Consider the following 57,671-nt stretch of genomic DNA (forward strand, 5'->3'; position numbering starts at 1 on the left):
CCACCGGCCAAGCCCTGTACCGCTGCCGTTGCCGCCTGAATACCCTGTTGCAACGCGCTACCGGTGCCATATTGCTTCATGGAGTCTTTATATTCTTTGGTTTCACGCAGTTGATCCACTGGCAAATTGCCATACTTCTCTTTCGCGGCTTTTAGGCCGTTAATATCCCCCTGCGTCCGCACGATATCAGCGGCCTGACTACCAATTTCACCAATCAACTGCGCTTCTCGCAGGCGATTTTGCTCTTTCTCTTTATCGAAAATAGGGGAGAGGGCGTTATTAGCATGTTCAACATCACGGCTCAGGTCAGGTCATCAACATTTTTACTTATTATAAGTAAGAGTAGTCATATTTTTATAAAAATCATTTATATCAATAAAATACCGCCATGAATCATTACTAGTAAACATAGATATTTCATGTTTACTACCTAATTTACCAATGTAAATCTCAGGAAAATCAGTTCCTCGCACCCCAAATCTAAGACAATGGCTTGCTCGATAGTCGAACATTGCATCAACTATAATATCATTTCCTATTTCTTCACTTTCGTAGAAGTGCCAAATTTGATAAGCCAAGGATCCACTATCTGTGATATCTATCGGTAATTCTGATGTTTTGATTTCAGATTCATTATCAAGTAACCATTCAATAAATCTGGATAGATTAATATTTCCACAGAAAATAGATATTGAAATAGCCTTATTTTTTATTGATATATCAACTAATTGATATTCATCCTGTAATGAATTTTTAAGCAAACTGATTTTTAATTTATTCATCATTTTCCCTTTATCAATTTGTTATATTCAGCCTTATTAATATCACCACGAGCAAGAAACTCACGTAATATTTTTGGTGGTGCTTCAGTTCCTGGTATTGGATACCCATGCCAACCGCCAGCATTATCTGGTTGAAATTCATAGACTTTACTATCACTTATACCATATTTCTGTTTGCCACCTAGGATTGAGTTGTTTAGTACCTCTTGCGCTTTTGCATCACTTAAATCCATTGGTGTTCCCCAGCCTCCGGCTGCATGTTTTGGGCTAGGTACATACTTACTGCTGTCAGATGTATATGCCAAATCATCTTTATTCTGTTCAGGGATCGGCGTTACCGTGCTATTCCCACCCACATCAGGCTTACCATCAGTACTCCCAGTATTACTGGCACCATTCTCACCATTTTTATCCGGTGAGACCAACGCCGTTCCCTTGTTTTGATCGGGCGCAGGATTTACCAGCTTACCGCCTGTGGGATCATCAACTGGAGTAGGGAACCCCGTAATTAAACCCTTACCATTTTTTAATTCTTCGTAGGCTGCTCGCTCGGAAGGTGACAGTTTATCTATTTGTTCCTGATCACCTGACATTGCAGCCAGCATAACATTGGTTTTCTGTACGCCAGAAAGTTCTTCAATCGCCGATGTGGCAACACCAACACCGATGAGAGCACCAAACCCAAGATCTATGACCGCTTTGCTACAAACGGCTATCTCTGCACAAGCGGCTGCACCGGTACGCAAGATAGCAAGGTTATTATTCTCCAGAGCATTCTTCCCAGCCTGCGCCCCGGTAACGGCGTCAGCGGAGCTGCCACCTGCCAATCCACCCGCCAGCCCTGCCGCCAGTGTACCCAAGGCGCTGATGGTCTGTCGTTGCTCTTCAGTCAGGTCTTCACGATTAATCCCCGGATACATCTTCTGGGCGATATACTCACCCATCGCTGCACCCGAAGCGCCCGCCAGCGCACTGTTGCCGTTTACCTGCGCCACGACTGCACCCAGTACTGCATGGGCCATCAGGTTAGCTTCAGTATTCACCTTACCCGTAACCGGATCGGTAGTCATATTATGAATGACTTCAGCCAGATACGGTGCACTGCCTCCTGCCAGCGCTTTCGCCATATCTCCACCGGCCAAGCCTTGGATAGCCGCAGTTGCTGCCTGCGCCGCCTGCTGGAATTTGCCACCGGTGCCGTAGCCTGACTCATTGAACGCCTGATCATAGGCCGTTTTATAAACCTGCCCGTTGATATTCTCAGCCGTTGCAACCTGACCCGGATTGGCTTTCTCCCACTGTGCTTTGGCGTCACCCTTATCCTTTTCACTCACATTCAGCATTTTTTCATTCGCCGCTTTAGTGGCGATAATCTGTCCCTGTGTCCGAATAACATCACTGACCTGACTACCAATCTCACCAATAAGTTGCGCTTCCCGCAGGCGATTTTGTTCTTTCTCTTTATCAAAGATTGGCGAAAGCGCATTGTTGGCGTGTTCGACATCACGGCTCAGGTCATCAACATTTTGCTGTTGCTTATCCGTGTCACGCACCGTGATAGTGCCATCGGAGACGGCGGCATGGGTGGTGCTGTCGGCGTGGCCTTCATTGTTAGCGCCAACCAACAAGCCGTTGGCCATATTCCCGGCAAACTGACCGCCGATGCTACCGCCGGTACTGATGCCCACACTTTGATGCTCCACCTTGAAGTCCGCTTTATTCCCGATATCACTGAACCCCAGCGTGCCGGTATCCAGCGTGTTTTTATCGGCGGTAGCCGTTGAGCCAATCACTGCGCCATCGAGCTGAGTATGCTCGCCCACGGTGATATCAAAGCCACCAGAGCCTGCAAAGATACCCGTCTGCTCCTGCACCGAGTCAAAGTTGCTGTGCATTTTATCGCGGCTGGCATTGATGCTGGCACTGCCGGTCATCGAACCAAAATTGAAGCTGCCACCCACACTGGCGTCTTGCTGCTTCGAATCGTAACGGTCACTGTCTTGCTGGCTTTGCAGCAGCAGGTCACGCCCCACATCCACCTTGACGGTTTCCCCACTGACCTGCGCACCTTGCAGCACCGCATCGCGGCCACTGGTGATGTTGAGCTGGTTACCGGCGTTGACTGTGGTTTCCGTGTGAGTCACGCCGTTGCCACTTTCACTGCCTTTGCCCTTGTTCAGGCTGGCGGAGACATTAATCCCCCAGCCGCCCTGACCGGCACCTATTCCTATCCCCAATGAGCCGCCGCTGCTTTTGTTACTGCCGTCCAGCGTTTGGCTCTCTTGTGTTGATTGCAATATCACATCGCGATTGGCCGTCAGACGGGTGTCTTTGCCCGCCTGTAACTGGCTGCCCTGCACCACAATATCACCATCCTGACCCTTCACGCCGTTACCGGTGGCGGTGATATTCAGGTTATTACCCGCCGTCAGGCTGCTGCCTTGGTGGGTGGTCTGGTTGACGGTTTGTTCTGATTTTGACGACTGGCTGCCATAAGACAGGCTCACGCCAATAGCATTTTGGTCACTGGCATTCACGGCGGCCAGTTGCCCACCTTGCACCGCCTGAACACCACTCAATGCCGCTTTAACACCTTGCAGCGCAGCCAACCGGCCATTGCTTTCTTCGCTGGCGGCTTTAGCCGTGGTGACGGCGGTATTGGCAGCACTGCCAATGGTGCCAGACAACGCCAGTGTCAGGCCGCTCTGTTTTTGCTCAACGGTATGAGTCTGGCTAAGCTGATTTTCCGCCGCCACAATAGCGACATTTTTACCGGTCAGACTGATGTCTTTACCGGCTAACACGTCAGAGCCTTGCACCGTCAGGTCTTTACCGGCGGTCATGCTGACATTACCCCCCACACTGCCCACCGTGCTGCCCACGTTGGAGAGAGATTTGCCAGTGTCGGTGGTTTTTTGGCTGTTGCTGCCCACCGTGACACCAATCCCGCCGGTGGTCATCAGACCCGATTTTTTCTGCTCGAACAGGTGAGACTCGCTCTCGCTCTGTTGCGCGGTGCCCACGGTAATGTTTTCTTTTGCCCGCAGGGTAATATCCTTGTCTGCCACCACATTACTGCCGGTGACCGCGATATTGTTGCCGCTGACATCGATAGAACCCGCTGACAGCATGGAGCCCACCGCCAGCGTCTGGCTAATACTGTCTTCGGTACGCGTGGTGGTGCTGGAGGCCAGCCCTTTTTTGGTGCCGGTATGAGTGCGCTGCGCATCATGCTGTTCAGTCTGGGTGGTGAGGGTGACATCACCGCCCGCCGCCAGATTCAGTGCGCCATGGGTTTGTACCGCACTGGCACTGATATTGATGTCTTTTGCCGTCTGCAAATTGATATCGCCGGTGGCGTTCAACTGGCTGCCGCGCAGCGTTTCATCGTAGAGATCCACTGAACTGGTATGGCGCTTGCTCGACGATTCGCCGGTGACGTGCAGGCTGTCGGTCGCTGCACTCAGGTTAATGTTCTGCGCCTGCACATCCACCGTGCCGGCGTTAATGTTAGCCCCCACCGCAGTCAGGTTGTCGACGTTGGCCGTCAGCGCACCGCCGACATTCACCTCGCTGCCCAGATGGCGGATATGCTCACTGGTGGCGCTGCCACTGCCATAATTCGTGCTGATCTGGTCGCTGCTTTGTACCGTATTCAGCAGCCAGTCGCCGCCCGTATTGACTTGAAGATCCTGACCGACATTGAGGCCCGCGCCTTGTTGGATAAAGTCACGCTCGGTATTGATAGTCGCGTTGTTGCTGACATTGATGCTCGCCAATGGCCCCAGAATCGTTTGATTCCGCAGCACCGCACCATTATCACTGCTGAGTTGCTCACTGCCGGTGCGCAGGATCACATCGCGACCGCTATCGAGTTGCAGGTTGGTGGCATTTAACCGCGCGCTGGTCAGGTCAATATCGCTGTTCAGTGTACTGAGCAGCATATTGCCACCGGCCTGAAGTAAGCCGCCGCGGTTATTGAGCGTGATGCCTTGCGCCATGCTAATGCTCAGGTTGTTGCCGGCTTTCATCGCGCCCTGATTAGTGAACCCCTGAACCTCGGTTAAGCTGATATTCTCGGCGGCAATTAATGCGCCGTTGGCCTGTAAATCGCCCGGCTTGACCCCCGCCAGATAGACCACCGGCACCAGCACGGTTTGCCCGGCGACTTCGCGGCTTTCCATCAGCACGATATTACGGGTCAATGCCACCATCTGTTCCGCACTGAGGTGGGTGCCGAGGGCAAGATTAAACGTCCTGCTGTACTCGAGTCCCGCCGCAAAGAGCTGTTCGAACTGCTCCTGAGCGCTGCGGTAATCACTGGCGACCGCCTGACCGGTCAGTGCCAGTACCTGATCCCGCACCAGACGCTGTTCATAGGCGTTATCCCCCAGGCGTTTGAATATCACATCCGGGTTACTATTCAACTGCTGGAGCACGTAGTCTGATCCGCGCCAGTTATTCAGATTGGCAAACGCCGGGTTAGTTTCAATCAGATAACCGCCGCTGACGGTGTAGTCGGTATTGAACTTATACAGTCCACCGTTGGGCTGTGTCAGGGAGATACCGTTAAACTCGATGGCCAGATCTTTTCCGCTATTGTCGCTACTCTGGGGAGGCGCAATGGCACCGGGGTTGGCACCGTTATTGATCGTGGTGCCACTGCCGCTGAGGGTTTGTGCGGTAATACTGGAGGCATATTGGTTAGTCGCGCGCTCACTAACCTCAGGGCCCCAAGAGGTGCCCCATAAATCGCCTTTGTAGGTCCGATAACGCCACTCACCCGTGGATGTTGTTTGTTCAATCAGGCGTTGTGCATTCCCCCAACCATCCTGGTTCAGGGTGACACCCGAAAGATCAATCTCTCCCTGCGCACTGATTTTACTCCAGAAGTTCTCCAGCGTATCCACTTGTGGGGTCAGGTTCCCACCGGCCAGCAGTTGCGCCTCTGGGCTAATGTTATCGATGCTGTTATAGGCGATAGTCGATGTATAATCGGTGCCAATATAGTCGCTATTCATCGAGCCGCCATGAGGCGGTTCAGCATAGCGTCCCCCCGGAATATCAGGGTTTTCTTCTGTCCAGACCGCGGACCCATTCACGGTGTCGGCCACAACAAAGTTGCTATTGGCGGTGAGAATATGACGGCGATTGGTCAGTGTCGTGGCGTAAATCAACATATCTTTGCCGGATTCAATCAAACCCGAAATATTGAGCACCTGAGCCGCCGCCAGATAATTGCCGCTATTGTCCAACGCACCGGCAAAGATAACCTTGCCCATGCCTAAAAGGGTGGTGGTTGGGGCGGAATCAGTGTTGGTGACGGTATCACTGTTTTCAATTACCGGTGCCAACAAGGCTAAGGTGCCGTTTTCATCGGTGGCACCGATCAGGGCACCAGGGCCGGAGTTGGTAATACGCTCCCGTGCTTTAAGCGTGGCTTCGGCACTGATCAGGGTGCCGGTGTTGAACAGGGTATTGGAGTCGGTATCGAGTCGCCCGCGGGTTAATATCTCACCACGGTTAATTAATGCGCCCGCTGCGCTGAGGCTGGCTTGCGTTGCAATAATATGGCCGCTATTAAGCAAGCTGCTTGAATCGGTGCTGAGTTTGCCACCCGCTAATAATTGCCCGTCATTGGTTAACGCGCCGCGGGTGGTTAAGGTTAAATCATGTCCGGCCTGCAGTGTCGAGTCGGCCAGATTGCTGAAATCACGCTGTAAATCAAGGGTCAGATCCTGACTGGCAACTATCTTGCCTGCGTTATTGTCAAGCTGGCCCAGATTCAATGCGATGTTATTCGCCGCCAGTGTGCCACTTTGGTTATTGAGGGTTTGCCCGGCACTTGCCCCCGCATTAATGGTCAGCGTTCCAAGGGCGAGAATATTGGCGCGCTGCGTACTGATATCGCCACTGTTGGCGGTGATGTCTATCTCTCGGGCTTGGGTATGGCTGTCGGTCAAATCAACCCGGCTACCGGTTAGCGTCATTGCACCGGCGGCGAGGGTCTGCCCTTGCGCGATCAGCTCCTGACGGGTGGTTACCCTCAAGTCACCGCTATCCATCAGGCGGCCATCACTGTGTACGCCCGCCGCTAACAGGCTGCCCCCGTTGCTATCCAGGCGCTGTGCATTGACCGCCACATTGCCTTTAGAGAGCAGGGTGCCACCCCGGTTATCGACATCACCCGGCAGATTCAGGTTGAAGTCCGTGGTACCGGTTTGCGCTATCACGCCGCCAACATTGGAGAGCGATTGGGCGTTCAGCGTCACTTGATCCGCAATCAGTCTGGCGCTGTCGGTACGTAACAGCGCGGCGGTCGACGCAGACAGGTTGCCACTGGCTAACAGTTCAGCGCCGGTGAGATCGATAGCGCCACCTTGTGCGGTGAGTGTCAGGTCACGGCTCTGTGTTTGGCTGCCACTCAGATCGATACTGTGCGCGTTAAGCACTTGCGCCGTCCCGCTAATATTTTTGCCTTGGGCGGTTAACATCCCGCTGGCATCAACGCGCAAGGTGCCACTGGTGATCGCGCTGTTGTCGGACTTGACACCGGCACCCAGTAACGAGTTGCGGCTACTATTGACTTCTGCCGCGCGCAGCGAGGTATCACCCGCCGCCGCGACAGTGCCGGTGTTATTCAACTTGCCTGCGGTGGTGAGCTGGGTATTGCCCTGCGCATAGAGCACACCTGCGTTCGCTATACCGGCGGCGGTATTCACCGCCAAATGTTGAGCACTGTTGATCTGACCGCTGTTGACCAGCATGCCATCCGCCGTGATAGTGATATCACCGGCTGACGCCCCTATCTCACCGGCATTGCGCACCCCGACACCGGTTTCAGTCCCGATCAGGCGAATTTTACCGGCGTACATGCCACCCAAATTGGCGACATCCACCGCCACGGTAGGGCGGGCGCTGCCATCGTCGGCTTTGGTGGTAATATTTTGGTGCGCGGCGTCAACCTGATTGCGTCCGGCGGTGACTTTTAGATCATTGGCCCAGATACCGGCATTGACTTTAACCGAACGGGCAATCAGGTCGGTATGGTCCTGACGGCTGCTGTCCAGACCTTTGCCCTGAATAACAATCTCACCGCGATCCACATTGTAGCCAGTGAGTTGGCCGTTATTGAGCTGTGCCTGACCGGTGGTTAAGGTCGCACGGTTGGCGTTGATAAAGCCGCAGCCATCACAGGTAATGCCTGATGGGTTGGCGATAACCACCTGCGCTTTGCGGCCAGCGACCTCGATATAACCGTTAAGTTTACTCGGGTCGCGACTGTTGACTTCGTTGAGGATAATACTGGCTTCACCGCGCGCCAGCGACGGGTTACCGTTGACAAAACCGCCGAGTTGGGTCTGGTTGACACCGTGGCCGTTATTGAGGATCACCCCGCGATTATCAACATCGAACTGGCTGTAAACGTTACGCGAAACCCCACCGCTACTGGGTGTCTGGATATTGACCTGTGGCGTACCGTTGGCACTGCTGATAATGGTCGGCTGTTGGTTACCCGGCGCACTGGCATCGGCGACAATATTGGCTTGCGCGGATAACGAGACGCAGCCCAAGGCCAGTAACAGACTAAAACTCAGCGACGATAAGGCACTGATACGGCGGCGTTGAGTATGCCCAAGACCTGACGAGGGCGACGAGGCGGCCCGACCGGAGGCGGCGATATCGGCTACCACCATTAATAAGCCACGCGCCTTGTTAAATACGATACGGTACAGGTTCTTATTCATGGTGACTCTCAACAGCTAAAGGGTTAATAAGGTGCATCAGTATTGCCAGTTCAGGTTAAAGCCCACCGTCACTGAGTCGGCTTTGAAGCCATCAGGTTTTGACAGCGGCTTGCCAGCAAACAGGTCATAACGGGTATTGAGCACAGTGCCGCGCACACCGACGACACTGCCCGCCAGATGGTGGCCCAGCAGATAAGGGTCGCTGCGACCGCTGACCTCGCCGTAATCCACGCCGACATACAGTTCATGGCCTGGTAGCGGGGTATACCAGCCGAGATCATTGCGCACCGTCCAGCCGCGATCGGCATTCAGCGTGCGTTCGCCATCAAATCCGCGCACCGACCAGCGGCCGCCGATGGAGAATTGATCCTGTGGCGTCAGGGGTGTGTTGGTGCTTTGCCGCTGATATTGCAGGTTGTAATGGACGTTTTGCGCCGCAACCACAAAAGGAATATCCAGTTGCGCATTCAAACGCAGAATTTTGCTCAGGGCAGTGGCTTCGCCGAAATACTCTTCTTGTGCCGGTACTGCACCCAACCAGCGGGTGCCGCGCTGGTAACTGATACCTGCGTCCAGTGTGGCCTGCGAGATAAAGTGGCGATGTTCCAGCCCGACACGCCAGGCTGAGGTACGGCGGCGCTGCACTTCAATTTCGGTATCATTAATATAGTTTTTCGACGAGCGGGTCAGCACATCGTAGGTCAGGGTAGTTTTTTGGCTGGCATTGCGGTGCAGCAGGCGGCTGAGTTGCAGCGTGACGTTCTCCGTCTCCCCCCGGTAATGGATATCGCCATTGAGGCCCGCCACCGTCTGGTGGTAGTCATAGCTGCTGGCGGTGATGCCCGCCGTCCAGTAACCGAACGGCAGCGAGTAATGGCCGGTGAGGTTATTGGTGCCTTTGTCGCCGCGATTTTTTATTGAGCCACCCGCCGAGACATAAAACAGGTCACTCAGTGAAAGCGGGTTATCGAGAAACAAGGTTGCACCACCTTGATAACGGCCGGTACTGCGGGTGCCGGAGTCATCCAGTGAAGCCGCCAGCCGCCACATTTTACTCTGCTTCCAGCTCAGGGCGATATCGGTCTCGCCGGGGGCATCACCCGGGACCAATTCCATGCTGGCTTGCACGGTGGGGACGCGCTGTAGGTTCTCCAGTCCTTGCTCGATATCACGCAAATCCAACAGGTTACCAGGGCGGGCAGGGAAGGCACTGAACAACGTGACATGGCGGTCACTGCCGGGCGTCAGCTCAACATGGCGTATTTTGCCGGGCACCACGTGTAACGCCAGCGTGCCGCGGTTTAAGTCCTGCTGCGGGGCCAGTACCCGGGTGGTGACATAGCCATGGTCGATCAGGCGGTTTTGCATCTGGCTCATCAGCAGGTTAATGCCCTGGCCGCCCAAACACTGGCCTTGCGCCTGATTGGCGATACGTTGCAGTGGCAACCAGCGAGGTAATGGCTCTGCGCCACTGATTTTTATACGATCAATGACAAAGCAGGGGTGCTCAACCGGGAAGACAATACGGCCCAAAGAGGCCGCTGGCGCTGATAAGCGCACATCCGGTGTTGCGGGGGCCAAACGCTCTTCCAGTGCCCGTTGCCGGGCCTGTTGATGAATACTTTGCTCAACGGGGGGGAATTCCGCGCCATAACTGACAGGCGAAATAGCCAGTAACGGGAATAACACACTCGCGATAAAGGAGAAATAACAGGCGCGCAGCACAGGGCATATCCTCTTTGCCCGGCTGGGGCTGAATAAAAGGGCTGAATAAAATTTCGCCGCATTATGCCTAGGTAAACGTTATTTTCAATCTATTTTCAGAATATAAGAAAATATGAGAAATAACTCGTGTAATGCATAGGAAGTATCCTACAAAAAAGGCGTTTTTTTGTGGGAAATATCTTGTGGATTGTCTTTTTTTGAATAAAAAATAAAAGAGAGGGAGTAATAAATATCGCCGTAAATAAGATGCCCCTCAGAGGAGGGGCAGAAAAATTAGAACCGCAGGCGGAATCCGATATTAGCTGTTACCGGTGTTTCAATTTTTGAACCATTGAGATAATTCACTTCAGCAAAAATAGAAGTGTTACTGGCAACGGTGGCATCAATACCCACACCATATTTGCCGACATTACCGGAGAAATTGTTATCGAAGCCAATACCGTTAATGGCGACGGTATTCGTTTTGATAAATTCACGGGCAATAGCCAGTTTAACGTAAGGCTTGACTGCCATTTGATTGACGGTATAAGAAGCCGACAATATCGTGCCTAACTCACCTTGCACACTGTCTGCTTTCGCCACGTCCGCAGCCATTCCGTTACTGAGGGTATAACCTGCACTACCTATACGTGAATAACTCACTTTGCCATAGGGTTCCAGTACCAGGTTGTTATAAACAGGTAACTGATAGCCACTTTCTACCGAGGCGGTAAACGCATTCTGGCTGTATTCCGCCCGCGCGCTTTGCGTACTCAGTTCATTATTAAAACGGTTAGCTTTCAATACCGTATCAATATAAAGTCCGCTTTTATCCAGGTAGGTTAGGTAGAGGCCACCACTGTAACTGCGAATATCACCATTGGCCCCCGCACTGTGAGTGGCTTTGACATCGGATGAACTGTAGCCGGTAAATGCCCCAATTAGCACATTACCCCGGTTCAATCCCAATTGTTTATCTGCCCCGATCTCCATACCGTTCAAGGTATTCTTGAAAGCGACGTTTTTATTGTCGGACAAGCGGCTATCATCGGTGAGATAACGCGCCCAAACGCCGACGGTGCCATCAGCATCGGTTTTCAACTCGCCCTGGCGCTGGCGCAAGGTACTCAATTCCGCATTCAGGATATGCCGTGGTGCTGCCGCCATATTCAACACACCTTGTGCCGCAGAGCTGAGCACGGGAACCGCCGTGTTTGGCCTGTTCGGCGTTATGCCGGGGAGGTCGGCTGCCTTGGTAGCTAAATACCAGTCAGTACTGCCATTGCTTTCCTGACTGTATAGCCCGTATTGGTAAACGCCTAAATCCACCACGCCACCCGCATTAAGCAAACGGAACTGAGCATCGCCACGATTAATATGCACCAAGGCCAGGCTGTTGGCAGATTGCGGTTCTTTACCGCTGTCCTGAACGGTAATACCAAATTGGCCGGTCGCCTGCTGCGAGACCGTAATAAAATCACCGGCATTGCTGGCAAGCTGGGTAGTCATCGCAAAATTACCCTGACCAGACAGATTCTCTATCTCCAGCCGGTTAAATTGCCCGCCGGCAGAATAGGGCAGCAGGTTGATATCCCCCCCTTGCATCGTCACATTATTGATGCGGGTAACCAGCACCGGTCCCAAGACTTCAGGAGGAGAAACCGGCACCACACTTGCTCCTATCCAGGAAGGGCCAATGTCGACTAAGCCAGCCACATTGAGGTTCTCAATGGTGACATTGGCCGGCAGGGCGGGATTGTTGGTGGTCACATCGCTGGTATAGGTATCGTTATTGGTAATAAACAGTTCCGCACCCGCCGCGATATTAAGATAACCTTTCGACTGGCTATTGAGTCCTAGATTCATATGACCACCATTATTTATCTGGCTATCTGTCACGATCCCTGCGGTTTTAACCTCAAGCAACCCGCCCTGATTAACAACAGTACCGGTTGCAAAAGCATCGGTAACCTGTAACCAACCGCCATCACCCACGGTGGTATTATTGGCTGTACCGGCACTGCTCCCGTTGGTGATAGCAATTGCGACTCTCGTCATTATTCCATTATTGGTGGAGCCATAAACCCAGCCATTATTAATGACGCCACCGTTACGTACAATTTGTTCGCCACTATCGACGACTTCATTGTTGACGGTTATTCCCTCTACAATCGGTGTAAAAGCCAATACCTGAGCAGGTAATGTAATCAAAGACAGACTAATTGCTCCGGCCAAAAATGTTTTGTCCATAAAACCTCAAAAAGATTAAACGTAATGTAATGATGTTATGTAACCCGTTGCAAAAAGAGAGGCTCTGTCCTTGGAACAGATTAAATATAATGTTTATCCGTGGTGATATGCCTTGGGAGGAAATACGCTGAGTCTCAAGAGTTATTTACTCCAGATAAAAGAATATTACCTTATATTTTTGCGCGATGAAGGTATCACATTTTCTCTTGGAACTATAATAGGATTAAAGCTGTTTTTTGATAGATGCGGCAAAGAATGAAGTGAGTTCCTATTGTGTGAGACTTTTCTTGATTACGATCAAGAAAAGTCTCAAATAACATCAAAACTATTCTTGTAAATAACACCAGATTTATTGCTGGTAAGGATGGCGGGTATTTAGGCTATTTCTGGATTCACCCATGAAGAACCTGATAACACGCCACCATCAATGGTAATCGCTTGCCCGGTCAAATAGGCCGAGGCAGACGAGCTTAAAAAGAGTACCGCGCCAATCAAATCATCTGGGTTACCTAAACGCCCTTGCGGAATAAAGTTCTGGAACCATTTTGAACGATATTCGTCATCCCACAAGGGGCGCGTAAATTCGGTTTTAATAAAACCAGGTTCAATCGCATTAACTTGAATATTGTCACCCACCCATTCGCGGGCCATCGCCTTGGTTAATTGGCTGACGGCTGCTTTTGATGCGGCATAAACAGAGATCGTATTGAATGCATGTTTCGCGCTAAGTGAGCTGATATTAACGATTTTACCGCCACCCTGTTTCGCCATATAGGGTTGGACGGCTTGTGCCAAAAAGTAGACGCTACGTAAATTAATATCAATGATGGCATCAAAGTCTTCAGCAGTGACATCTTTAATAGGTTTTCTGCGATTGACACCAGCACTGGTGAGCAAAACATCAATCTGCCCCAGTTTGTCATACACGGTATCGACCAACTGTCGGCAAGCCGCGACATCACTCAAATCAGCGGTAATCGATAAGGCGTTGCCTCCTTCAGCTTCAATCGCTTCTTGCACCGGTTTGATACGTGCGATGTCAATATCGTGTAATGCCACGGTCGCACCAGCATTTGCCAGCGCCTTACTCAGCACACTGCCAATCGCTCCGCCAGCCCCAGAAACCAGCACCACTTTGCCCTGTAAAGAAAACAACTTATCAATAATATTACTCATAGATACCTTCAGATAGTGACCTGCTGACGCGACAGCCAGCATTGAGATAAAATGTTAAACGCCGTATCTCCACGAAAAGCTACAATTCAACGGCACGGGTGGGATCAATAATCCATTCACTCCAAGAACCTACATAATGTTTGGCATCCCCCAGACCGGCATGCGCTACAGCCAACAGATTCTGTGCCGCAGTGACCCCAGATCCACAGTAAAATACTGTGCGATCAATCGGCACATCCCCCAATAAGCGGGTGTAATGCTGGCGTAACTCTTGTGGTGAGCGAAATTGCCCATTGCTATCGAGCGTGTTCGCACGGTCAGCCAACCTGGCGCCAAGAATGTGGCCACGAACGGGATCATGATAGACCCCCCCGCCATGGAAACCTTCTTCCGAGCGGGAATCAAACACCGCCCACTCAGGGTTCTGGCGAACGTTATCGACCAGCGTTACGTTCGCGATATAATCAGGGCGCTCTTGCGCAACGAAGGTGGCAAAAGCCGGTGGCGGAATCTCGATGGTGGTTGGGTAACCGGACTTAAGCCATAAAGGCCAGCCGCCATCCAATACCGCCACCGCATCATGTCCCAACCAGCGCAACATCCACCATGTTCGTGATGCAGCCATCAATCCCCCGCTTGCGTCATACACAATAACTTGGGTGTTGGGGCCAATTCCCCACTGAGACAGCGTTTTTGCAAACACATCAATTTGTGGCAGTGGTCGCCGGCCGGTATGCCCTGGAATGACGGTGCCAGATAAATCAGTGGCCAAATTTGCATAGTGAGCGCCGGGGATGTGCCCCACCAAGTACTGACTTTGCCCCCAACTTTCATCATCCAGTGTGAAGCGTGCATCCAAAATGACCCAATCGGTATCATGTAGATGTTCAGCTAATTCTTTGGCAGAAATTATTGTTTTGTATGTCATAAAACCCCCTGGTAAAAATAACGGGTCTGCGTTTATACCGGCAGGCCGGGTAGTGGAATATGTTCCGCAATCAACCCCTGCGTTCTTAAGGTATGCCAAAATGCTGTTGGAATAGGGTGCTGAAAACTCAATGAATTTTGCGTAACTTCAGCGAATCTGGAGGGGCCGTACAGCACACTAGTGACGGCACTGAATCCTAACGGAAATTGCAAGGCGGCCGCCGCGAGTGGCACCGCAAAGTCAGCCGCGACGGCTTGCAGTTTTTTGACTCTATCAGCAACAGAAACCGGTAATTTGCCATAGTCATAACGTGCGCCATCATGGATGCCGGTCGCCAATACACCGGAGTTAAATACGCCGCCAATGACAATGCCGGCCCCTTGTTGTTGCGCCCGCAATAGCTCGTCAGCGTAGATCTCTTGCTCCAGTAAGGTGTAGCGAGACGCTACCAGAAACACATCTAAGGGATAGCGATCCAGAAAGCGGTTAATCATACCCGGCTCATTAATTCCAGCCCCGAACGCGGCAATCTCACCGGCTGCTTTCAACTCTTCCAATGCCCTGAAACCGCCAGACTCCAACTCTTTTAACTTGCCAAGTAACGCTTGCTCATGGGGGAAATAGCCAGTATCTAAGTCATGGATATATAAAATATCGACTTTATTGATCCCCAATCGCTGTAGGCTGTCTTCATACGAGCGCAAGATGCCGTCATAGGTGTAATCATGGACATGGTCAAAGGCCAGGCCACCTTGCCAGGGTGCTGTTTGGAAGGTGTCACGCGAGCGGGGCGCTAACAAGCGTCGGCCTACTTTGGTTGACAGCACATAATCGTCACGATGCTTTCTATACAGAAATCGCCCGGTTCTATGCTCTCCTTGGCCGCGCCCATACCAAGGTGCGGTGTCATATAAGCGGATACCACTATTCCATGCGGTTTCTAGTGTTGCTTGCGCATCCTGTTCAGTAATTTCTTCGAACAATTCGCCGAGTGGGCATGTTCCTACCCCAATGGTCGGTATTTGCAACCCTGATCTTCCCAGCGGCCGTGTATTTTCTAATCCCATCATTTCACCTCGTGATACTTAATCTCTCTCGGGCAGAACTTGCTGCGCAGTGGCCGCTGACAAATAGGCCGCCTCAAGCAAACCATAGGTTAATAAACTGTCCCGCCCCGACGTCTCCGGTTCGCGATTCTGGCGCAAACACTCAATAAAATGGCGTTGCGTATGCACCACGCTGTCCTGAATCTGTTTCCATGGCTCACTCGTCCATGAACGCGCGTCATGTTCGATCTTTTCTTGCCGGGACTCACCCTGGGTATGGAGGGTTAGCACCTGATCGGCGCCAATTAACAAGGTGCCTGCGGTACCTTCAATCTCGACCAATGTTTGTGGGAAGGGGTCTGGATAGCGTTGTGAGGCATAGCTGAAATCGAGCACTGTCGTTGCGCCATTCTCATGTGAGAGCAAGAGGGTGGCAGCATCTTCACCGGCAATACCCACCTTGATTTGCTGCGTGCGGCAAAACACCCCCTGAACCTCGCCAAATAGGAATCTCGCCAGATCCAATAAGTGGATCCCGACGTCCATGATCATGAAACGTTTAACTTTTATCAGATAAGGTTGGTTCGAATAGACATCAATGGCGGTTCGCCAGGAGAGCCGGCCAAAGGTTAATTGGCCCAATTCACCACGGTCGATAATTTTTTTGGCGGCCCTGAATACATTCTGAAAGCGAAAGTCTTCATGGACCATCAGCGGCACATTCGCGGCTTGTGCCATGGCAACCATCCGTCGGCATCCCGCAAGGTCGGGCGCAAACGGTTTTTGCACAATCACCGCGATATGGTGTGACACCGCAGTGCGAACCAAGGCTTCATGAGTTTCCATCGTGGTGGGAAGATCGACAAAATCTAATGTTTGTGCCGCCAACAGCGCATTAGCATCGTCGGTATAATGCGCGATGCCGAATTTCTCTGCCGCTGCTTTGGCTTTCTCAATATCCAGATCACATACCGCGACAATGTCGACATCTTCAATATCTTTCCAACCGGCCAGATGATTTTGGGCAAAAAAGCCACAGCCAATAACGGCCCCTTTCAGTTTTGAAGTCATTTATTTAATGGTCTCTGATAACTGATTCTTGCGACCGCATAGGCATCCAGACTGATGCCCTGACCAATATCCCGTGCCTCACTTGCTTGGCGGAATAGCTGTGGTGATAGTGCGGCCTGCTCACTGTGAGCAACATCCAGGATACGAACCTTTACAAGATCCACATCTGCCACCGTGACATTCACCGGTTCACTGGCAAGATTGGCAATCAACAAGATGTTTTCACGGTTTTCCTGCCAGCCAATAACGGCCAGTTTTTCATTGCTTGATGTCACCTCAAGGCGCGGTTTACCACTGGCGGAAGCCAAATCAGCCACCACATGAAATAACGGATACACGCTACCTTCACTCTGTTCATCCCACCACTGGCGGGCATAGCGCTGTTTAGTTGAAATCACGCCAAACGGCCCGGTCGGTGCCGCCAGAACCAAGCTATCAATGCCATATTTTGCGATTACGGCGGCGTAGCCAACATGCCACGCCGCAGCAAATAGGCCGCGCTGGCGAGGATCATTCGCGGCCAGCCCCACGCGGGCAGAATTCGGATTAACGACCGGACCCTCGCCATATGGGTTTAACCGCGCGCCAATCCCAATAGGGCCAATGCGATATGGCACATTGCCAGCGATGTGCCGAGCGGAGCGAATGATGTGTGGTAATGACTGCAAGGTTTCTATTACTGAGGCATCATCCGCCGCATGAACGGTGGGTGTTGTCGCATGTGTAATAAAATCAAATGCACCAAGAGAAGGGCGCTTGCGGTTGAATTCAGTAAAGAATGCAGGGCTTCCGCCCCCTACCGGAATACCAGGGAAGGCGTTTTTAGCTTCAGCATAGATAGTGGTATCAGTGGGGGATGGTGGGCGAACCTCACCGGGCTGGAATGAGCGTTCATCCGTTTTGGCGAAAATAGCCACTGATACCGGCGAGATGCCAACATCTTGCAACAGTTTTGCTGCCTGTGCTATCTCCGGTGCCGGGTCATGGCTGGCGGTTAACAGTAATTCAACCGCTACCGGAAACGTTGTGCGGGAAGCCAGTTGGCTTGCGGCGGCGAGATGTTCAATATTGTGTGACGAGGAGGGGTCATAGCGCAGCAAAAAATGTACCGGGCCAATATTGGCCAGTTGTGATGTATAAGCGATAGCCTGTGCACTCTCATCAGCAGACAGCCCCAAGCCAATGGCTGGCATGGATTGTTGGGTTAGCGCGCCAACATCCACGCGGGCAATGGGTGCCGCATCAATGACCGGTTTATCTGGTGATCGGTTGGTGTTGTCGCTGATATGAATGATGACTGATTGATGCAACACCTGCTCTGGTAGCAAGCGATAGGGGTAAGGCAAACCAATCGGGCGGTTGTATATCTTAAAAGAGGCATCCGACCAATTGCGATGGTCTTCGGCTTCAAAAATATCACCATCAAATCGAGTGACAACGGAGATATTCTCAATCGGCCGATGGGTAATTGCCCGAATATTGAATATAGGTTGCCCAGGGCTGATGGCATCAGGGATGGTTAAATCGGTACTTTCTCCCGTCGCATGTTCGACATGAACGGTGGTACCGGCAAACCCGACCAAGGGATACAGTACAACAAAACCGGTACGATTGGTTTCAAAAGAGGTGTCGGCAGCAATACGGGCGCTTGCTGACAATGTTCCATCGCTACGGCCTGCAAAGTGGATATTGACCCTGAGTTGTTCGCTGCCATTAACGTAATGTGCCTGATAGTTCACTTCAAAGGCATCATCACTCTGATGAATATCCAACCCACTAATCTGCGGTTCTGGCGTTCCCCATCCCGGAGTGCGAACCAAGAAGGTCACCGCCCGTAAAATTTCTACGCCATGCCAGCGAATCCAACGTAAAGATCCATTGTCAAATTCAGCGGATAAAGAGGTTGCTGACAGAGTTTGTTTGGCCGCCTCGATGACAGAGGTGCCGGTAAGGAAGATAGCTCTGCTCATCTTTTTTGCCTCTTGATGAAAATATCAAATGTCACGGCTGCAACAATAATGATGCCGATCAGCAACTGCTGTATGTATGGGGATATATTTAGAATGACCAGTCCGTTTAACAACACACCAATCAGCAGTGTGCCAATTACCGTTCCCCAAATACTGCCGGTTCCGCCATACAAACTGGTGCCACCAATAACTACCGCCGCTATCACATACAATTCATACTGGTTACCCGCCACGGCTTCTGCCGAATTCAGGCGTGCGGTGAGTAAAAAGCCGCCTAGCCCGGCGAATAATCCGGTTAGCGCATAAACACTGGTCACCACGCCTTTCACATTCAGGCCACATAAACGTGCCGCTTCAGGATTCGATCCAATGGCATAAATGGATCGGCCATAGCGGGTAAAGTGCAACGTGAGTGAGGCAATAATCGCGACCAGCGCAAAGACGATGACTGGCACCGGAACCGGGCCAACCATGCCACGCCCCCACCAACCAAAGGCTTCATCAACCCCACTGACCGGGCTGCCATTACTTATCATCAGCGTTAGCCCGCGAAATACGGTCAGCCCGCCCAAGGTCACGACAAAGGCGGGTACAGTCAGGCGGGCAATAATCAATCCTTGTAATGCGCCCGCTAGTCCGCCGGTGATAATTGCGGCCAATGCTGCCCATTGCCAGGCAATTTCCCGCCCATCAGAGAACAGCATAAACTGGCCTTCAATACCGCCTTTGGCGACTACCGCGGCGACCATTCCCGATAAAGCGGCAATCGCCCCGACGGATAAATCAATGCCACGGGTCAGAATAATAAATGTCATTCCCACCGCGATAATGCCGTAGATAGAAACTTGCCTGACAATATTAAAAAGATTGATTGATGAGAGAAAACGCGGAGCCAATAACGTAAATAGCGCCATCAGCAACACAAGAAAAATAAGTGGGGCATAACGCGCCAGAAGAGCTTTTTTCTTATTGCTGTTTTGATTTTTAATCAGGATTGTCGAGCTCATAGTCATATCTCTAATCCAATAAATTAATTCACACTTGCGCAATAGGGCGCGTCATTAATTGCATAACGTTTTCTTCATTCGCTTCCTGTGCCGACAACTCCCCGGTCAATTGACCGGCGCGCAGAGTGAGAATACGGTCACTGACGGCAAGGACTTCAGGTAAATCCGAGGAAATCAGAATGATAGCGACACCCTTTGCCGTCATATCACGTAGCAACCGGTGGACATCCGCTTTTGCGGCAATATCGACGCCGCGCGTCGGCTCATCGACAATCAGCAACGCTGGGTGCTGAGCCATCCAACGTGCCAGTACTACCTTTTGCTGATTGCCCCCTGATAAGGTGGCAATATTGGCCCCTAAACTGACGGCGCGCAGGTTTAGCTGTTTTTTAAAATCAAGAAAGGAAATCCGTTCACGTTGACGATCAATGACGTGGCGGTTCGTGCGTAAAGGGGAGTAGATAATCGCGAAATTCTCTTCCACCGTGAGCGACATAAACAAGGCTTGCTGCTTACGGTCTTCCGGCACCAGACCAATACCGGCAGCAATTGCATCACGGGGGGAGGCCGGGTGGTAGGCTTTGCCCTTAATACGTAATGTCCCGCTTCCTATTGGGTCTGCGCCAAATAACAGCCGGGCAATCTCAGTTCTTCCGGCCCCTACCAGCCCGGCAAAACCGACAATTTCACCCGCCCTGACCGTAAAGCTGACATTACGTACGGTGACACGTTCAGCTCCCGTCGCTGCACTCGACAGGTTTTCGACTTCCAGAATATTGCTACCTGTAATATGGCTCGCATTGCGGTCGAACTGTGCTAAATCGCGCCCTACCATCAAACGGACCAGACTCTCAATAGAGATATCTTTGACGTCTCCTTCTCCGACCAGTAGACCATCTCTTAACACGCTGTAGGTTTGGCATAAGGCTTTAATTTCTTCAAGGCGGTGACTGACGTAAATAACAGCCACTCCGCTTTTAGCAATGGTACGTACCACCTGTTGTAATTTATCCACTTCCGTTGGACTTAATGCAGCGGTTGGCTCATCCATAATAATTAATCGGGGTTTGGAGGTTAGCGCCCGTGCAATTTCAACTAACTGCTGTTCAGCAATGCTTAATTCAGCAATCTTGCGTAAGGGATTGATAGTCACGCCAAGTAATGCCAATACGTGGTGCGCATCTTTCACTATGGTGTTCCAACGGACAAAACCAAATCGATTCACCGGTAAATGTCCGGTGAAAATAGTTTCGGCCACCGTTAAATCAGGGAACAGGCTAAATTCCTGATGAATAGTTGTAATACCCGCCTTCCAGGCATCAAGTGGTTTATTAAATGAGGCCGTATGACCTTGCAAAATAATAGTGCCGCCATCAGGTTGGTGCACGCCACTTAATATATTAATTAGTGTTGATTTACCGGCCCCATTTTCGCCTAATAACGCTCTTATTTCCCCCACCTGCAAAGAAAAAGAGACGTTATCAAGCACCGTCTGACCAAAAAATAATTTGGTCAGATTCCTGACACTAATATATTCATCTATTTCCCGATTGATTTCCGGAGAATCGGGTGGCGATGAGAGTGATAACATAGTGGACGACATTATTTTACGAGCCCGATTCGTTCTGCATCATTAAGATTTTTGCTGGTAATTGCGACAGGGCTAACCAAGACATCTGCTGTTGCCGGGCGAGCACCTGTACGGATGTAATCGGTCAGAATTTTTACTGCCTCTCGGCCTTGTTTCCCTGGGTACTGATCGATTGTCGCGGTGAGTACACCGTCTCGTACCGCTTTCAATGCATCAGTTGAACCATCGTAACCAAAGATAGCAATCTTGCCTTTTAAGCCTCGCGCTTCAACCGCTTGGGCGGCCCCTAATGCGCTGTCATCATTAGCTGCAACAATAACTGTTGGGGTCTCAGCCAGGCCAGTTAACAGATTTTCTGTAACAGATAAGCCCTGGTCACGGTTAAAGCGTGCGGTTTGCTCGGCAACAAATTTGTAAAGTTCAGGCTGCTTATCCAACGTGTCATGCACACCCTTATTACGATCGTTTGCTGTTTTGTCGCCCGGAATGCCCTGTAAGTTAATAATAGTGGCTCCTTGAGGGAATAATTTTGCTACGGCTTCCCCTTGGCTCTGTGCACCAATCAAATTATCTGCGGCTACATTGGCAATAACTTCGGGTACCCCATTTACCGGGCGGTCAATAGTGACCACGGAAATACCTTCTTTAATCGCATTACGTAATACGGGAGCCAGAGCGGTTGCATCGGCTGGGGCAATAATAATGCCATCAACCCCTTGAACAATTGCTGCTTCAATATCGGCAATTTGTTTAGGTGCGCTTAATTGGCCATCAGAGCGAATGATTTTTATATTACCTAATTTTTTAGCTTCATCTTCAAGTTGCTCTTGTAGAAAAACAAAATGAGGAAAACTGTATGTTAATGCTGAAACTAAAATCGTCACCGGAGCGTCTTTGCCTTTCGGCGCAGCATTAGCTGACAATGCAAAGGTGCTCAGTGTGATAGCTAATGTTGTTATTAAATAAGTTATTTTGCGCATAAGATAGTACTTCCCCGTTATATAAAATTATCTAATATATAGTTTTTGTAAAAACAACATGAAAAGAGTGGTTAATTACACTTATTGTGAATCTTATTGGTGAAATAATAGGATTTGACTATATCATGAGGATGATTATTTGAAATGGCAGTTCTACAGAATAATTTCGTCTTTAAATATGCGAAAAATAGAATATTAATTTCAGCAAATAATTAGCTAAAGAATATATTGATAATATGACTGTCGAAGAGCGACTACCTTGCACAGGCAGCTAAGATATTAAAATAAGTCAGACCAGCATGTTAAAATTATACCGGTCGGCAACGGAGAATATTGTTTAAAACCGGTATGGGCGGTGGGCAGCCCTGAGTCAGGGAGGGTAACACTGGCGACTTGAAATCCGGTCTGCTGCGGGGCAGATAATCAGCATGCGACTCAATATGCCGATATCTGGTGCAGAGGACATCGTTTAAGAACACGTGGGTTCAGTCAAATAAACCACTGTTTACTGGCTATTGTCGCAGCGCCGCTGGCACCGTTAAATGCTGACGATGAAGCTTGCACGAAGCGCACTACGTCATGGGAAAGCGGGCGGCGCAAATAAGTTCGTATTTGCCGGATCAATGCTTCTAGTGGGAAACCCGGCATATCCATCACCCCGCCGCCGAGCACTATCGCATGGGGATCAAACAGATTAATGCTGGTGGCAATGGCTTTCGCCGTTCGTTGCATAAACTGCACAATAAACGGCTGCCCGGTGGCATAGAGAAACAGTTCACTTAGCTCAAACTCGCGCGGCGTGCTGTCATACCATCGGCGTAATGCTAAGCCGGAGCAGGTGGTTTCCAAACAGCCGTAATTGCCGCATCCACACTGCTTTTCATCATCTCCCATGGGGATATGCCCCAATTCACCTGCTACGCCGCGTGCTCCAGTCCAGGGGGCGCCATTCATCCAGATAGCAAACCCCATGCCGGTACCAAGATAAGCACCGAGCACCAATTGCCGCTCAAGTTGATGTTCATGTACGTCATAGGAGAGTTGCATATTAACATCACGCTCGAATTGAACCGGGCAGTGTAGCGCCGCACTCAGCTTATCGGCCAGCCCCGCCAGGTCAGTCGAGGTTAACGGTAAATTTGGCGTGGAAATAATGCTCTTTTTGTCGTTCTCTACCAGTGCCGGGAACCCCATGACCAGCCCTTGGTAGCATGCATTATAACGTTCAAGATATTGATGCAGTCGGGCGCTTAATCCAGCAACTAACCCCGAGGCAATGACATCAGCGGTACGTAACATCTCACAATGAAGCATCACACCATCGCGCTTGAGTAAACAAAAGCGGATATGGGTCGCCCCCATATCGACCCCGATCACCACGTCATATTTAGGCATGCTGTAACACCTCACTCTTGGCATGAATGATTTGTTGCGACATCAGCGCCCAGGCTTTATCGATATCAGAGGCATGATTGAACAGCCCAGAAGAGCCAACAATTAGCACATCGGCCCCAGCCTCAATCAGACGTTGGTAAGTTGCCTGATTACAAGAACCATCAATTTCAATTTCATAATTAAGCTGGTTTTTTTCACGCCAGGCTTTCAGTTCAACAATTTTATCTAACATTTCAGGGATAAATGGCTGTCCGGCAAAGCCAGGGTCCACCGTCATGACGGTTATTTTATCTGCTTTATGAATGTAATATTTCATGCTATCGACCGGTGTTTCTGGATTGAGGATCAGGCCGACTTTCATCCCTAAACTGCGGATCTCCTCGATCAAGCGAAATGCTTGCCCGTTGAGGGTTTCTGGGTGCAGCGTGATAAAGTCTGCGCCCGCTTTTGCCAAAGGAGCAATGTAATCCTGTGGGCGCGTCACCATTAAGTGGCAGTCCAGTGGTTTGTTGGCGATACGTTTCACTTGGCTGACGAAAAAGGGGGACAGTGTCAGGTTAGGCACAAAATGGCCATCCATAATGTCGATGTGAAAATAGTCCGCATTTTGGTCAATAAATTCAATTTGCTCTTTAAATTTCAGCAAATCCATACACATCAGGGAGGGAGATATCTTCATTATCGAGTCCTTACTTACTGATAAGTCGGTCGAGGGCGACAGCGGCAATAATCAGGCCGCCCATCACCACCAGTTGGTAATAGGTTTGTACTTGGAGAATATTTAGACCGTTATTGATGGTGCCTATAATCAGGCCACCAATAACCACAGAAAAGATGCGCCCCTTGCCCCCAAAGAAGCTGGTACCACCAATAATGGCACTGGCGATGGCATAGGTTTCAAACCCCATCCCGGCCAGCGGTTCAGCCGCGCCAAGGCGGGCTGTCGAAACCACGCCAGCAAGACCGGCACAAATACCCGAGATGATAAACACGACTAGCATGTGAAATTTCACATCGATGCCGGAATAGAAAGCTGAGTTTTTATTGCCGCCCAAGGCGTAGATATTGCGACCAAGGCGTGTACGGGTGGTCAGAAACCAAAGCACTATGGCGATAAACAGGGCGAATAACACCGGTACCGGAATGCCTAACACACTGGCAGCAAAGAAATTTACAAACTCAAACGAGAAGCCATACACCGAGTTGGCATCAGAAATCACCAAGGTGATACCGCGAAAAATGGCATTGGTGCCAAGAGTGATGATGAAAGGGTGCAGGCCGGTCCAGTTGACCAGACAGCCATTGATGGCCCCCAGCGCGCCACCTACCAGCACACCACCAATCAGTGCTGCGAATATTGGATCGACCCCAGCCAGCATCAATTTTGCGGTAACCATGCCAGACAGCGCCAGAATCGCACCAACAGACAAGTCTATCCCCGCCACTAAAATGGCAAAGAACTCCCCCATCCCAATTAATACGGTGACCGAGCTTTGGACGAATATTTGCGTGATGTTATTGGTAGTAAGGAAATACTCCGACGAAATAGAGCCAAAGATAGCCACAATGATCGCCAGAATGAAAAAAGTGCCGTATTTATCCCAAAAAGCGGCGAAGTTAAACGGCTTTTTCCCAGCCGTATCCGATTTCACTCTTGTGGTAATGCCCATGCCATAATCTCCTCTTCGCTGATGTCATCGCGGTTGGTCAGGATTTGCGTCAATCGTCCTTCACAAAACACCGCAATACGGTCGCAAACGGTAATAATTTCGGGAAGCTCAGAGGAGACCATCAGAATGACTTTCCCCTCATCCGCAAGGGTGCGCATCACTTTATAGATCTCGGCTTTAGCACCCACATCAATGCCTCGGGTGGGTTCATCAAAAATAATCACGTCGGGATGACAGCATAACCATTTAGAAATCAATACTTTTTGCTGATTCCCGCCAGACAGTTCTGTGATGTTTTGCGACACCGAATGGCACTTTAGTGCCAGTAGGCTTCGTTGTTCTTCGGCAATTTCCTGCTCAAGCTGTGGCTTAACCAACCCCATTGCACCTTTGTAACCCCCTTCTTTTAAGCTATGGCTGATAGCCATGTTTTCAGCGATAGAGAAATTGCCGAAAAAACCGTTTTCACGCCGGCTTTCAGTGATATAGCCCATGCCTTTTTTCAGTGCATCCAGCGGGGAGCGGGGGGTGATATTTTTGCCATTCAGCCAGACTTCGCCATGGCTGGTTTTGTCGACACCAAACAGGCAATTCATTAATTCGGTGCGGCCAGAACCCACCAAACCGGCAAACCCGAAGATCTCGCCCCGGTTGACAGCAAATGAAATATCGCGGACTTTTTTCTTATCGCGACTGGTCAGGTTTTTCACCTCAAACACCGTGTCGCGTACTACGTTGCCGGTATTTTCTTTGAAGGCAATAAAGCGGTTTTGTAATTCGCGCCCGACCATCAAGCGCACAATATCGTCGTTAGTGACATCCTGAATCATGCCGCTACACACACTGCTACCATCTTTCATTACTGTATAGCGATCGCAAATACGGCGGATCTCATTCAGTTTATGAGAGATATAAACAATGGCTGTGCCCTCCTTGCGCAACTGATTCATAATTAAGAAGAGATAATCTACCTCTTTATTAGTTAGTGATGAGGTTGGCTCATCCATAATAATAACTTTAGCATCGAGCATTAATGTTTTAGCAATTTCCAACATCTGTTTATGACTGATAGATAAATTAGCCACTTTTTCATCAAGGCTGACTTTTAAACCCACGCGCAATAACATTATTGCTGCCTGGATACGCATTTTTCTCCAGTCTACAATGTTTATACCGCAGACTTTTTTCGTCAGGTGACGGCCAATATAAAGATTTTCTAATACTGTCAATTCATCAATAACACTAAGTTCCTGATAAATGATTCCGATACCTAATTGCGCTGCCTGTTTATGGTCCAGTTTGTCGTAATTAATATCATTAATAGTTATTGAGCCACTCGTTGGAGAGTGAATACCTGACAATACTTTCATTAACGTTGATTTACCTGCGCCATTCTCACCTAATAACGCATGAATTTCATGTGTAAAAACAGTTAAATCAACGGACTTTAAGGCATGAACCGGCCCAAAGGATTTGCCGATCCCCGCCATAGAGATATAAGGCGTGACCATATAATCACCTTAGTTTTTTATTCCTACCGAAATCTACCCTTACCCGACCTAACCCGTAAGAGGAAAACCGAGTGAGTGGCTCTGCTCTTTAATCGGATATTAGCCGGGTGGGTACGGCTATAATGCTATTTGGTGACCAGTACAGAATCCACTAGCGTAAACTGCGGCTGTTTATCCAATGGGATCACTTTCCCCCGTTGAACCGCTTCCACCAGCAGCTTCAACCCGGTAGCACCGATATTCGCTGGGTTTTGTGCAACCGTGGCGGTCATTTGCCCGGCATCTACCATCTTACGTGCTTCGGGTATTCCGTCGGTGCCGACAACCAGAATCTTGCCAACTTTACCTGCATTGGCGACTGCCTGTGCTGCCCCCATCGCCATGGTGTCATTGGCACAATAGATAGCTTTCAGATTGGGGTTGCGCTGCAAAACATTGGTGGCGACATCTAGCGCTTTAATACGATCCCAATCAGCAGGCTGGCTGGCAACTAATTTGATTTGGCTGGCTTGCTTAAATGCTTCGGTTGCTCCCGCACGGCGTGCTTCACCAGAAGCGTTACCCGCTTTACCTTCGATAATAGCGACTTCACCACCGGTAGTGCCTAATTTATCAATAATAAAAGCCGCTCCTTTGGCACCTACCGCATTATTGTCGGTCGTGACAAAGGCCTCGACATTGCCTTTAGCTTTTTTCAGATTATCCATATCAATTTTCTCGTCGAGATTGACCAGATAAATTCCTTTTTGCCAGACACGAGCCACAGGCATAACCAGGTTAACTGAAGACAGTAGCGCAAAGGCTATACCTTTGTAATTCTTATTACTCAGATCTTCGAATAATTGCAGTTGAGACTGAAAGTCACCTTCAGAGGGGGACGCAAATATATCTACACTGACACCTAATACTTTTGCCTCCTCTTCAATTCCTTTTTTCATATCCACCCAAAAAGGATTAGAGAGCGTTTTTAAAATAACCGCATACTCTGCGGCAGCGAACGCACTGGTGGATAACATCATACCTATGGCTGCACCACTAAAGAGTTTTAGAAGTTTATTCATGGCTCATTTCTCATTGTAGGGAGAGAGTTCCGGCATGTCTTAAAATAGAGACATGCCGGTTTTTTATTACTATTATTTATCTCGCCGGAAAAAGTCGACAATAGCGCCGGTTTTTTCCAGATTAATCGTGGCTCGTTCAATATCTTGTTGTGCTACAGAAACAAAAAATGCATCTAATAATGTGAGTTGTAATATACGCGCTGAGGCGTTTCGCCCTAATAAAGGGGTCTCTGGTGCTGGCGAACAAATAATAAAATCAGCCAGTTTGGCAATAGGGGAGTGATAGCTATGAGTAATACATATAATCTTCGCTCCATTCTTCTTTGCCAATTCTACAGCGGCTTTTAAATCACTGGTGCGCCCGGAATGGGACACTACCAGCACCACATCACCTTCTTTCAGTAATGCAGCGGACATCATCATAATGTGTGCGTCTTGGTAAGCCTGGCAACGCACGCCTATACGCAGTAGTTTATGCGCGATATCGGCACAAATCGAATTCGAGCCACCCACGCCGTATAAATCACGCTGTCTGGCACCATAGAAAAAGCGTGCAGCACGGTGGATTTCATCGACGTTAACGATCGATTGCCCTTCCATAATCGTGCGCAGGGTGATGTTAAATACCTTATTAACCACATCCTCTGGCGCTTCATCAAACGATAACTCAGCCGGTAACACCTGTTCAGACTGCGAGAAGTAATCAATCAACGTACTGCGCAGATTGCGAAAGCCACTAAAACCCAGCAGTTTTGAAACTTTAACAATCATTGCTTCCGACACCATGAGGGTCTCGGCAACATCCTTAATCGCCGGTGCGGCACTCAAGTTCCCAGGTGTAAGAAACCATTCAACAATACGGCTTTCATTTTCCGTCATCCCCTCCTGCTTCATTCGTAGGTAGGGGGCGATACCGATCCCGTTAGGAATACCTTGATCAAACTCTGACTGACTCATCTCGGTCCCATGTCCAAAAATTGAAGACGTCACTATATCACCACAATGTGTTGACGAAATATGCAATCAACTTCACAGAATTTGATAATTTATAAAGTAACTATGGTTTGTGTAGTTTCTCATTGGCGGGATTAAATATTATAAATCAATTTATTATAATTAAAATCAATTGGTTGTGTGTATTGCGTAGAGGTTATTTAACGGGATGTTCTTTATGGTTACTACACAAGTTATTTAAATTCGATGATTATTGTGCGTAAAATGGACACATTGCCGCGGCCATTGTCGGGGTTTTTAACTAAAAGTATCGTTTTAGCTCACATAAAAATGAAATTTGTGAAGTTTGGCTTACTGACGAATGAGAGGTTATTCAATGAAAAGTATTGCTCTGGGTTGCGATCATGTTGGATTTATTCTGAAAGCGGATATTGTTGCTCACTTACAAACGCGTGGCATCAAGGTGATTGACAAAGGTTGGTGGTCTACAGAACGTACGGATTATCCACGTTATGCCAATGAAGTTGCTGAGGCGGTGACGGCTGGGGAAGTTGATGGTGGCGTCTTGATTTGTGGTACGGGCGTAGGCATCTCGATTACGGCAAATAAACATCCCGGTATCCGCGCGGTAGTGTGCAGCGAACCTTATTCGGCACAGCTTTCCCGACAACATAATAATACTAATGTACTGGCTTTTGGCTCTAGGGTCGTAGGGTTGGAACTGGCTAAGATGATTGTGGATGCCTGGCTTGATGCAGAATTTGAAGGGGGGCGACATCAAACACGGGTAGACGCCATAACCGAGGTGGAAACACGATTTAACGCATTGTAATAAGACCGACCACTATTCCTGTCGATATGTAGAAAGGGTTCGTTATCCCCCCATCTTGCGAGGGGGGATAGACTTATTTGCTGATGCGCTCGACATAGCCTTGACCAATGACAAGGCGGCCTATGGGGCAGCCACTTTATAATCAGGGCCGTTTGTCTTCTCACTGGTGTTAAAGCATGGCTTATCAACTTAATCTTAATTGGCCCGAATTTTTAGAGAAATACTGGCAAAAACAACCTGTTATATTAAAAAATGCCTTCCCTAACTTCATTGATCCTATTACGCCAGACGAACTGGCGGGTTTGGCGATGGAAGCGGAGGTAGATAGCCGCCTAGTCAGCCATAGTAATGGTCAGTGGCAGGCCAGTAATGGGCCGTTTGAGCATTTTGATAATCTGGGTGAGACCGGATGGTCGTTGTTGGCTCAGGCTGTTAATCACTGGCATGCTCCGTCTGCCGAACTGGTGCGCCCATTTCGCGTGCTGCCGGACTGGCGTTTAGACGATCTGATGATCTCTTTTTCCGTACCGGGTGGGGGTGTTGGACCGCATATCGACCAATACGACGTCTTTATCATTCAGGGGATGGGCAGCCGCCGCTGGCGCGTGGGTGACAAATTACCATTGAAGCAGTTTTGCCCACATCCGGCGCTGCTCCACGTTGAGCCTTTCACACCAATCATTGATGAAGACCTCGAACCGGGTGACATTTTATATATCCCGCCGGGCTTTCCGCACGACGGTTTCACCCATGAGACGGCGCTCAATTACTCTGTCGGATTTCGCGGGCCGAATGGCAGGGATCTGATCAGTAGTTTTGCTGACTATGCGCTGGAGAAAGATCTCGGCGGTGAGCACTACAGTGATCCTGATTTAACCTGCCGGGAACATCCGGGGCGGGTTGAGGAACACGAGCTTGATCGCTTGCGCCAGATGATGGTTGATATGATTAATCAGCCGGAAGATTTTAAGCAGTGGTTCGGCCGCTTTGCTACCACGCCGCGCCATGAGTTGGATATTTCTGCCGCGCAACCACCCTACGAGCAGGATGAAATTGTGGGTGCTTTGATGGATGGTCAGATCTTGACGCGCCTGAGTGGCTTACGTGTTCTGCAAGTTGGCGACAGTTTCTTTATCAACAGTGAACGGCTGGAAACGACCGATGCTAAAGCTGCTGACGCACTGTGTCGTTACACCATGATTGGCAAGAAAGAGCTAGGTGAGGCACTAAATAACCCAGCTTTCATGGCTGAGTTAACCGAATTGATTAATCAGGGTTACTGGTTCTTCGACGAATAAAAATGCAATCAAGAGTGGCTTCCGAATGCGAATATCATGATGAGATTCGGAGGCCGCAGTGATTTTCCCACCTTGTATACAAACCAAACGATTAATCAAGCCGGGGCATTTTTATGGCTATAACCGATCTTTTATTGGCGATTTTTTATAAAGTTAATTTGATTTGAAGGGGAATAAGATAAGAAATAATTTAACGATAATAAAATAAATTATGGATGGCTGAGGGGATGTTTAATACTACAGGGACTAAATGTAAAGGCATTAATAAATAGCCCCACTTAATCTAAGTGGGACTTTATGCTATTATTTTGTCTTAGTTTTTGGCTGTCTGATCAGTGGTGGTAGTATTCTGGCCCTGGCTGATAGAGTAGGTCCCTTTATAGCTATCACTGTCGCCGATATTTGCCATTGAAACAGTTGGTGCCAGGATTGCTGCGATAAGTGCGATTGCTGCGATGGTAGTTTTCATAATAAATTCTCTTCTATTTGTGTATGTGAAAGTGGGTTGCTTTCGATAGGAATAATGTTACTCCGATCACAGAATTTGAATACTAAAGAGAATTGTTCATCTTGTTCAAAAAAAATGAATGAATAAGGGCGATGGACCCTTTGTTATAATGAGCATAATTTATCACTGCACAGAAACAAGAGGCGCGCGGTTGTACAACTCGCTAACTATTGATGAGTTTCATCTGCTTTACCGTTGCTCAACAGGGTACTTACGCAGGCATATCAATGAATGAGGAAAGTGGTCTTCTAAAATCTTCAGGATGTGGGGATAACGCCACTGTTCGTAAATGGCGATTACAGATAAACCATATCTCATCGCGGTCATTAGACAATATATAGTAAGCATCTGAGGTTTCTGATGGATTGAATAGACCTAATGCTCGATAGGCAGATGTTTCATTAAAGCCGCTCTGAAGTGGTAGTGGCCTTGGCCCATTGTCCATTTCACTGACTCTTAGATACAGCCCTTGTTCCAGCCACACCATCAGATAACCTCAAATTAAGTAAATTTGCATTAATTATAGTGCACAAATATTTATGATTTATAAGACTCGTCTGTTAATCAAAAAAAGAGGGGCAAGTGAAGTGAGTCCCCCCATTGATTCCCTATCATCCTAGGGGCAGGACAACTCAGCATAGGTCGCTAAATTTTACGGCGACAAGATATTGATAGCCTCATTAGGCCATTCCACTTATACGTGGCAGAATATAAAAAAATAAATACAACTATTTCACCTGAGATGACAAATAGATAAATATGGATCGTTCACGCTTACTAAAGTTCCTGCTGCCTTATCTGTGGCCTAAATATAACCCTAAGCTTCGCTATTATTTGGTCGCTGCGGTGATATTTATGGTGGTTTCCAAGGTCAGTACCACTCTGGTCCCACTGGCCTATAAGGCAATGGTTGATACATTAAGCAGTGAGAACGCCAAGATGCTGGCTATTCCAATTGGTTTCATTATTGCATACGGCATCGCCAGAATTAGCGCCTCCTTATTTGAGGAACTGCGGAACGTGATGTTTGTACATGTTAGCCAGAATGCGACTCGGTTACTCGGCTTACGTGTATTTAAACAATTGCATGAACTAAGTTTGCGCTTTCATCTGGACCGACAAACCGGTGGTTTGTCACTGTCAATTGAGCGAGGAACTCAAGCCGTTGCTACTGTACTTTCGCGCTTGCTGTTCTCTATCTTCCCAATTTTGTTTGAAATAACACTGGTTTCGTTGATCATGTGGCATCTATTAGATGGCTGGTTTGCTATCGCGATTTTGGTGACGGTTGGGTGCTATATCTTGTTTACGGTTATGGCCGTCAGTTGGCGAACCCGCTTCAGGCGTGAGCTAAATAAAGCCAATGCCGATGCTAACACTAAGTCTATCGACAGCTTGCTCAATTATGAAACAGTGAAATATTTTGGTAATGAAGCGTTTGAAGCGCAGCGTTTCAACACCTCACGGCAACTCTATGAACATGCGGCAATCAAAAATCAATTCAGTTTTACTGCATTGAGCCTTGGGCAGACTGCAATAATCTCAATTGGATTGGTCGTCATGATGGCGATGGCGGCGCAAGGTATCACGCAGGGCAACATGACTATCGGTGATTTCGTATTAGTTAATGCCTATCTGCTTCAGTTATATCAACCACTTAATTTCTTTGGGTTTATCTATTCTGAGATCAGACAAGCCCTGATTGATATGGAAAATATGCTCGATCTGCTGATGGTTAAGAAAGAAGTGACTGATAGACCAGATGCATTACCTTTGAAACTGACACAAGGTGAAGTCCGTTTTGAGTCGGTCAGCTTTGGTTATGACCCTCGCAGACCTATTCTGGATAACGTGAGTTTCAGCATCCCTGCAGGTAAAACAGTCGCTGTAGTGGGGGCCTCCGGTGCGGGGAAATCAACGCTTTCACGTTTATTGTTCCGTTTTTATGATGTGACGGGCGGCGCGATTTATATTGATAATCAGGATATTCGGGCGGTTACCCAGTCAAGTTTGCGCGAAGCGATTGGCATTGTACCGCAGGATACCGTGCTGTTTAATGACACATTGCGTTATAACATCGCTTATGGCAGAACGTCTGCAACTTTTGCAGAGATAGAACGCGCGGCAAAACTGGCACATATCCATAAATTTATTACTAGCCTGCCAGATGGGTATGATACGCGGGTAGGGGAACGGGGGTTGAAGCTTTCCGGTGGCGAAAAACAGCGGGTAGCCATTGCGCGCACTATTCTCAAAAACCCCGCAATATTGGTATTCGATGAAGCGACCAGTGCGTTAGATACGCAAACTGAGCGCGAAATTCAGGCTCATCTGCGAGAAGTTAGTCGCGACCATACTACGTTGGTGATTGCCCATCGCCTATCAACAATCATTGATGCGGATGAAATTATTGTATTGGATGCCGGCGCAATTGTAGAGCGAGGCCGCCACGACGCACTATTACTGACCAATGGGCGTTACGCCGCTATGTGGCAAAATCAATATCATGAGGAGGAGCAACTCGTAGTGTAACTCGCCGCCCGTAAGGGTTATTCAAAAGAGTGCATTAAGATGAAGGTGCCCTCGCTTCTTTGGTATCGGTTGATTTGTGGAACCAATTCTCTGAAATGCGCAGTGGCACAATGTATGTCTAAAGCGGCTTGATCTGGCCATTCCTCAACAAAAATAAAATGGCCAGGGTCTTTATGGTTGATACATAAGTCATAGGATATACAAAGTGGTTCACGCTTTGTACTGGCCACTAATTGTTTATACAGCGGCATAACATCGATAATGTGTTCCGGTTTTATAAAATCTTGGGCAATAACTTTTAGCATTTTTTACTTATGTAACCTCGATTCAATAGAGATAAATAACGCGCGGTGCCAGAAAATGTTATGTAGAGACCGCTCTCTGGCAATTGTTTCATTGTTGGATGATGGCTACGCCCCGGTAAAGTAGGTATAAGCGAATACCGCCAGTGCAATGGCTATCATAATCATGGTTGTCTTTCTCATTCCTGCTCCGATTCTGTGGTCTGTTTTTGTTTTGAGGTTAATCCAACAAGATAACGGAAAATAGCTTAAAAGACACTGATGTGCAGTTCAATATGAGAAATGATCCCTGCGAAAAATTGATCTGTGGATGGCATCGCTGTCACCCCAGCGATGCTATTTAAGTATGGTATTACCTGTGCCGCCAAAATAGTGATAGATAGTTTCAATTGAAGTAAACATGCGCATGTCATTTTTAGTGATCTTTCTCACGGTATTGGCGTGATGATTTGTGTTAATTATATTTGTGTGGTAGCGAAGTAGGGGGTGTGAAATGTCAGCACTAGAGAAACTGGTTTCTGAATATTGCCATACCAGCCTGGACTTTGTGGCATCCACGGTTGCTTTTATGGAAAGCCAAAAGAAGAACATTGATGTTGATGAAGTTGAGGCCAGCCTTTCGTTGGACGAACGAGACTATTTCCACGAAAGATTAGCGCATTACAGGGGCATATACCGGCCTTTGTAACAGTGCCTCAATGCTAAATAAGCCGCCTAAGGGCGGCTTATTCGATCATGATATGCCATTCTCACCAAGCAAATCGGTGATTACGCTTGGTGGCGAGGATCACACTTGATGCTTTAAAAAGAGCAGTTACCTCACTTCTTACAACCAACGCCATTTCCTCAAGACTTTCATTGGTAATCACTGAAATAAGTGCCAGCCTGTTGGCGGTAACGGCTTGAACCACAGAAAATAGAGATATTTACTGCTCAAAAAACATTCAAGTAAGCTAAGGTTAATACAGGCCATACACTGACTGTGGAGCCTGGTATGTACCATAAAATAGACGGCAGCGAATACCAACGTATCTTCGTGGTTGGAGATATTCATGGCTGCTATAAAAAACTGATGGATGCCTTGGAACGTGTTCAGTTTGAGCGTTCGACTGATTTACTGGTCTCTGTCGGAGACTTGGCTGATCGGGGTTTGCAGAATATTGAATGTTACGAACTGCTTAATAGCCGCTGGTTTCATGCGGTGCGTGGTAATCATGAACAGATGGCAATTGATGTGTTAGCGGGTGGAGAGGTTGACACTTGGATAGCAAATGGTGGGCGATGGTTTTTTTACTAGATGTAAGTAATAAACATCTGGTAGAACAACTCATTAGGCGGGCAGAACAATTACCTTTAATTATTGAGGTTAACACTGACCAGGCGAAATATGTTGTTGCTCATGCTGATTATCCTTCAGATGAATATGTCTACGGCAAAGCTGTTAGTGAGCAATTAGTGCTCTGGAACCGTAAGCGTCTTAACGCATCGATGAAAGGGGAAAACCACGAAATTGTAGGGGCAGATAAATTTATCTTCGGTCATACACCGCTGGTGAAACCCTCACTATTTAAAAATCAGCTTTATATCGATACCGGTGCGGTATTTGGCAATACGCTAACCGTGATTCAAATCCAGTAGCCGGTCAACCCCACTGCTGCCTTCTTAACGACCTCAATACGAGATACAACCAGGCATAATCAAAAGCTCTGGCTGGCCTATTATCACGTTTGGTCGGCCAGCCGATAGCAATTAAAATGAGATAAAGCGGGATGTGTACTTATTGAGTAATAGGATACGCGACAATAATACAGAAGCAGCAAACACTGACAGTAGTAACGTAAATCTCAGCGTGACGTCGGATAAGTTATATGCACTGGCAATGAAATAGAAAATTCCATCATGCAGTATATACACCCCGATCATTGAGGGGCTGATATAGGCCAATGTTTTCTTTATCCATTGGTGTTTAGTGTCAAAGTTATCAAATATGACAAATAAACATAAACTTAGTATTAAAACGTGTAAGTTATCAAGGAAATAACCTGCATTCACTGTTTTATATACATGTATCGACATAAAACTTTCGTAAAAATACATTGAGATTGCTGTTGGCAGCAGCAGCACTTTAGCGATGAGACGCACTCTCGGTAACTTGGTTATTTTCTGGCACATCTTTGAGCAGAGGAACCTACCGGTTATATAATAGAAAACCCAAGTCCATAATCTAAAATATTGTGGGAAATCAATTAAATATGGCCTTTCAGTGAAGGCGCTGATCAGATCGATCGTAATCGAGAAAATAACCAGACACGAAAGGGTTATGATGGCCGTTCTGTTGCTTTTCAAAACCTTCGAGATTATCGGGTTAAGCAGATAAATAATGGCAATGCTGAACAAAAGCCAACTTTGTAGGAAATACCCTCGTTTGAAGCCATCCTCATTGATAAAATAGAAAAGGACGTTCCAAAAGATAATAATCGTTATTATAGATTTTAATTTACTGAGGATATCCTTTTGATCTATCTCATCATTAGAGTCGATATAACCGATGATCATGAAAAATAATGGGGTAGCAATAATCGATAAAAAGTATAGAACACTCATTACTTCGCCGCCTAAAAAACACTGGTCAGTACAGGTTTTACTTGCAGAGTAGAAAGTAACGGCAGAAAAGCAGCTTAACGTTTTTAGGGCATGTAAACCGACGTTTCTCATAAAGTAGTTTGACTTAAAATAAGGTTAAATGAGAGATGCAGCTTCATAGGGTGTATGGTTTGCATCAGAACCTTCCTATTCAGACTACTAATATTTTTACATTTTTGCATACAATCTGAATGCTGTCACGTTTGGCAAACTGAAACAAAAATAAAAAATAAGGAAATATTCCACAGAGAAACAGACGTTTCCTACACCCTCCGGTGTTGACATCCTATATCGCTCTCCTTTCCCCTATGTTCTACTAACAAGTAGGAAAGTATATTTTGTTATCTATTTGATTTATAATGATATTTATTTCATTGCAAACAGATATGAGTTAACCATTCATGGGGTGCTGAAGCGCTAACGGGTGTGGCCAATATGATAAGCTGTATGATAGTCGATAACGATAAATATCAAACACTGGGTATGGTAACTGTCGTAAAAAAAATATTTGCATCGTTAGGTTTTAAAAAAGAGATTAAATTCTATCGAAAAGCATTTTATTCAGCAGATGTGATTTTTATTGGTGTTGATGAATTCAGCTTTTTCGAAGCGCTGAAACGTTTGGATAAGGCTCCTTCTGAAGCCGATGTTTTTTTGATTTGTGATGCCAGACTGAATAGCTTTTTACAAGGTATTCCTAGGTTCAGCAATGTAACCATGATCTTCAGAGAAGATTCGGTTGATACAGTAATCAACAAGATTACCTCTGTATTTAAACGAAAACTGCGCGGACTTAAAGAGAATCTGGTCGAACGTAAAGTTACCAAGGTGTTGGGGCTGGCATCATCAGAGCGGCAATATTTGACGCCAAATGAAAATATTGTGTTGAAACTATTTAATGAAGGTTTTTCAGGCGGCGATATCGCCAGAATTTTGAAGAAAAGTGAGAAGACAGTTAGCGGACAAAAACGTTCTGCTATGAAGAAGCTAGGTGCTCGTACTGACGTTGAGTTGATTAAAATGTTTATGTTCAAGTAGTTAATGAAAATAATCTGATTTTTATTATTTCTAGCGTCAACACCAGAGGATATCAAAGGGATGTTCTTGCGTTAGCGGGCAGGGATGCCAGCATCTAACTTTCCGGGTAGACCGGACAGCCCCAAAGGCATTTGGGGCTGCTTGAGGGTGCTGATATCCCCTAGTTTCAAGAAAAATAGAATCAGTATTAAATACTCTTCAATTTAGCAACCGTACTCTCGATATCAACCTCATGTTCAGAAAACGTATAAGTTACATTCTGGAATGTCGTAATTGATAACATTTTCAATGGCACGGTTTTTTCTGAAATATCTTCTTCCTGCGGCCGGATTTTGTTCATCAGTAAATTTACTGAAAGTATAGTATTAGCCTTGTCTACCTCGGCCTGTGCAGGGACTTCTTTAGTAAAAGTATTGAATGACTTGATGCTGGTGAGTTTGATTCTCTCGTTAGCAATGAATATGTATTTACTCTCGATTGCTACTTTTACCGCAAATGCCGACAACCCTTTGGTATTGGTTGTTGGCTCAAAGGTAACCTCGGCCCCTTTTTTGATCATCTCGGGATTAGCAACTTTAATAACGTGAAAATAACGGTTATCTCCGTTCTCATCGGTGATAAAACCAAAGCCTTTATCTTCAAAAAAAGTTGTTATTCTACCGTTCATCATGCGTCTCATATTAGCGTATCCAATGGCTAAGTATAATACAGGTGAATAGCGTTCAGATACAGCCTGTCAGTTCGCTGAGGCGTTTATCAGCGCCATAATGGTGAACTACAAAAGCAAAAAAATGTGGTTTTCTGTGCTAGAAACAGAGCCAAAAAACGGCGTTTTTCACTTTTTCTCTTCTTTTTGTGATCTCGGCTGTGGACAAAAAACGGTTCTATTGCTGTACTGTAGTTGACACACTATTTGTGTCCAACATTCACGTAAAGGTAAGTTTGATGTCTAAGATTAAAGGTAGCGTTAAGTGGTTCAATGAGTCCAAAGGTTTCGGCTTCATTACCCCAGAAGATGGCAGCAAGGACGTTTTCGTTCATTTCTCAGCCATCGCTAGCAATGGTTTCAAAACTCTTGCTGAAGGCCAGCGTGTAGAATTTGAAATCACGAACGGTGCCAAAGGCCCATCTGCTGCTAATGTTATCGCTATCTAAGTAGCCCATATTTGTTAAAACCCGCCTCTATAGGCGGGTTTTTTATGGGTATTACCAATAAGGTAAAAAGAGGGCTTTTGTTGAACGACGCGACACAACTCGTTGTTTTACAATCAACAAAAGTAGAATTGAGAGAAGTAACACATCAAGGTTAGAACAGATAGGCTTTGAGAAATATCACGGTGATGACCAGGCAAAAAATAACTGTTAGCCACTCAGCCCGTTTTTTTGGTAATCCAAACATAGTGTTATCCAGCACATCAGTCACCACCATCGGCTAACTGTTCTCTGGCAAATGATTATCCGGTTCGTAGATTAAGAAAACATTAAGACGATACCACCCGACCCGTGATTTTCTTTATCTTGCACGTTTCCGGGCAATATAATGGACTACCCGGAAAGTTAAACTATTTATAGTTACTCGCTATTATTGCCCCGCGAAGTGATTGACCAATATAAAGGCCAGCATCGTCATCGCAAGTGACCCGGCCAGATTAAGTAAAACAGTCCCCGCCGCCCATGCCAGCTTACCTTCCTGAATGAGATAAACCACTTCCACAGAGAAGGTGGAAAATGTCGTTAGACCACCACAAAAACCTGTCGTAATCAGAAGCTTCCATACGGGATCAATATGTGCAATGCGGGTAAACAGCGCTAATGTCAGACCAATGATAAAAGCACCTATCAGGTTTACCAGCAGTGTTCCCACGGGGACATGGGGTGATAAGCTGTTTAGCTTCATACTGACCAGCCAGCGAGCAACGCTGCCCACGCCACCACCAATAAATACTGCGAGTAATGTATTAAACATAAATACCTTTCATTATGGATACCCATCGTGCGGGGTAGTTGGTCATTATTAATGGGCTTTTCAGAAAGGCTTAGGCGCAATACTACGCACCTTAATGAAAAGGTTACGTAGACATCATCAGCCTTGAAGGGCGGTTATGGAGGAATGTCATCTCCAGAGCTTACGAATCAATAATACACTGACTTTTTACATCATGAAATCTATTGGGAATAGTTTTTAACTGGCCAGCTCAATACGATTACGACCATTATCTTTTGCCTGGTACAGTGCGGAGTCAGCCGCTTTCAACCATTGCTGATAATTAATCATGTCGTGCCTGTAATCAGCAATGCCAGCACTTACTCTAAGTTGCAGCGTGGGGGCTTGCGTAAAGGCTAATTCAGCTAGTTTTTCTTGAATTCGCGTTAATACTTCGCGGGTTTGTTCGGCGGTGGTATTGGGCAAAATAGCACCGAACTCGTCGCCACCATAGCGACCGACAATATCAATGGCCCGCAGCCCTAATAATAACTCCTCAGCAAGAACCGTAATGGCTTCATCGCCGACGGCATGGCCAAAGGTGTCATTTATGGCTTTGAAGTTATCAATATCAAGTAAAATGAGTGTTGCGCCGTGCTGATAGCGCCGGCAACTGTCAAATTGATTATGTAACTGGTGTTCCCAATGTCTGCGGTTATACAAACCAGTTAACCCATCTCTTACACTAATACGTAATAGCTCTTCTTTGTTTTCGGCCAAACGCTTGGCAGTTCGATAGGTTACTAATCCGAGTAGGGAAGGGTAGATAATTATCATCGGCAAACAAGCATAAACCTGAATGGGGGAAGTTTCAGGTTCAAAGGGCAAGTTAAATATCCATGCAGTCAATAAGCTACAGGAGATTTGCAAGGCTAAACCTTTGCAAAAAATGTTCTTACCCCCGGAAGCAATATTATTCATACTCATCATGGATAGAATAACAATGGATGGCAAAGCATTGAACGACATTATTGCCACCCAGACGCCACCCAACGCAGAGTCTATTTTCATGTTGATTATTTCTTGCTCAAACGGTTGTTCAGACCGCAACGCCAGCAAGAATGCAATATGTGGCCATATCAACCCATTAATAGCTAGCATCAGCCATAGCCATAATGGGGAATGCTGTGTGTAGAGCACTGAGCCTACACAAAACATACCTACACCTAAGCCAAATGCTCGAGGTAAATAAGTTCTTTTAGCAAAACTTAACCCTGACCGACGGGTGTTTATTCTACTTGAATAAGGCAATTGGCGGCTCCCTCTTTCTTTTTGCTTTGGGGGGATGTTAACGGCAATGTCTCATCCGGAATGAGTCAAAATAAGTGATAATAGACTCTGAGTAATCATAGTTCACTAACGAAATCTGTTACATATTACTGTTGTTTTAATCGGTAATTTATTCGTAAATAGGCCATTATTTAACAATATCCAACGTCATTGGCGTTGTCGCTCGCGAGTGAATCCCACCATTCTGACTCATGTGAGTGGTTCAGGGCGTGAGATGTGCTCACATTGGCGCAATATCCAGTAAGAAGGATATATTCATTGTTTAATGAACAGAGCTAATCAAGAAGGTGAGTATGGAAGGTATCAGTATTACCAAATTGTTGGTAGTCGGCATATTGATTGTGTTGTTGTTTGGAACCAGCAAATTGCGCACGTTGGGCGCGGATCTGGGGGCTGCCCTGAAAGGCTTTAAAAAGGCTATGGGTAATGATGATGCACCTGCGGCGACGCCTGTTGCTGAAGCTAAAACGGCCGTTGAAACCAAAACAACACCGCCAATTGAGCATAAGGACTGATTGCCCTCGCTCGATATAACCGGTATTCCGGTGAAAGCGGCAGGATGAAAATTCTTTAACTTAGCTATTATCAGCAAACTTATTATGTCTGATAACAGAAAACGGATCTCCAGTGGAAATCCGTTTTTGCTTGTCTGGCATTTAAGGTGTAACTAAATATTTCATAAAATTGGCCTGAAAGTCTCATCAGGCCAATTTATTTATTTTACTTCCAACCCTTTTGCTTGCAGATCGGCATGATAAGAAGAGCGAACAAACGGGCCACAAGCAGCGTGGGTAAAGCCCATTGCCATAGCTTCTGCTTTCATTTCGTCAAACTCAGCCGGGCTGACGTAGCGCTGTACGGGTAAATGGTGGCGGCTTGGTTGCAAATATTGCCCCAGCGTCAGCATGGTTACTCCATGGCGGCGCAGATCATGCATAACCTCAACGATTTCAGCATTGGTTTCCCCCAAGCCAACCATCAAACCTGATTTAGTCGGAATATCAGGATGAGCCTCTTTAAAGCGCTCAAGTAATTTAAGCGACCACTCATAGTTAGCCCCAGGTCGCACCTGGCGATATACCCGTGGTACGTTTTCCAGATTATGGTTAAACACATCCGGTGGGGTGACAGTCAAAATATCTAACGCGCGATCCATACGGCCACGGAAGTCAGGCACCAATGTTTCAATTTTTATGGTCGGATTTTTGGCTCGAATGGCTGCGATACAATCTGCAAAATGTTGAGCGCCACCATCGCGTAAGTCATCACGGTCAACCGAGGTGATAACCACATAGCGCAATCCCATATCTTTGATTGTTTGAGCCAGCTTTTCTGGCTCATTGGCATCAGGTGTAACCGGACGACCATGGGCAACGTCACAGAATGGGCAGCGGCGGGTACAAATTGCGCCGAGGATCATAAAGGTCGCCGTTCCGTGGTTGAAGCACTCTGACAAGTTAGGGCAGGATGCCTCTTCGCAAACCGAGTGCAGACCGTTTTTACGCATTGCTGCCTTGATACCCTGAATGCGGCTGGAGTCAGCGGGTAGCTTGATTTTCATCCATTCGGGTTTACGTAACAGTTCCTGACGTTCGGTAACCACGGTTTTAATCGGGATTAACGCCATTTTATCTGCGTCGCGGTATTTTACGCCACGTTCCATCTGAATCGGTTTACTCATAATCGTGCAGGTTCCAGTTCTGAATCTCTCAATTTGAGATTTTTCATTAAATTCAACGTGATATGGCTTTCGTTAAAAATTTTTTGAAAATTGTTTAAAAATTATATCATCATTACCCTATCCTATTCAGCCCCCAATTACGTGGGCTATCTTAAAAGAGTCAGGGCATTCACGATTTCAATTGGCTAACTTAGGATACGTCAGATGATAAATAGTCTGCCAGTGACCATGGCTGCTGTTCCGCTTGCGGATAGCCCAATTGGCGGGTAAATTCGCGCACCAAGATTGGCTGGATATCAGCAACAGTTGTCCCTGTTTTTAAGGCACTGACTTGGGTCATTTGCATGCCAGCATAACCGCATGGGTTTATGCGTTGGAACGGCTCCAGGTCCATATCGATATTCAAGGCCAGCCCGTGAAACGAGCAACCTCTACGGATGCGTAATCCCAACGAGCATATTTTCTGCTGGCCGACATAGACACCGGGGGCATCTGGGCGGGCTTGTGAGTCAATAGCAAAATGAGCCAATGTCTGAATCACGGTATTCTCAATCGCGGTAACCAATTGCCGCACGCCAATTTTGGCACGCTTGAGGTCAATCATGACATACATGACTTGCTGGCCGGGGCCATGATAGGTGACCTGACCGCCTCTATCACTTTGGATAACCGGAATATCACCGGGCATCAGCACATGTTCGGCTTTTCCCGCCTGACCTTGAGTGAAAACGTGCTGATGCTCAACCAGCCAGATTTCATCTGGAGTGGCGTCAGTACGGAACTCAGTGAAATTATGCATAGCTTGAGATACGGGGGCATAGGGTTGTAGCCCTAGCTGACGTAAAATGATCTTGTGTTGTTGCAAGCGAGGCATCATCTGGTTACAGAAATGGTGGCGTCAGTATACCAGCCCAGCGATGTGGGGCTACTATTTTGACATTTAAAAAAGCAGGTTTGCGGTTCAACCATGGGGTTAAAAGGCAAAATAAGGCCCAGAGCGTGAATAACCGCTCCGGGCCATAATAAGGCGGGCTTGGTACAAATTAGGTATCTTGCTCGTAGGCAATATGGACTTAACTCGATGGTCCTAACTATATGGTCCTAACTATATGGTCTTAACTACAGTACCATTCGCACCAGTTCAAGGTCGGCCAGCTCTTTATACAGGATTTCCACTTGATCAATATGGGTGGCTGTAATGGTGATGGAGACGGAGTGAAAGTTGCCTTTGCTGCTCGGTTTTACCTGCGGGGTATAATCACCCGGAGCATGGCGCTGTACCACTTCTACCACCTGGTTTACCAACTGTGGTTCTGCAATGCCCATTACCTTGTAGGTAAAAGAACAAGGGAACTCAAGCAGTTCGTTCAGTTTAGTTTTCATGTGCGCTCCTGGGGTGTTGACGGACAGATTACTGCCGGATAGGTGCTAGGATAAAGAAAGAATTATCCGACCTTAAAATTATAACTCCCGCCGGGGCGGGAGTTTCAGATTATTTATAATATGGGGATAGTCTGCTGATTTTCAAGCCCGCCAACTAACCGAACCAGCGGTGGAACATCAGTTTGATGTAGTCCACCATGCGACTAAAGAATCCGCCTTCTTTAACTTCATTCATCACCACTAATGGGCGCTGATCGATAGTTTTGCCATCTAACTGGAAGTTAATCATGCCAACAACCTGATTCTTCGCCAGTGGCGCATGAATCTCTGGGGTATTCAGTACATAGCTGGCTTTCAGGTCTTTCATACGGCCACGTGGAATAGTCAGGTAGACGTCTTTATCAACACCCAACTGCACTCGGTCACTGTCGCCGAACCAGACTGGCTCTGACGCAAACTCTTTACCCACTTTCAATGGTGCGACAGTTTCAAAGAAACGGAAGCCCCAGGTTAGTAATTTTTTACTCTCGGTTTCACGGCCTTTATAGGTGTGACCGCCCAGCACGGCTGAGATCAAACGCATTTGACCATCGGTAGCGGAGGCCACCAGATTGTAGCCAGCAGCATCGGTATGACCGGTTTTAATACCATCAACATTCAAACTGGTATCCCACAGTAAACCGTTACGGTTTATCTGACGGATATTGTTGAAGGTGAATTCTTTCTCTTTGTAAATGGCATACTCATCCGGTACATCGCGAATCAGTGCTTGACCAATCAGCGCCATATCGCGCGCAGAGCTGTACTGGCCTTCAGCATCTAAACCGTGAACTGTTTTGAACTGGGTATTTTGCAGGCCCAGTGCTTTAACGTAGTTGTTCATCAGGTTGACGAATGAGTCCTGGCTGCCAGCAACATAATCAGCCATCGCGACACAGGCGTCATTACCGGATTGCAGATTGATACCCCGAGTCAGTTTAGAAACCGGTACACGGTCACCGGGTTTCAAAAACATCAACGAAGAGCCTTTGAATTCTGGATTGCCGGTTGCCCAGGCATCTTTCCCCACGGTAACCATATCTTCTGGCCCGATTTTGCCTGCTTTGATTGCTTGGCCGATAACATAACTGGTCATCATTTTGGTCAAGCTGGCCGGATTACGACGCGCATCAGCATTCATTTCTGCCAATACTTTGCCGGAGTTGTAATCAATCAGCACATACGCTTCTGAGTCGATCTGTGGCACGCCGGGGATCATGGTTTTCAGATTGACGTCATCAGCGTTTGCAGCAGACGCTGTGCTCATAACAATAACAGTGCTGAGCGCCAGGCTCTTGATAATGCGAGAAGTAGTTACATATTTCATGATCAGGACAACAACATCCGTGGGAGTAAGTTAAGAAAGTGCCACACTATACCATACCCTTACTTACTTAACGTTGTAGCGGCGTTAGCGGCACTCACTCATCCGAATCACATGTTCATCGGGATGCATTCATTTGCGGCCTTGCTGCAACGCCAATAAATTTGGCTATACACCTGTGTGGCGTTTATTGGTTTCACCGTAACATCCTGTTTGCACAAGGGGTTACGGTTATTTTTATCTGACAGACCTTAAATTGCTACAAGGTATGTATGTTTTAAGGCGCCGCGACCACAAATGATTGCTGCTGAGCTTCGCTCGATAGGCGCTGTTGCAGTTCTACGGCTTGTTGGCGGCTACTGAATGGCCCAAGTTGGACACGATGCACGCTACCATTGGTGTCTACTTTACCCGGGACCCCAAAACGTTGGCTCAGGCTTTGCTGCCAAGTTTGCGCCCGTTGAGCATCACTCAACGCACCGACCTGAACCACATAACCACCAGAGGTCGCAGCACCTGTTGTTGCTACTGATGAGGTCACGGGACCGGGGTTGGCAACAACCGGTGGTGTCACCGGCCCTGCACCCAGAGTGGATACAGAATCCACGGCAGGTTCTGAGCTTTCCAACACGCCAGCCGGTACCGGGGTCGATGCCCTCAGGAAGCCGCTACTTTGTGGCGCGACCGGTTGAGTGGCATCCGCACCAGACAAATTACTGTTAGCGATAGGGCGCACTGGCGCACTTACTGCGGGCGCATCCTGTTGCACTGGCGTCCCCATCCCGCTGGAGGTCAAGTCCGGGCGGCTTGGTAAGGCATAACTTTGCTTGGCAATGGTGGTACCGACCATACCTGGGCCTGACAGCGAGCCATCAGGTGCGACATTGATAAAATCAATTTTCACTTTGGTATTATTCGAAATATTCAGGCGATCAGCGGCCGCTTTGGATAAATCAATTACTCGCCCAGGGGTATACGGGCCACGGTCATTCACGCGCACCACAATCTGGCGGCCATTACTGACATTGGTGACGCGCACATAACTTGGAATGGGCAAAGTAGGGTGGGCGGCGGTCAATGCATTAGGATCGAACGTTTCGCCAGTGGCGGTTGTATTGCCGTTAGCTTCTTCGCCATACCAAGCGGCAAGACCCACCTGAGTGAAGTTTTGTGGATCTTTAATAATGCTGTAAGACTGGCCATTGGCTTTATAATCCTGATTAAAATTAGGATTAAAGGGTTCATAGCGCGGTTCTGCCCCGCCAATCTCTTCAACCGGGCCGTTGTACGTCTGTTGCACCTGTTGCTGGGGTGCCGGAGGCTGACTGGTACATGCTGATAACAGCACGCCTGCGATGCCTATCCAAAGCCATTCCTTACGCATTGCTCACCTCTATAAATTCTTCGATAACATTTTGCGATGAGTATGTATCGACATCACGATACCAAACCCGGCCATCAGAACTATCAGTGCCGAGCCTCCATAGCTGACCAAAGGCAAAGGTACGCCAACCACAGGTAAAATTCCACTGACCATACCTATGTTAACAAACACATATACAAATAGTATCAGCATTAATCCTCCTACCATCACTCGGCCGAAGGTGGTTTGTGCGTGGGCGGCAATCACCAAACCACGCATAATGAGACAGAGATAAAGCGCTAATAGTACCAGCACGCCAATTAAACCTAGCTCCTCTGCCAGTACGGCAAAGATAAAATCAGTATGGCGTTCCGGTAAAAACTCCAGTTGTGACTGAGTTCCGTGTAGCCAGCCTTTCCCTGATAAGCCACCTGAGCCGATGGCGATTTTTGATTGGATAATATGATAACCGGCGCCGAGCGGATCACTTTCCGGGTCCAGCAGCATCATCACGCGGTCGCGCTGATAGCCGTGCATCAGGAAGAACCACAATATCGGGATAAATGCAGCGACCAATACGGCGGCAATAGCGATTAAACGCCAACTCATACCGGAGAGAAACAGTACGAACAGGCCAGAGGCCGCAATCAGGATAGAGGTACCCAAATCGGGCTGAGCGGCTACTAATAAGGTGGGCATAAAGATTAAAATTAGCGCAATACCGGTGTTTTTCAATGAGGGCGGACAGACGTCACGGTTCATAAAGCGAGCCACCATCAGCGGAACCGCAATTTTAGCAATTTCAGAAGGTTGAAAGCGGATAAAACCCAAGTCCAGCCAGCGCTGTGCACCTTTACTTATTTGGCCAAAGGCATCAACCAATACCAACAAAATTACGCACACGAAATAGAGGTAGGGTGCCCAGTTTTCATAGACGCGCGGCGGTATCTGCGCCATAACCAGCATGACAATCAGGCCCATCGCGATTTGGCCAACTTTGCGTTCCATCATGCCGATATCTTGCCCGCTGGCGCTCCACATCACAAAGGCGCTATAAGCCAACAGCGCCAGGATGCAAATCAAAAACGGCAGATCGATGTGCATTTTGTACCACAAAGAGCCTTTTTGTTGATTATCAGTCATGAGTTACCTTAGTCCACTTCAATTAATCTGCTTCAACACCTGGAGGCAGAGGGGCCGCATCCGGTAATTCAGTATTGTTATCACCCAACAAAATGTGGTCGAGAATTTGGCGAGTAATGGTCCCCACCGCAGGCCCGGCACCCCCATTTTCTAAAATCATGGCGACAGATACCGTTGGATTTTCGTAGGGCGCAAACGCAACCATCAATTTATGGTCGCGTAAGTGTTCTGCCACTTTATGGGCATTATAGGTTTCATAGCTATACACTTGGGCGGTACCGGATTTTGCCGCTGCTTTATAAGGTGTACCTTCAAAAAACTTACGCCCCGTTCCGTTCGGACGGTTGGCTACACCATACATGCCATCTTTAGCAATTTCCCAATAACCGGAATGTATATCACCAATTTGCGTGCGATCTTCTTGTTGATAGGGGACTAACTCTCCATTAATCCGGGTGCTTTGTAGCAGATGTGGCGTTTTAACCGCGCCATCATTAATCAGCGTCATTAACGCTTTTGCCATCTGGATTGGGGTGGCGGTCCAATACCCTTGGCCGATACCCACCGGAATGGTATCCCCTTGGTACCACGGTTTTTTGTGGCGTTTTTGTTTCCACTCACGGGTCGGCATCAGGCCCGCGCGCTCTTCGGATAGATCGATACCAGTATATTCACCGTAGCCGAATTTACTCATCCATGAGGACAAACGATCAATCCCCATGTCATAGGAAACCTGATAGAAGAAGGTATCCGCCGACTCTTCCAGCGCCTTGGTGACATTCAACCGACCATGACCCCATTTTTTCCAGTCGCGAAAGCGTTTTTCTGAGCCAGGTAGTTGCCACCAGCCAGGGTCAAACAAGCTGGTATTTTTGGTGATAACCCCGGCACTCAGGGCGGAAACGGCAATATAAGGTTTTACTGTAGACGCAGGGGGGTAGACACCCTGGGTAGCACGGTTAATCAGCGGGCGGTCAGGATCGTTCAACAACCCCTGATAATCTTTGCTGGAGATCCCATCGACAAATAGGTTCGGGTCATAACTTGGGTTCGATACCAAGGCTAAGATAGCGCCGGTGCGTGGGTCCGTGACCACCACTGCGGCGCGGCTGCCACTCAGCAGTTTTTCAATATAGGTTTGCAGATGTAAATCAAGCGTCAGGTAAATATCTTTACCGGCCTGCGGCGGCTGCTCATGTAGCTGGCGGATCACCCGGCCACGGTTATTGACTTCAACTTCTTCATAACCGGTTTTGCCGTGTAATACGGATTCATAATAGCGCTCAATACCCAGTTTGCCGATATCGTGGGTTGCGGCATAGTTAGCCAGAATGCCTTCTTTATCCAACCGTTCGACATCTTTATCGTTAATTTTCGATACATAACCGATAACGTGAGTCAGGGCCGAACCATAGGGATAGAAGCGGCGTTGATAGCCTTTGACTTCAATACCGGGGAAGCGGAATTGGTTAACGGCGAAACGGGCGACCTGCACCTCGGTAAGGGGGGTCTTAACGGCAATGGAGGTAAAGCGGCGTGAGCGCTTACGCTCTTTTTCAAAATTAGCGATATCCTCATCCGTCAGATCCACTATCGGGCGTAGTGCATTGAGTGTCGCGGGGAGGTCTTCGATTTTTTCCGGCATCAATTCTAATTGATAAATGGTCCGGTTCATCGCCAACGGGGTGCCGTTGCGATCAAATATCATACCGCGGCTAGGAGCGATAGGGACCAGCTTAATGCGGTTTTCATTGGAACGGGTGCGATAGTCTTCGAAACGCACTATCTGCAAATTGTACAAGTTTACAGTCAATATTCCGCTTAGCAGCAGGATACCGAGGAAAGCCACAAGGGCGCGGCGGACAAACAAGGCTGATTCAGCTGAATAGTCGCGAAAAGGGTTAGGTTCTTTTTTCATCCCGCAGCTACTTCATCTTGTCCAAAACCAACACGTTACTCAAAGCCATCACTTTACTCAGGTTCATCGCCGCTTATTCCCGATGATAAGGGTGATTGGTCGTAATACTCCAGGCGCGATAGAGGCTTTCAGCCACTAAAACACGCACTAAAGGATGGGGTAGCGTAAGCACAGAGAGCGACCAGCTCTGCTCTGCGGCAGCTTTACAGGCTGGGGCTAATCCCTCCGGCCCGCCAATCAGCAGACTGACATCACGGCCGTCCTGCTTCCAGCGTTCTAATTGCTGAGCCAATTGTGGAGTTTCCCAGGGAGTGCCTGGGATATCCAGCGTGACAATGCGGTTATTCTTGCCAACCGCCGCCAGCATCAGTTCGCCTTCTTTTTCCAAAATGCGTTTAATATCCGCATTTTTGCCCCGCTTACCGGCCGGTATTTCTACCAGCTCGAAGGGCATATCTTTGGGAAAGCGGCGCAGGTAATCCATGAAACCTGTCTGCACCCAGTCTGGCATTTTGGTGCCGACAGCCACCAGTTGCAGTTTCACCGCTTAGCTCCAGAGTTTTTCCAGTTCATACAGACGGCGGCTTTCTTCTTGCATGACATGCACAATGATTTCGCCTAAATCCACAACAACCCAGTCAGACACACCCTGGCCTTCTACGCCCAGTGGTATCATGCCTGCCACACGGGATTCCTGCACCAGATTGTCTGCCAGCGCCATAACATGGCGGGTAGAAGTCCCGGTACAGATGATCATGTAATCAGTGATGCTGGACTTACCCTGAACATCCAAAGTGATAATGTCCTGGCCTTTCAAGTCATCGAGCTTGTCGATAACAAATTCTTGGAGCGCTTTACCTTGCAAAGGTTCCCCTTAATTTTTTCTAATTTAATCAGTTGGTTACACTGTGCAGGTCGAAATTATTCGAAATTCGTTCACTACACTTCTATCTCGATCCATTCACTTCCGCGAACGTCTCGATATTTATCGGTCGTTTGTGCGGATTTATGTCCGAGGATTTTTTGAGAAAATTCCTTACCCATTTCCTTTTCATAAAGTCGCGAAGCTAAGCTCCGTATCTCATGAAATGGCGGTGGGTTGACGCCTTCCCAAGTTATACTCGCTAAATCTCTAGCCTTGGCAAATCGCTTAGTTAGCGTTTTATCTGCGAAAGCCTCGCCCTTTTCAGATGAAATTATCGTTTCGCCTTTAATTGCGCGATTTTCGCAGCGCGAGATGATATCACGCAAAGAGATCGAGAGTGTATCTAGCTTAACATTAAAGGGTATTACGATCCTCATTCCTGTCTTTTCCTGTTCAACGAAAAGCTTGTCATCCTTGATATCAGACCATTTCATCCTTCGAACATCCCCTACACGCTGCCCCGTAACTATAGCCAGATCCATGCTATCAACAACCCAATCAGGCATGTCGGCAGCGGCTGCTCTAATGGATAGGAAATTATCAAGGGATAGTCTTGCGCGCTTAACCTCTATTTTAGGGTTTTTTGTTGCATCAACAGGATTGCTGTCAATTACTCCCTCTGATATAGCTTCTCTGAAAAAGTCTGTCAAAAATGATCGCATCAACTTAGCAGATGCCGCCTTTCCATTATTGGTGTAATCGTTAAGAAGTGTTGCAATGTCTTTGGTGCTGATACTGTCCATTGACCTTAATGCGAAAACTTCATCGACCACATCCAGGCGGCTATGGTAGCCGGCGATCGTCTTGCTTTTTAATCCGCGCTTACTTAGCACCTCTGTATAGGTCTTAACCCACTCTGAAACAGTGATAACAGCAACGTTATTAATTCTGTCAATGAGCCGTATCGATGTGCCAGCATCCATAAGCTGTATATTTGCCTCTATCGCCTGATTTATTGCTAAGCGCTTATCTCGGCCAAGGCCGAATTCTTTACCCGTCCTTGGGTCTTTATAGCTGTAATAACCACCATTTCTAACATACAAATTGGCTGGTAAATCACGCAGTGCGGCGGATCGCCTTCTTGCTGCCATTTCTAATCCTTGATATCAGATTGTTATTTGTTGGTGCGGTATTGATAGTTGAGGCGGGGTCTATATATGTTGCGGTTGATTCAACTTCATAATCTCTACCAATTTTTTCAGGTGGTGGATATATCTTTCCAGCCTCAACCCACCTGTATATCTGCTTCATAGAGCGCGGTATGTCTCGACGTGCATTCCATTCTTTCAGGCTAATCTTCATGGCTGGCCTCTTATCTCTTTATCAATCTGACGAACGTAATAACTCAACCAGCGCTTCGCCGGGAAAGTTTTTGGTTGTAGTTCAATGGGGAGAGCGGTGATTTTTTTTGCGTGGCGATTAAGAATTTCGGTGAATTGCTTATCATGCTCTTGAATCGGGTACTTCTCTTTGGCTTCTATTATTTCGGTTCGGGCATCTTTGGCTACTGACCTGATGGCGTTTTCTACTGTGGCTTCCATTTCGGCACCGCCTCATCAATTGGAACCAACCGCCGCTCTGCCACTGTATCGACGCACTCATCAAAGTCAGATGTGTACGCATCGAGTAGTTGCTCTTTGTCTTGATATTTCTGCATGCCATCCCACCATAATTTCTGACCGGTGCCGCGAACTACTGCCAGCCGCTTAGCCCAGTGTGGAGCACCGATGAAATCACCGACGGAGCCGGATAAAATTTTCCAATGCATCATCATTCACTCCTTGGGTTTCCGGTAACCGGCATCGTAAATAGCAGCAGCAACATCTTCTGGTTGATAGCTATCAGGCAATGCGGATTGAATGCTAACGATGTCAGTTATTGCCTCGTTCTTGCGTGCCAACTCCTCGCCATCCAGAATCTCATTGCACAAGCTGACGCACTCATTGCAGATATTCACCTCAGGTCCGGTAATTATGCGAACCTCGCTTTCGGGCTTCTTGCAGAATGAACAGGTGATTTCTGGCGGCAAGTCCTCTACTTTGAATTTAACGAACTCAAGCGAAGCCATGTAATTTATAGCCATCAGTGAACTCCCCTTCACAGCATCACCCACCACATAGACAACCAGGCAGATAATAAATAGTGCAAGCATATGCCTATCAATATTTCCGTTACTTTTGGTTGGTTCATGCTGCCTCCGAACTGCCAGGTATTAATTTGATTGATTGCCCGCACTCATTGCCCCAGGTATCCCACCCATCTAAATCCTTCCTTGAAAACAACTCGATGCGCTTTACATCCCCGTATAGCAATTCAAGCCGGTGACGCACTTCCCACGGCTTCTCGCTATGTTCGCCAAGCGGTGAGTAAACAACTTGCTTGATGCTGGCATTGAGTCGTTCTAGGCCATTACCGCGCACTGCTATTAACACATCTTCCGTATTTGCCCGCGTGTAGTTGCCGCCGTTCATCCGTGATTGGGTATTGAGTAGGGCAAGAAAGTCATAGAAGTCGTTAACCTCACCAGCCGCCAGCGCTTTATTTATGTGGTCCTCTGCCAACTGGTTTAGCTTCACCCAAGTAAATCCCTTCATTGTGCGCACCTGAAATCCCCACGCTTCAGCAAGCTGCTTTGCTTCATCGTTGAAGTTACCGGTGTACCACATGGCGAGAACTGCATCGGGAGCCGCGAGGGACCAAACAGGGAGGCGTTTTAAATCAGTGAGTGACATTGTGCTGTAGTGATTAATTGCTGCACCGTTACTGGCTTTGTTTCCATACGTCCAGGGTGGGTCACAGTAGATGAGCTGATATCCACTCATGCCACAGCCTCCATGTATGACTCTATGAACGTTTTTGCCGCTTCAGCATTGATAGCGTTTCCGTAGGCGCGCAGTCGTCCCACTCGCGAGGTAGCCCCATGAGCCAGCGGGAATGTGCCGGGTTCAACTGGCCGCCACTTTCCATCCCTGCACAGGAGCCAATCAGCATCTCGCCAGAAGCCGCTACCCCCCTGACCTGGTTGTTGTCGATGGTGGTTACCGTTGGCCACCCCGCTAATTGAGCTGCCGTCTGAAGATTCATCCCCCCATTGCGACCAGACGTTCCCACTCCCGTTGAGCAATTCGCTGTCACTGCTGGCCACCCGCTGTGCTCCGAACCAGAGTCGCTGTCTGATATGCGGTGCGCCGACGCTACAAGCTGGCAATACTGCCGCCCCGCAGGCGTAACTTTGGTTTTCCAGTTCATTGGATAAATCGTCGAGCCAGTGTTTTCCAATTGCAGCCGCAACCTGTTCTCCAAAGAGGTTTGTAGGTTTTCGCTCTCTAATGAGATTGAGCCATACAGGGGCGAGGTGTCGCTCGTCTGCTGTTCCAAGTTGATTGCCGGCAGCACTGAAAGGCTGGCAAGGGCATGAGCCTGTCCATACTGGCTTGTCGTCGGGCCATCCTGCTCTACGCAAGGCATATGACCAGACGCCAATTCCGGCGAAGAAGTGACACTGGGTAAATCCGGTAAGGTCTTCTGGCTTAACATCAACAATGCTCCGTTCGTCAACATAGCCTGGTGCGATATGACCGGCTTTGATAAGGCTTCTCAGCCATTGGGCCGCGTATGGATCAATCTCGTTGTACCAAGCAAAAGGTTTGCTCATGCCGCCCTCCCTTTCCTTCGCTCATCGATTTCGAAGTCATCACGACATCCTTCGTCACAATCCACGCCGCCAGGTGTTTTATCCGGCCCGTACCGCGCTTCAAACCATTCACTGATCTGCTGTGATAACAGCATATGTTCGTGGGCTAATTCATGTGACCGTTTAAGGTCTGTAATTATTTGAGGTTCTGTCACTACTCACCCCCCCGCAGACTGGCGGCGAACTCATCAGCAGTGCCACCTGCATCCGTAAAGAAGGTATAAGCCCTAATTTCTGCCTTCTGTTTGCAGAACTCAGAGAACATTTCAACACCCTGCGCCTTTATCTCGTTAAGCGCCTGAGTGGTGTTCGGGGTTCCATCTAGTGCCTTATTCAGCTCATCGACATACCAATCCAGATATTTGTATTCCAGTAAATTACCGTGCTCTTCCCACATATCAGGCGCAGTGGCGAATTCAATCGCAGTTTTTAACGCCACATTCTCAGCGACCACGGCCTGATATTTCTTTTCGAGTTCTGCATAATCAGTATTTTCAGACATGACTATTCCTCAGCAGACTGGCTGCCGGTTATATGGGGGGGGAGGGTGATTAAACGCGGAGACTCTGAATCATTGCTGAAACATATTTGGCTTGATGTATTGCGTCATCTAGCGCGTTGTGGTGAATACCTTCGCGAGTGAAGTCTTTAATGTTCAATGGTGATAAATCGACAACTGTTCTTACATCGCGCACATTCCAGAATTTCCAAGGTACAGCAACGTTAACTGACGCAAACCAGCTTTCAAGAATTGTGATATCGAAGATTGAGCCATTCCCCCAAACTAAGTCATTTTTATCAATTCCGCTCGCCAAGGTATTTGCTACAACTACCGGATCTTCCGTACCACTAAATGCGGCTTCTTTTGCCTCTGGCGATTGCTGTTCCCACCAATCCAGGGTTGATTGAGAAGCATGACCATACTTTTGTGCTTGTTGCCCCATGCTTGCGTAAAGCTTATCGCCAATCTCACCAGTATTTCGGTCAAAGCGAACAGCCCCGATAGATAAGACCGCGCATCCATACGTGGTACCTAATGTCTCGATGTCGATCATGATGTCTTTCATGATATTTCCCTTATTTTATTAATTATGCTGCCGAAAGCAGTCGTAGGCATTCTTGACGCCGCGCCACTAACTCTTCCTGAGTTGAGCAGTACGGCGTAGGATTGGCTGGCATGAACTCTGGTTTAAGCCGGTATATAATCCCTTTAGCTGAAATCTCTTTAGCCTCCCAGCGCTCTTCCGTGAGCAAGTGGCGCATGTTAAGCACATACGTCAGGGGAATGTGTACCGATACCGTTTCGAATCCCTCACCCAATCCCTTGTAGAATGAGTCCTTATAATTCAACGTGCACCCGATAGTTGCACCACCAGACAAGCGACCACGCCCCACACTGCCAATTGACCGGTGGAATGAGGTTATATAAGCATCTGGATGGGCGCGGAGGCAGGCCAGTATTTGTTCTGGCTGCATGGCGATTACCTGCTGGGAGGTGCGAACTTAGAAGCGTGGGTCTTCGGAAAAGAACTGATCATCACCCTGATAGTTTCCTGAGTGAGTTGGAGCGCTGTTTACTTGCTTACGCTCATCCTTGTCCTTCAGGGTGGTGAGCATCTTCGCTATTGTTTCGGCTGGGGAGCAGTCACTTACATGTTCCTGTAGTGTTCTCTGGCTTTGTGCAAAGTACGGGATGCGAATATCAAAGTTGTAAGTCTCACGGCCATCATCTTTTGTTTTAAGCGTTTTTTGTAGCACCAGGCCCAACTTTCGGCCTACAAACTCAGGGGCGACATCAACTCCAGTCTCATTTTTAATGATGGTAAGCTGCTTAACGCCAGAGCAACCCATCATCGCATTTATCATGTTTACGCCATGCGTATTGGGGCTTCCGTCTTTCTTTACGGTATAAACATTCAGATAGTTGGCCTTACGCCCATCATCAGTTTCCACGGAGAATTCAATTGATTTAGCGCCGCCAGAACTGATCACATATTTAGCTTCTGAGATGGTGAAGATATAAGCCCCAGACTCATTGATGAAACCGCTTAATCCTGCTGATAAACCTGAATCCTGGTCATAGACGAAAGTTACATTGCTCATGCTGCGTTTCCTTTAATTTGATGAACATTATTGATGCCGTAGTAATCGCAAATATCCCGATCTACAGTCAGAAGGTCGTTTTCAATTTCTTCGGTTTCGAACAACCCCATCGGGGATTTAACTGTGTCATTGCCATTATTTTGAGTGGTGAAAAAGTATTGCTTATCGTGGACGGTTGTTTTTAAAACAATGGTAAACATCCCCTCAACCGTTACCTTTTCATCCAGCATCTTGCCGATGGTTTTCATTTTGACGCGCCCAAGGTTTGTTTCCTCGGTATGGGCCATAAAGTAAATTCGCAAGTCATCTGGCGCGTCCTGCGCTGCTTTAATGATGTCCCACATGTGACGCCCCATCTGGGCGAATTTATCAAATCCTTTTTCGTTTACTGAATCCATGAACTCGGTGCACATCACATACTGGAAGTCATCAATGATGACTATTTTCTTCCCATATTTTGTTGCCCCATTAATGACGGCCTTAATCATTGACCAGTCATGCGTCGCAATAACACTCCCTGTTTTTTTCACGCCATCCCATGGCTGCCAGTTAGTTGATTTGAACGGTAGCCGCTTCCTTACCACCTGTATTAATAGGCAATCATCAGGGTTGAGATTGCGCAAGCTGGTAGACTTCCCTGTACCAGATTCACCAAGGATTAATGTTGCGGTACCCACAAATCACCTCCATAAATGATTTACGCTTTTTGGCTGCCGATTCCCTTACTTGCTCAACCAATTCGCCTTTAATCCCCATTGCATCCAGTGCAATGATTGCCAGTTGTTCAGCCGACACGCGCCCGCACTCCAATTCATTTTTAACAAAGG

At 47.9% G+C, this 57,671-nt stretch carries 54 protein-coding genes, 3 pseudogenes and 1 riboswitch (2 of these 58 running past the window's edge); of the genes and pseudogenes, 8 read left to right on the forward strand and 49 right to left on the reverse strand.

The window, feature by feature from the left end:
- From ACWJJO_RS06275 to ACWJJO_RS06365, 19 genes and pseudogenes are all read right to left on the reverse strand, one after another.
- A pseudogene (locus ACWJJO_RS06275) lies at nt 1-308 on the reverse strand (VENN motif pre-toxin domain-containing protein); its annotated part reaches 1,309 nt to the left of the window's first position; the annotation flags it as partial.
- A gap of 15 nt (nt 309-323) precedes the next feature.
- On the reverse strand, nt 324-782 hold the full coding sequence (locus ACWJJO_RS06280) for a hypothetical protein (protein WP_481090793.1): 459 nt from the start codon (nt 780-782) through the stop codon (nt 324-326).
- Nucleotides 782-8,530 (reverse strand): hemagglutinin repeat-containing protein, encoded by a 7,749-nt coding sequence (locus tag ACWJJO_RS06285; RefSeq protein WP_481090794.1) that lies wholly within the window; start codon nt 8,528-8,530, stop codon nt 782-784. Before ACWJJO_RS06285 ends, ACWJJO_RS06280 begins: the two co-directional genes overlap by 1 nt.
- Nucleotides 8,531-8,566: 36 nt before the next feature.
- A complete protein-coding gene (locus ACWJJO_RS06290) occupies nt 8,567-10,252 on the reverse strand; it encodes a ShlB/FhaC/HecB family hemolysin secretion/activation protein (protein ID WP_481091565.1) in 1,686 nt (561 codons plus the stop codon).
- Nucleotides 10,253-10,528: 276 nt separating this feature from the next.
- Nucleotides 10,529-12,484, reverse strand: coding sequence for an autotransporter outer membrane beta-barrel domain-containing protein (locus ACWJJO_RS06295; protein ID WP_481090795.1), 1,956 nt, complete (start codon nt 12,482-12,484; stop codon nt 10,529-10,531).
- Nucleotides 12,485-12,859: 375 nt separating this feature from the next.
- Entirely contained in the window at nt 12,860-13,660 is an 801-nt protein-coding gene (locus ACWJJO_RS06300; protein WP_227746551.1) for an SDR family NAD(P)-dependent oxidoreductase, read from the reverse strand.
- A gap of 79 nt (nt 13,661-13,739) precedes the next feature.
- Nucleotides 13,740-14,588: a sulfurtransferase gene (locus ACWJJO_RS06305; RefSeq protein ID WP_083159729.1), complete on the reverse strand. Its 849-nt coding sequence runs from the start codon at nt 14,586-14,588 to the stop codon at nt 13,740-13,742.
- Nucleotides 14,589-14,620: 32 nt separating this feature from the next.
- On the reverse strand, nt 14,621-15,658 hold the full coding sequence (locus ACWJJO_RS06310) for an aldo/keto reductase (RefSeq protein ID WP_227746550.1): 1,038 nt from the start codon (nt 15,656-15,658) through the stop codon (nt 14,621-14,623).
- A 15-nt stretch (nt 15,659-15,673) separates the two neighbouring features.
- Nucleotides 15,674-16,705 carry a Gfo/Idh/MocA family protein gene (locus ACWJJO_RS06315; RefSeq protein ID WP_083159725.1) on the reverse strand — a complete coding sequence of 344 codons (1,032 nt, stop codon included), beginning with the start codon at nt 16,703-16,705 and terminating at the stop codon, nt 15,674-15,676.
- Nucleotides 16,702-18,675 carry a D-apionate lactonase family protein gene (locus ACWJJO_RS06320; RefSeq protein ID WP_420073594.1) on the reverse strand — a complete coding sequence of 658 codons (1,974 nt, stop codon included), beginning with the start codon at nt 18,673-18,675 and terminating at the stop codon, nt 16,702-16,704. The genes ACWJJO_RS06315 and ACWJJO_RS06320 overlap by 4 nt, the downstream gene beginning before the upstream one ends.
- Nucleotides 18,672-19,682: an ABC transporter permease gene (locus ACWJJO_RS06325; protein ID WP_083163817.1), complete on the reverse strand. Its 1,011-nt coding sequence runs from the start codon at nt 19,680-19,682 to the stop codon at nt 18,672-18,674. The genes ACWJJO_RS06320 and ACWJJO_RS06325 overlap by 4 nt, the downstream gene beginning before the upstream one ends.
- A 28-nt stretch (nt 19,683-19,710) precedes the next feature.
- The gene (locus tag ACWJJO_RS06330) at nt 19,711-21,285 is read right to left on the reverse strand and encodes a sugar ABC transporter ATP-binding protein (protein ID WP_481090796.1); all 1,575 of its coding nucleotides are present in this window, start codon (nt 21,283-21,285) and stop codon (nt 19,711-19,713) included.
- Nucleotides 21,285-22,253, reverse strand: coding sequence for a substrate-binding domain-containing protein (locus ACWJJO_RS06335; protein ID WP_481090797.1), 969 nt, complete (start codon nt 22,251-22,253; stop codon nt 21,285-21,287). Before ACWJJO_RS06335 ends, ACWJJO_RS06330 begins: the two co-directional genes overlap by 1 nt.
- A 489-nt stretch (nt 22,254-22,742) precedes the next feature.
- The gene (gene alsK / locus ACWJJO_RS06340) at nt 22,743-23,648 is read right to left on the reverse strand and encodes an allose kinase (protein ID WP_481090798.1); all 906 of its coding nucleotides are present in this window, start codon (nt 23,646-23,648) and stop codon (nt 22,743-22,745) included.
- On the reverse strand, nt 23,641-24,327 hold the full coding sequence (gene alsE, locus ACWJJO_RS06345) for a D-allulose 6-phosphate 3-epimerase (protein ID WP_083159717.1): 687 nt from the start codon (nt 24,325-24,327) through the stop codon (nt 23,641-23,643). Before alsE ends, alsK begins: the two co-directional genes overlap by 8 nt.
- A 10-nt stretch (nt 24,328-24,337) precedes the next feature.
- Nucleotides 24,338-25,318, reverse strand: coding sequence for a D-allose ABC transporter permease (gene alsC, locus ACWJJO_RS06350; RefSeq protein WP_049605299.1), 981 nt, complete (start codon nt 25,316-25,318; stop codon nt 24,338-24,340).
- Nucleotides 25,297-26,829 carry a D-allose ABC transporter ATP-binding protein AlsA gene (gene alsA, locus ACWJJO_RS06355; protein WP_372568852.1) on the reverse strand — a complete coding sequence of 511 codons (1,533 nt, stop codon included), beginning with the start codon at nt 26,827-26,829 and terminating at the stop codon, nt 25,297-25,299. The genes alsC and alsA overlap by 22 nt, the downstream gene beginning before the upstream one ends.
- Nucleotides 26,830-26,954: 125 nt before the next feature.
- Nucleotides 26,955-27,890 carry a D-allose transporter substrate-binding protein gene (gene alsB / locus ACWJJO_RS06360; protein ID WP_481090799.1) on the reverse strand — a complete coding sequence of 312 codons (936 nt, stop codon included), beginning with the start codon at nt 27,888-27,890 and terminating at the stop codon, nt 26,955-26,957.
- 72 nt (nt 27,891-27,962) lie between these two features.
- Nucleotides 27,963-28,847, reverse strand: coding sequence for a MurR/RpiR family transcriptional regulator (locus ACWJJO_RS06365; RefSeq protein ID WP_083159713.1), 885 nt, complete (start codon nt 28,845-28,847; stop codon nt 27,963-27,965).
- Between the two features lie 373 nt (nt 28,848-29,220).
- Here ACWJJO_RS06365 and rpiB point away from each other — a divergent pair, with 373 nt between their 5' ends.
- On the forward strand, nt 29,221-29,676 hold the full coding sequence (gene rpiB, locus ACWJJO_RS06370; RefSeq protein ID WP_050286045.1) for a bifunctional allose-6-phosphate isomerase/ribose-5-phosphate isomerase RpiB: 456 nt from the start codon (nt 29,221-29,223) through the stop codon (nt 29,674-29,676).
- A 176-nt stretch (nt 29,677-29,852) separates the two neighbouring features.
- Nucleotides 29,853-30,974: a ribosomal protein uL16 3-hydroxylase gene (locus ACWJJO_RS06375; RefSeq protein WP_083159711.1), complete on the forward strand. Its 1,122-nt coding sequence runs from the start codon at nt 29,853-29,855 to the stop codon at nt 30,972-30,974.
- A 313-nt stretch (nt 30,975-31,287) separates the two neighbouring features.
- On the opposite strand, the gene ACWJJO_RS06380 is transcribed toward ACWJJO_RS06375, so the two are convergent.
- Nucleotides 31,288-31,443 carry a hypothetical protein gene (locus tag ACWJJO_RS06380; protein WP_193784700.1) on the reverse strand — a complete coding sequence of 52 codons (156 nt, stop codon included), beginning with the start codon at nt 31,441-31,443 and terminating at the stop codon, nt 31,288-31,290.
- A gap of 250 nt (nt 31,444-31,693) precedes the next feature.
- Nucleotides 31,694-31,969, reverse strand: a complete 276-nt coding sequence (locus tag ACWJJO_RS06385) for a hypothetical protein (protein ID WP_083159708.1) — start codon at nt 31,967-31,969, stop codon at nt 31,694-31,696.
- 272 nt (nt 31,970-32,241) lie between these two features.
- Here ACWJJO_RS06385 and ACWJJO_RS06390 point away from each other — a divergent pair, with 272 nt between their 5' ends.
- The gene (locus ACWJJO_RS06390) at nt 32,242-34,014 is read left to right on the forward strand and encodes an ABCB family ABC transporter ATP-binding protein/permease (protein ID WP_481090800.1); all 1,773 of its coding nucleotides are present in this window, start codon (nt 32,242-32,244) and stop codon (nt 34,012-34,014) included.
- A 17-nt stretch (nt 34,015-34,031) separates the two neighbouring features.
- Here ACWJJO_RS06390 and ACWJJO_RS06395 read toward each other — a convergent pair whose 3' ends face one another.
- Entirely contained in the window at nt 34,032-34,319 is a 288-nt protein-coding gene (locus ACWJJO_RS06395) for a putative quinol monooxygenase (RefSeq protein ID WP_083159704.1), read from the reverse strand.
- A gap of 490 nt (nt 34,320-34,809) precedes the next feature.
- Between ACWJJO_RS06395 and ACWJJO_RS06400 the strand changes: the two genes are divergently transcribed.
- Nucleotides 34,810-35,004 (forward strand): glycogen synthase, encoded by a 195-nt coding sequence (locus tag ACWJJO_RS06400; RefSeq protein ID WP_083159702.1) that lies wholly within the window; start codon nt 34,810-34,812, stop codon nt 35,002-35,004.
- Between the two features lie 61 nt (nt 35,005-35,065).
- Here the strand turns inward: ACWJJO_RS06400 and ACWJJO_RS06405 are convergent.
- A pseudogene (locus ACWJJO_RS06405) lies at nt 35,066-35,230 on the reverse strand (TOBE domain-containing protein); the annotation flags it as partial.
- A gap of 80 nt (nt 35,231-35,310) precedes the next feature.
- Here ACWJJO_RS06405 and ACWJJO_RS06410 point away from each other — a divergent pair.
- Nucleotides 35,311-35,954 (forward strand): annotated as a pseudogene (locus tag ACWJJO_RS06410) (metallophosphoesterase).
- A 111-nt stretch (nt 35,955-36,065) separates the two neighbouring features.
- On the opposite strand, the gene ACWJJO_RS06415 reads toward ACWJJO_RS06410, so the two are convergent.
- Entirely contained in the window at nt 36,066-37,031 is a 966-nt protein-coding gene (locus ACWJJO_RS06415) for an acyltransferase (protein ID WP_083159698.1), read from the reverse strand.
- Nucleotides 37,032-37,406: 375 nt separating this feature from the next.
- Between ACWJJO_RS06415 and ACWJJO_RS06420 the strand changes: the two genes are divergently transcribed.
- On the forward strand, nt 37,407-37,997 hold the full coding sequence (locus ACWJJO_RS06420) for a helix-turn-helix transcriptional regulator (RefSeq protein WP_102970450.1): 591 nt from the start codon (nt 37,407-37,409) through the stop codon (nt 37,995-37,997).
- Nucleotides 37,998-38,184: 187 nt separating this feature from the next.
- On the opposite strand, the gene ACWJJO_RS06425 is transcribed toward ACWJJO_RS06420, so the two are convergent.
- Nucleotides 38,185-38,664 (reverse strand): cold-shock protein, encoded by a 480-nt coding sequence (locus tag ACWJJO_RS06425; protein WP_083159694.1) that lies wholly within the window; start codon nt 38,662-38,664, stop codon nt 38,185-38,187.
- Nucleotides 38,665-38,942: 278 nt separating this feature from the next.
- On the opposite strand from ACWJJO_RS06425, the gene cspE reads away from it, so the two are divergent.
- The gene (cspE, locus tag ACWJJO_RS06430; RefSeq protein WP_002210315.1) at nt 38,943-39,152 is read left to right on the forward strand and encodes a transcription antiterminator/RNA stability regulator CspE; all 210 of its coding nucleotides are present in this window, start codon (nt 38,943-38,945) and stop codon (nt 39,150-39,152) included.
- 427 nt (nt 39,153-39,579) lie between these two features.
- Here cspE and crcB read toward each other — a convergent pair whose 3' ends face one another.
- The gene (gene crcB / locus ACWJJO_RS06435) at nt 39,580-39,963 is read right to left on the reverse strand and encodes a fluoride efflux transporter CrcB (RefSeq protein ID WP_083159692.1); all 384 of its coding nucleotides are present in this window, start codon (nt 39,961-39,963) and stop codon (nt 39,580-39,582) included.
- Nucleotides 39,964-40,064: 101 nt separating this feature from the next.
- Nucleotides 40,065-40,127: riboswitch (Fluoride riboswitch) on the reverse strand.
- Between the two features lie 52 nt (nt 40,128-40,179).
- Nucleotides 40,180-41,232 (reverse strand): diguanylate cyclase, encoded by a 1,053-nt coding sequence (locus ACWJJO_RS06440; RefSeq protein ID WP_083159690.1) that lies wholly within the window; start codon nt 41,230-41,232, stop codon nt 40,180-40,182.
- 332 nt (nt 41,233-41,564) lie between these two features.
- On the opposite strand from ACWJJO_RS06440, the gene tatA reads away from it, so the two are divergent.
- On the forward strand, nt 41,565-41,786 hold the full coding sequence (tatA, locus tag ACWJJO_RS06445; RefSeq protein ID WP_372568854.1) for a Sec-independent protein translocase subunit TatA: 222 nt from the start codon (nt 41,565-41,567) through the stop codon (nt 41,784-41,786).
- Between the two features lie 200 nt (nt 41,787-41,986).
- Here tatA and lipA read toward each other — a convergent pair whose 3' ends face one another.
- From lipA to ACWJJO_RS06555, 22 genes are all read right to left on the reverse strand, one after another.
- The gene (lipA, locus tag ACWJJO_RS06450) at nt 41,987-42,952 is read right to left on the reverse strand and encodes a lipoyl synthase (RefSeq protein WP_083159686.1); all 966 of its coding nucleotides are present in this window, start codon (nt 42,950-42,952) and stop codon (nt 41,987-41,989) included.
- Between the two features lie 190 nt (nt 42,953-43,142).
- Nucleotides 43,143-43,829, reverse strand: a complete 687-nt coding sequence (lipB, locus tag ACWJJO_RS06455; protein ID WP_083159684.1) for a lipoyl(octanoyl) transferase LipB — start codon at nt 43,827-43,829, stop codon at nt 43,143-43,145.
- Nucleotides 43,830-44,071: 242 nt separating this feature from the next.
- Nucleotides 44,072-44,335, reverse strand: a complete 264-nt coding sequence (gene ybeD / locus ACWJJO_RS06460) for a DUF493 family protein YbeD (RefSeq protein ID WP_032905731.1) — start codon at nt 44,333-44,335, stop codon at nt 44,072-44,074.
- A 154-nt stretch (nt 44,336-44,489) separates the two neighbouring features.
- Nucleotides 44,490-45,701, reverse strand: a complete 1,212-nt coding sequence (gene dacA, locus ACWJJO_RS06465; protein ID WP_481090801.1) for a D-alanyl-D-alanine carboxypeptidase DacA — start codon at nt 45,699-45,701, stop codon at nt 44,490-44,492.
- A 274-nt stretch (nt 45,702-45,975) separates the two neighbouring features.
- Complete coding sequence (gene rlpA / locus ACWJJO_RS06470) at nt 45,976-47,082, reverse strand: endolytic peptidoglycan transglycosylase RlpA (RefSeq protein WP_083159680.1); 1,107 nt, start codon at nt 47,080-47,082, stop codon at nt 45,976-45,978.
- 9 nt (nt 47,083-47,091) lie between these two features.
- Nucleotides 47,092-48,204 (reverse strand): peptidoglycan glycosyltransferase MrdB, encoded by a 1,113-nt coding sequence (mrdB, locus tag ACWJJO_RS06475; protein ID WP_005182719.1) that lies wholly within the window; start codon nt 48,202-48,204, stop codon nt 47,092-47,094.
- 22 nt (nt 48,205-48,226) lie between these two features.
- Nucleotides 48,227-50,122: a peptidoglycan DD-transpeptidase MrdA gene (mrdA, locus tag ACWJJO_RS06480; RefSeq protein WP_083159678.1), complete on the reverse strand. Its 1,896-nt coding sequence runs from the start codon at nt 50,120-50,122 to the stop codon at nt 48,227-48,229.
- Nucleotides 50,123-50,195: 73 nt separating this feature from the next.
- Nucleotides 50,196-50,666 carry a 23S rRNA (pseudouridine(1915)-N(3))-methyltransferase RlmH gene (gene rlmH / locus ACWJJO_RS06485; RefSeq protein ID WP_083159676.1) on the reverse strand — a complete coding sequence of 157 codons (471 nt, stop codon included), beginning with the start codon at nt 50,664-50,666 and terminating at the stop codon, nt 50,196-50,198.
- 3 nt (nt 50,667-50,669) lie between these two features.
- Complete coding sequence (gene rsfS / locus ACWJJO_RS06490; RefSeq protein WP_083159674.1) at nt 50,670-50,987, reverse strand: ribosome silencing factor; 318 nt, start codon at nt 50,985-50,987, stop codon at nt 50,670-50,672.
- A 74-nt stretch (nt 50,988-51,061) separates the two neighbouring features.
- Nucleotides 51,062-52,138, reverse strand: a complete 1,077-nt coding sequence (locus ACWJJO_RS06495) for a tyrosine-type recombinase/integrase (protein ID WP_481090802.1) — start codon at nt 52,136-52,138, stop codon at nt 51,062-51,064.
- Complete coding sequence (locus tag ACWJJO_RS06500; protein WP_071665754.1) at nt 52,104-52,349, reverse strand: excisionase; 246 nt, start codon at nt 52,347-52,349, stop codon at nt 52,104-52,106. Before ACWJJO_RS06500 ends, ACWJJO_RS06495 begins: the two co-directional genes overlap by 35 nt.
- Nucleotides 52,346-52,588: a hypothetical protein gene (locus ACWJJO_RS06505; RefSeq protein ID WP_481090803.1), complete on the reverse strand. Its 243-nt coding sequence runs from the start codon at nt 52,586-52,588 to the stop codon at nt 52,346-52,348. Before ACWJJO_RS06505 ends, ACWJJO_RS06500 begins: the two co-directional genes overlap by 4 nt.
- Nucleotides 52,573-52,818: a hypothetical protein gene (locus tag ACWJJO_RS06510; RefSeq protein ID WP_481090804.1), complete on the reverse strand. Its 246-nt coding sequence runs from the start codon at nt 52,816-52,818 to the stop codon at nt 52,573-52,575. Before ACWJJO_RS06510 ends, ACWJJO_RS06505 begins: the two co-directional genes overlap by 16 nt.
- Before the next feature lie 3 nt (nt 52,819-52,821).
- Complete coding sequence (locus tag ACWJJO_RS06515) at nt 52,822-53,199, reverse strand: ClpX C4-type zinc finger protein (RefSeq protein ID WP_481090784.1); 378 nt, start codon at nt 53,197-53,199, stop codon at nt 52,822-52,824.
- Nucleotides 53,200-53,233: 34 nt separating this feature from the next.
- The gene (locus tag ACWJJO_RS06520; RefSeq protein WP_481090785.1) at nt 53,234-53,869 is read right to left on the reverse strand and encodes an MT-A70 family methyltransferase; all 636 of its coding nucleotides are present in this window, start codon (nt 53,867-53,869) and stop codon (nt 53,234-53,236) included.
- Entirely contained in the window at nt 53,866-54,702 is an 837-nt protein-coding gene (locus tag ACWJJO_RS06525) for a DNA cytosine methyltransferase (RefSeq protein WP_481090805.1), read from the reverse strand. The genes ACWJJO_RS06520 and ACWJJO_RS06525 overlap by 4 nt, the downstream gene beginning before the upstream one ends.
- A 193-nt stretch (nt 54,703-54,895) precedes the next feature.
- Complete coding sequence (locus tag ACWJJO_RS06530; RefSeq protein ID WP_481090806.1) at nt 54,896-55,243, reverse strand: hypothetical protein; 348 nt, start codon at nt 55,241-55,243, stop codon at nt 54,896-54,898.
- Nucleotides 55,244-55,292: 49 nt separating this feature from the next.
- Entirely contained in the window at nt 55,293-55,808 is a 516-nt protein-coding gene (locus tag ACWJJO_RS06535) for a 3'-5' exonuclease (RefSeq protein WP_481090720.1), read from the reverse strand.
- 22 nt (nt 55,809-55,830) lie between these two features.
- Nucleotides 55,831-56,217: a hypothetical protein gene (locus ACWJJO_RS06540; protein WP_481090721.1), complete on the reverse strand. Its 387-nt coding sequence runs from the start codon at nt 56,215-56,217 to the stop codon at nt 55,831-55,833.
- A gap of 27 nt (nt 56,218-56,244) precedes the next feature.
- Nucleotides 56,245-56,844, reverse strand: coding sequence for a DUF669 domain-containing protein (locus ACWJJO_RS06545; protein WP_481090722.1), 600 nt, complete (start codon nt 56,842-56,844; stop codon nt 56,245-56,247).
- Entirely contained in the window at nt 56,841-57,521 is a 681-nt protein-coding gene (locus ACWJJO_RS06550; protein WP_481090723.1) for a DEAD/DEAH box helicase family protein, read from the reverse strand. The genes ACWJJO_RS06545 and ACWJJO_RS06550 overlap by 4 nt, the downstream gene beginning before the upstream one ends.
- Nucleotides 57,493-57,671, reverse strand: the 3' portion of a protein-coding gene (locus tag ACWJJO_RS06555) for a hypothetical protein (protein ID WP_481090724.1). It continues 70 nt past the right edge of the window; the window shows 179 of its 249 coding nt (coding positions 71-249); the start codon falls outside the window, past its right edge — the gene reads right to left on this strand; the stop codon is at nt 57,493-57,495. Before ACWJJO_RS06555 ends, ACWJJO_RS06550 begins: the two co-directional genes overlap by 29 nt.

It is taken from the genome of Yersinia antarctica (genome assembly GCF_056636475.1).

What these genes read in the sequence shown, in the direction of transcription:
- ACWJJO_RS06515 (WP_481090784.1), bottom strand. Translation starts at nt 53,199, where the DNA reads ATGCTTGCACTATTTATTATCTGCCTGGTTGTCTATGTGGTGGGTGAT.
- rpiB (WP_050286045.1), top strand. Translation starts at nt 29,221, where the DNA reads ATGAAAAGTATTGCTCTGGGTTGCGATCATGTTGGATTTATTCTGAAA.
- ACWJJO_RS06505 (WP_481090803.1), bottom strand. Translation starts at nt 52,588, where the DNA reads ATGGAAGCCACAGTAGAAAACGCCATCAGGTCAGTAGCCAAAGATGCC.
- ACWJJO_RS06280 (WP_481090793.1), bottom strand. Translation starts at nt 782, where the DNA reads ATGAATAAATTAAAAATCAGTTTGCTTAAAAATTCATTACAGGATGAA.
- ACWJJO_RS06300 (WP_227746551.1), bottom strand. Translation starts at nt 13,660, where the DNA reads ATGAGTAATATTATTGATAAGTTGTTTTCTTTACAGGGCAAAGTGGTG.
- tatA (WP_372568854.1), top strand. Translation starts at nt 41,565, where the DNA reads ATGGAAGGTATCAGTATTACCAAATTGTTGGTAGTCGGCATATTGATT.
- alsB (WP_481090799.1), bottom strand. Translation starts at nt 27,890, where the DNA reads ATGAATAAACTTCTAAAACTCTTTAGTGGTGCAGCCATAGGTATGATG.
- ACWJJO_RS06540 (WP_481090721.1), bottom strand. Translation starts at nt 56,217, where the DNA reads ATGCAGCCAGAACAAATACTGGCCTGCCTCCGCGCCCATCCAGATGCT.
- ACWJJO_RS06425 (WP_083159694.1), bottom strand. Translation starts at nt 38,664, where the DNA reads ATGAACGGTAGAATAACAACTTTTTTTGAAGATAAAGGCTTTGGTTTT.
- alsC (WP_049605299.1), bottom strand. Translation starts at nt 25,318, where the DNA reads ATGGGCATTACCACAAGAGTGAAATCGGATACGGCTGGGAAAAAGCCG.
- mrdA (WP_083159678.1), bottom strand. Translation starts at nt 50,122, where the DNA reads ATGAAAAAAGAACCTAACCCTTTTCGCGACTATTCAGCTGAATCAGCC.
- ACWJJO_RS06365 (WP_083159713.1), bottom strand. Translation starts at nt 28,847, where the DNA reads ATGAGTCAGTCAGAGTTTGATCAAGGTATTCCTAACGGGATCGGTATC.
- ACWJJO_RS06420 (WP_102970450.1), top strand. Translation starts at nt 37,407, where the DNA reads ATGATAGTCGATAACGATAAATATCAAACACTGGGTATGGTAACTGTC.
- crcB (WP_083159692.1), bottom strand. Translation starts at nt 39,963, where the DNA reads ATGTTTAATACATTACTCGCAGTATTTATTGGTGGTGGCGTGGGCAGC.
- ACWJJO_RS06325 (WP_083163817.1), bottom strand. Translation starts at nt 19,682, where the DNA reads ATGAGCTCGACAATCCTGATTAAAAATCAAAACAGCAATAAGAAAAAA.
- ACWJJO_RS06525 (WP_481090805.1), bottom strand. Translation starts at nt 54,702, where the DNA reads ATGAGCAAACCTTTTGCTTGGTACAACGAGATTGATCCATACGCGGCC.
- ACWJJO_RS06320 (WP_420073594.1), bottom strand. Translation starts at nt 18,675, where the DNA reads ATGAGCAGAGCTATCTTCCTTACCGGCACCTCTGTCATCGAGGCGGCC.
- ACWJJO_RS06495 (WP_481090802.1), bottom strand. Translation starts at nt 52,138, where the DNA reads ATGGCAGCAAGAAGGCGATCCGCCGCACTGCGTGATTTACCAGCCAAT.
- mrdB (WP_005182719.1), bottom strand. Translation starts at nt 48,204, where the DNA reads ATGACTGATAATCAACAAAAAGGCTCTTTGTGGTACAAAATGCACATC.
- ACWJJO_RS06305 (WP_083159729.1), bottom strand. Translation starts at nt 14,588, where the DNA reads ATGACATACAAAACAATAATTTCTGCCAAAGAATTAGCTGAACATCTA.
- alsE (WP_083159717.1), bottom strand. Translation starts at nt 24,327, where the DNA reads ATGAAGATATCTCCCTCCCTGATGTGTATGGATTTGCTGAAATTTAAA.
- ACWJJO_RS06415 (WP_083159698.1), bottom strand. Translation starts at nt 37,031, where the DNA reads ATGAGAAACGTCGGTTTACATGCCCTAAAAACGTTAAGCTGCTTTTCT.
- ACWJJO_RS06315 (WP_083159725.1), bottom strand. Translation starts at nt 16,705, where the DNA reads ATGACTTCAAAACTGAAAGGGGCCGTTATTGGCTGTGGCTTTTTTGCC.
- ACWJJO_RS06545 (WP_481090722.1), bottom strand. Translation starts at nt 56,844, where the DNA reads ATGAGCAATGTAACTTTCGTCTATGACCAGGATTCAGGTTTATCAGCA.
- ACWJJO_RS06535 (WP_481090720.1), bottom strand. Translation starts at nt 55,808, where the DNA reads ATGAAAGACATCATGATCGACATCGAGACATTAGGTACCACGTATGGA.
- ACWJJO_RS06335 (WP_481090797.1), bottom strand. Translation starts at nt 22,253, where the DNA reads ATGCGCAAAATAACTTATTTAATAACAACATTAGCTATCACACTGAGC.
- alsA (WP_372568852.1), bottom strand. Translation starts at nt 26,829, where the DNA reads ATGGTCACGCCTTATATCTCTATGGCGGGGATCGGCAAATCCTTTGGG.
- ACWJJO_RS06380 (WP_193784700.1), bottom strand. Translation starts at nt 31,443, where the DNA reads ATGAAAACTACCATCGCAGCAATCGCACTTATCGCAGCAATCCTGGCA.
- ACWJJO_RS06395 (WP_083159704.1), bottom strand. Translation starts at nt 34,319, where the DNA reads ATGCTAAAAGTTATTGCCCAAGATTTTATAAAACCGGAACACATTATC.
- dacA (WP_481090801.1), bottom strand. Translation starts at nt 45,701, where the DNA reads ATGAAATATGTAACTACTTCTCGCATTATCAAGAGCCTGGCGCTCAGC.
- ACWJJO_RS06500 (WP_071665754.1), bottom strand. Translation starts at nt 52,349, where the DNA reads ATGAAGATTAGCCTGAAAGAATGGAATGCACGTCGAGACATACCGCGC.
- ACWJJO_RS06510 (WP_481090804.1), bottom strand. Translation starts at nt 52,818, where the DNA reads ATGATGCATTGGAAAATTTTATCCGGCTCCGTCGGTGATTTCATCGGT.
- ACWJJO_RS06390 (WP_481090800.1), top strand. Translation starts at nt 32,242, where the DNA reads ATGGATCGTTCACGCTTACTAAAGTTCCTGCTGCCTTATCTGTGGCCT.
- ACWJJO_RS06385 (WP_083159708.1), bottom strand. Translation starts at nt 31,969, where the DNA reads ATGGTGTGGCTGGAACAAGGGCTGTATCTAAGAGTCAGTGAAATGGAC.
- ACWJJO_RS06400 (WP_083159702.1), top strand. Translation starts at nt 34,810, where the DNA reads ATGTCAGCACTAGAGAAACTGGTTTCTGAATATTGCCATACCAGCCTG.
- ACWJJO_RS06295 (WP_481090795.1), bottom strand. Translation starts at nt 12,484, where the DNA reads ATGGACAAAACATTTTTGGCCGGAGCAATTAGTCTGTCTTTGATTACA.
- ACWJJO_RS06375 (WP_083159711.1), top strand. Translation starts at nt 29,853, where the DNA reads ATGGCTTATCAACTTAATCTTAATTGGCCCGAATTTTTAGAGAAATAC.
- ACWJJO_RS06530 (WP_481090806.1), bottom strand. Translation starts at nt 55,243, where the DNA reads ATGTCTGAAAATACTGATTATGCAGAACTCGAAAAGAAATATCAGGCC.
- ACWJJO_RS06285 (WP_481090794.1), bottom strand. Translation starts at nt 8,530, where the DNA reads ATGAATAAGAACCTGTACCGTATCGTATTTAACAAGGCGCGTGGCTTA.
- rlpA (WP_083159680.1), bottom strand. Translation starts at nt 47,082, where the DNA reads ATGCGTAAGGAATGGCTTTGGATAGGCATCGCAGGCGTGCTGTTATCA.
- alsK (WP_481090798.1), bottom strand. Translation starts at nt 23,648, where the DNA reads ATGCCTAAATATGACGTGGTGATCGGGGTCGATATGGGGGCGACCCAT.
- lipA (WP_083159686.1), bottom strand. Translation starts at nt 42,952, where the DNA reads ATGAGTAAACCGATTCAGATGGAACGTGGCGTAAAATACCGCGACGCA.
- ACWJJO_RS06330 (WP_481090796.1), bottom strand. Translation starts at nt 21,285, where the DNA reads ATGTCGTCCACTATGTTATCACTCTCATCGCCACCCGATTCTCCGGAA.
- ybeD (WP_032905731.1), bottom strand. Translation starts at nt 44,335, where the DNA reads ATGAAAACTAAACTGAACGAACTGCTTGAGTTCCCTTGTTCTTTTACC.
- lipB (WP_083159684.1), bottom strand. Translation starts at nt 43,829, where the DNA reads ATGATGCCTCGCTTGCAACAACACAAGATCATTTTACGTCAGCTAGGG.
- ACWJJO_RS06520 (WP_481090785.1), bottom strand. Translation starts at nt 53,869, where the DNA reads ATGAGTGGATATCAGCTCATCTACTGTGACCCACCCTGGACGTATGGA.
- ACWJJO_RS06310 (WP_227746550.1), bottom strand. Translation starts at nt 15,658, where the DNA reads ATGATGGGATTAGAAAATACACGGCCGCTGGGAAGATCAGGGTTGCAA.
- cspE (WP_002210315.1), top strand. Translation starts at nt 38,943, where the DNA reads ATGTCTAAGATTAAAGGTAGCGTTAAGTGGTTCAATGAGTCCAAAGGT.